At 73.2% G+C, this 50,909-nt stretch carries 48 protein-coding genes and 1 pseudogene; 29 read left to right on the forward strand and 20 right to left on the reverse strand.

Going from position 1 to position 50,909, the window contains the following annotated elements; all coding sequences use genetic code 11:
* The first annotated feature begins 249 nt into the window (after nt 1-249).
* Nucleotides 250-1,275, forward strand: a complete 1,026-nt coding sequence (locus UO65_RS29360) for a CapA family protein (protein WP_084176369.1) — start codon at nt 250-252, stop codon at nt 1,273-1,275.
* Here UO65_RS29360 and UO65_RS29365 read toward each other — a convergent pair.
* Nucleotides 1,262-2,203, reverse strand: a complete 942-nt coding sequence (locus tag UO65_RS29365; RefSeq protein ID WP_267880627.1) for an o-succinylbenzoate synthase — start codon at nt 2,201-2,203, stop codon at nt 1,262-1,264. The genes UO65_RS29360 and UO65_RS29365 overlap by 14 nt on opposite strands.
* Before the next feature lie 51 nt (nt 2,204-2,254).
* Here UO65_RS29365 and UO65_RS29370 point away from each other — a divergent pair, with 51 nt between their 5' ends.
* Together UO65_RS29370 and UO65_RS29375 are read left to right on the forward strand one after the other, a co-directional pair.
* Nucleotides 2,255-2,686 (forward strand): PPOX class F420-dependent oxidoreductase, encoded by a 432-nt coding sequence (locus tag UO65_RS29370; RefSeq protein ID WP_035289090.1) that lies wholly within the window; start codon nt 2,255-2,257, stop codon nt 2,684-2,686.
* A 55-nt stretch (nt 2,687-2,741) separates the two neighbouring features.
* Nucleotides 2,742-3,542, forward strand: a complete 801-nt coding sequence (locus tag UO65_RS29375; protein ID WP_035289015.1) for a serine hydrolase domain-containing protein — start codon at nt 2,742-2,744, stop codon at nt 3,540-3,542.
* 23 nt (nt 3,543-3,565) lie between these two features.
* On the opposite strand, the gene UO65_RS37070 is transcribed toward UO65_RS29375, so the two are convergent.
* On the reverse strand, nt 3,566-3,739 hold the full coding sequence (locus tag UO65_RS37070) for a hypothetical protein (protein ID WP_161784537.1): 174 nt from the start codon (nt 3,737-3,739) through the stop codon (nt 3,566-3,568).
* A 36-nt stretch (nt 3,740-3,775) separates the two neighbouring features.
* Nucleotides 3,776-5,437 (reverse strand): DNA repair helicase XPB, encoded by a 1,662-nt coding sequence (locus tag UO65_RS29380; RefSeq protein ID WP_035289018.1) that lies wholly within the window; start codon nt 5,435-5,437, stop codon nt 3,776-3,778.
* A gap of 121 nt (nt 5,438-5,558) precedes the next feature.
* Here UO65_RS29380 and UO65_RS33810 point away from each other — a divergent pair, with 121 nt between their 5' ends.
* Both UO65_RS33810 and UO65_RS29390 read left to right on the forward strand, forming a co-directional pair.
* Nucleotides 5,559-6,146, forward strand: coding sequence for an LppU/SCO3897 family protein (locus UO65_RS33810; protein ID WP_052021949.1), 588 nt, complete (start codon nt 5,559-5,561; stop codon nt 6,144-6,146).
* A 181-nt stretch (nt 6,147-6,327) separates the two neighbouring features.
* Nucleotides 6,328-7,233, forward strand: a complete 906-nt coding sequence (locus UO65_RS29390) for an LppU/SCO3897 family protein (RefSeq protein WP_052021951.1) — start codon at nt 6,328-6,330, stop codon at nt 7,231-7,233.
* 81 nt (nt 7,234-7,314) lie between these two features.
* Here UO65_RS29390 and UO65_RS29395 read toward each other — a convergent pair whose 3' ends face one another.
* From UO65_RS29395 to UO65_RS29410, 4 genes are read right to left on the reverse strand one after another with little or no spacing between them, the layout of a single operon-like run.
* A complete protein-coding gene (locus UO65_RS29395) occupies nt 7,315-8,091 on the reverse strand; it encodes an ABC transporter ATP-binding protein (protein WP_084176374.1) in 777 nt (258 codons plus the stop codon).
* Between the two features lie 14 nt (nt 8,092-8,105).
* Nucleotides 8,106-8,888: an ABC transporter permease gene (locus UO65_RS29400; protein ID WP_052021953.1), complete on the reverse strand. Its 783-nt coding sequence runs from the start codon at nt 8,886-8,888 to the stop codon at nt 8,106-8,108.
* Nucleotides 8,885-9,667, reverse strand: coding sequence for an ABC transporter permease (locus UO65_RS29405; RefSeq protein ID WP_233427889.1), 783 nt, complete (start codon nt 9,665-9,667; stop codon nt 8,885-8,887). Before UO65_RS29405 ends, UO65_RS29400 begins: the two co-directional genes overlap by 4 nt.
* On the reverse strand, nt 9,664-10,698 hold the full coding sequence (locus UO65_RS29410; protein WP_084176370.1) for an ABC transporter substrate-binding protein: 1,035 nt from the start codon (nt 10,696-10,698) through the stop codon (nt 9,664-9,666). The genes UO65_RS29405 and UO65_RS29410 overlap by 4 nt, the downstream gene beginning before the upstream one ends.
* A gap of 581 nt (nt 10,699-11,279) precedes the next feature.
* On the opposite strand from UO65_RS29410, the gene UO65_RS29415 reads away from it, so the two are divergent.
* Genes UO65_RS29415 through UO65_RS29430 form a run of 4 tightly spaced genes read left to right on the forward strand, consistent with a single transcriptional unit; the run spans nt 11,280 to nt 16,318 of the window.
* Nucleotides 11,280-14,456: a sensor histidine kinase gene (locus UO65_RS29415; protein WP_052021955.1), complete on the forward strand. Its 3,177-nt coding sequence runs from the start codon at nt 11,280-11,282 to the stop codon at nt 14,454-14,456.
* Entirely contained in the window at nt 14,453-14,878 is a 426-nt protein-coding gene (locus UO65_RS29420; protein WP_035289023.1) for a roadblock/LC7 domain-containing protein, read from the forward strand. The genes UO65_RS29415 and UO65_RS29420 overlap by 4 nt, the downstream gene beginning before the upstream one ends.
* A 59-nt stretch (nt 14,879-14,937) precedes the next feature.
* On the forward strand, nt 14,938-15,729 hold the full coding sequence (locus UO65_RS38440) for a DUF742 domain-containing protein (protein ID WP_035289025.1): 792 nt from the start codon (nt 14,938-14,940) through the stop codon (nt 15,727-15,729).
* Nucleotides 15,710-16,318 (forward strand): GTP-binding protein, encoded by a 609-nt coding sequence (locus UO65_RS29430; RefSeq protein WP_035289027.1) that lies wholly within the window; start codon nt 15,710-15,712, stop codon nt 16,316-16,318. The genes UO65_RS38440 and UO65_RS29430 overlap by 20 nt, the downstream gene beginning before the upstream one ends.
* A 430-nt stretch (nt 16,319-16,748) precedes the next feature.
* Here the strand turns inward: UO65_RS29430 and UO65_RS29435 are convergent, their stop codons facing one another.
* On the reverse strand, nt 16,749-19,016 hold the full coding sequence (locus tag UO65_RS29435) for a helicase-associated domain-containing protein (protein WP_035289111.1): 2,268 nt from the start codon (nt 19,014-19,016) through the stop codon (nt 16,749-16,751).
* 77 nt (nt 19,017-19,093) lie between these two features.
* Between UO65_RS29435 and UO65_RS29440 the strand changes: the two genes are divergently transcribed.
* The 4 genes from UO65_RS29440 to UO65_RS29455 all read left to right on the forward strand — a co-directional run bounded on the left by UO65_RS29440 (nt 19,094) and on the right by UO65_RS29455 (nt 22,377).
* Nucleotides 19,094-19,297, forward strand: a complete 204-nt coding sequence (locus UO65_RS29440; RefSeq protein ID WP_035289029.1) for a hypothetical protein — start codon at nt 19,094-19,096, stop codon at nt 19,295-19,297.
* A gap of 104 nt (nt 19,298-19,401) precedes the next feature.
* The gene (locus UO65_RS29445; protein WP_035289032.1) at nt 19,402-20,808 is read left to right on the forward strand and encodes an NAD-dependent malic enzyme; all 1,407 of its coding nucleotides are present in this window, start codon (nt 19,402-19,404) and stop codon (nt 20,806-20,808) included.
* A gap of 28 nt (nt 20,809-20,836) precedes the next feature.
* Nucleotides 20,837-21,313, forward strand: coding sequence for a cyclic pyranopterin monophosphate synthase MoaC (gene moaC / locus UO65_RS29450; protein ID WP_035289034.1), 477 nt, complete (start codon nt 20,837-20,839; stop codon nt 21,311-21,313).
* A complete protein-coding gene (locus tag UO65_RS29455) occupies nt 21,310-22,377 on the forward strand; it encodes a molybdenum cofactor biosynthesis protein MoaE (protein WP_035289037.1) in 1,068 nt (355 codons plus the stop codon). The genes moaC and UO65_RS29455 overlap by 4 nt, the downstream gene beginning before the upstream one ends.
* A gap of 156 nt (nt 22,378-22,533) precedes the next feature.
* Here UO65_RS29455 and UO65_RS38865 read toward each other — a convergent pair whose 3' ends face one another.
* From UO65_RS38865 to moaA, 3 genes are all read right to left on the reverse strand, one after another.
* On the reverse strand, nt 22,534-23,214 hold the full coding sequence (locus UO65_RS38865; RefSeq protein WP_035289040.1) for a LysM peptidoglycan-binding domain-containing protein: 681 nt from the start codon (nt 23,212-23,214) through the stop codon (nt 22,534-22,536).
* Between the two features lie 454 nt (nt 23,215-23,668).
* The gene (locus UO65_RS37075) at nt 23,669-23,929 is read right to left on the reverse strand and encodes a MoaD/ThiS family protein (protein ID WP_181399860.1); all 261 of its coding nucleotides are present in this window, start codon (nt 23,927-23,929) and stop codon (nt 23,669-23,671) included.
* A 3-nt stretch (nt 23,930-23,932) separates the two neighbouring features.
* Nucleotides 23,933-24,976 (reverse strand): GTP 3',8-cyclase MoaA, encoded by a 1,044-nt coding sequence (gene moaA, locus UO65_RS29470; RefSeq protein ID WP_052021956.1) that lies wholly within the window; start codon nt 24,974-24,976, stop codon nt 23,933-23,935.
* A gap of 113 nt (nt 24,977-25,089) precedes the next feature.
* Between moaA and UO65_RS29475 the strand changes: the two genes are divergently transcribed.
* From UO65_RS29475 to UO65_RS29500, 6 genes and pseudogenes are all read left to right on the forward strand, one after another.
* Nucleotides 25,090-25,482 carry a TOBE domain-containing protein gene (locus UO65_RS29475; RefSeq protein ID WP_035289045.1) on the forward strand — a complete coding sequence of 131 codons (393 nt, stop codon included), beginning with the start codon at nt 25,090-25,092 and terminating at the stop codon, nt 25,480-25,482.
* Nucleotides 25,483-25,505: 23 nt separating this feature from the next.
* Entirely contained in the window at nt 25,506-26,246 is a 741-nt protein-coding gene (gene modA / locus UO65_RS29480; RefSeq protein ID WP_035289048.1) for a molybdate ABC transporter substrate-binding protein, read from the forward strand.
* Nucleotides 26,247-26,275: 29 nt separating this feature from the next.
* A complete protein-coding gene (locus UO65_RS29485) occupies nt 26,276-27,040 on the forward strand; it encodes an ABC transporter permease (RefSeq protein ID WP_052021970.1) in 765 nt (254 codons plus the stop codon).
* Nucleotides 27,037-28,134: a sulfate/molybdate ABC transporter ATP-binding protein gene (locus UO65_RS29490; protein ID WP_052021957.1), complete on the forward strand. Its 1,098-nt coding sequence runs from the start codon at nt 27,037-27,039 to the stop codon at nt 28,132-28,134. The genes UO65_RS29485 and UO65_RS29490 overlap by 4 nt, the downstream gene beginning before the upstream one ends.
* Before the next feature lie 10 nt (nt 28,135-28,144).
* Nucleotides 28,145-28,930 (forward strand): HAD-IIA family hydrolase, encoded by a 786-nt coding sequence (locus UO65_RS29495; protein ID WP_052021959.1) that lies wholly within the window; start codon nt 28,145-28,147, stop codon nt 28,928-28,930.
* A 66-nt stretch (nt 28,931-28,996) separates the two neighbouring features.
* Nucleotides 28,997-29,800 (forward strand): annotated as a pseudogene (locus UO65_RS29500) (metallophosphoesterase family protein); the annotation flags it as partial.
* A gap of 356 nt (nt 29,801-30,156) precedes the next feature.
* On the opposite strand, the gene UO65_RS29505 reads toward UO65_RS29500, so the two are convergent.
* Entirely contained in the window at nt 30,157-30,561 is a 405-nt protein-coding gene (locus tag UO65_RS29505) for a YccF domain-containing protein (protein WP_035289056.1), read from the reverse strand.
* Between the two features lie 94 nt (nt 30,562-30,655).
* Between UO65_RS29505 and UO65_RS29510 the strand changes: the two genes are divergently transcribed.
* From UO65_RS29510 to UO65_RS29520, 3 genes are all read left to right on the forward strand, one after another.
* Nucleotides 30,656-32,296 carry an AMP-binding protein gene (locus UO65_RS29510; protein ID WP_035289059.1) on the forward strand — a complete coding sequence of 547 codons (1,641 nt, stop codon included), beginning with the start codon at nt 30,656-30,658 and terminating at the stop codon, nt 32,294-32,296.
* A 138-nt stretch (nt 32,297-32,434) separates the two neighbouring features.
* Entirely contained in the window at nt 32,435-33,049 is a 615-nt protein-coding gene (locus UO65_RS29515; RefSeq protein WP_035289062.1) for a TetR/AcrR family transcriptional regulator, read from the forward strand.
* Nucleotides 33,046-33,702: an HAD family hydrolase gene (locus tag UO65_RS29520; RefSeq protein WP_052021961.1), complete on the forward strand. Its 657-nt coding sequence runs from the start codon at nt 33,046-33,048 to the stop codon at nt 33,700-33,702. The genes UO65_RS29515 and UO65_RS29520 overlap by 4 nt, the downstream gene beginning before the upstream one ends.
* On the opposite strand, the gene UO65_RS29525 is transcribed toward UO65_RS29520, so the two are convergent.
* On the reverse strand, nt 33,646-33,855 hold the full coding sequence (locus tag UO65_RS29525; RefSeq protein ID WP_035289065.1) for a hypothetical protein: 210 nt from the start codon (nt 33,853-33,855) through the stop codon (nt 33,646-33,648). The two genes, UO65_RS29520 and UO65_RS29525, sit on opposite strands and share 57 nt — an antisense overlap.
* A gap of 203 nt (nt 33,856-34,058) precedes the next feature.
* On the opposite strand from UO65_RS29525, the gene UO65_RS29530 reads away from it, so the two are divergent.
* Nucleotides 34,059-34,445: a cold-shock protein gene (locus UO65_RS29530; protein WP_035289067.1), complete on the forward strand. Its 387-nt coding sequence runs from the start codon at nt 34,059-34,061 to the stop codon at nt 34,443-34,445.
* Nucleotides 34,446-34,448: 3 nt separating this feature from the next.
* Here the strand turns inward: UO65_RS29530 and UO65_RS33815 are convergent, their stop codons facing one another.
* From UO65_RS33815 to UO65_RS29550, 3 genes are read right to left on the reverse strand one after another with little or no spacing between them, the layout of a single operon-like run.
* Nucleotides 34,449-34,907, reverse strand: coding sequence for a DUF2771 family protein (locus UO65_RS33815; protein WP_052021963.1), 459 nt, complete (start codon nt 34,905-34,907; stop codon nt 34,449-34,451).
* Between the two features lie 10 nt (nt 34,908-34,917).
* Complete coding sequence (locus tag UO65_RS29540; protein ID WP_152552338.1) at nt 34,918-37,083, reverse strand: MFS transporter; 2,166 nt, start codon at nt 37,081-37,083, stop codon at nt 34,918-34,920.
* A gap of 50 nt (nt 37,084-37,133) precedes the next feature.
* Nucleotides 37,134-37,934 (reverse strand): glutaminyl-peptide cyclotransferase, encoded by an 801-nt coding sequence (locus UO65_RS29550; RefSeq protein WP_052021965.1) that lies wholly within the window; start codon nt 37,932-37,934, stop codon nt 37,134-37,136.
* A 58-nt stretch (nt 37,935-37,992) separates the two neighbouring features.
* Between UO65_RS29550 and UO65_RS38870 the strand changes: the two genes are divergently transcribed.
* Nucleotides 37,993-39,507: a DUF3027 domain-containing protein gene (locus UO65_RS38870; RefSeq protein ID WP_063936041.1), complete on the forward strand. Its 1,515-nt coding sequence runs from the start codon at nt 37,993-37,995 to the stop codon at nt 39,505-39,507.
* A complete protein-coding gene (locus UO65_RS29560; protein ID WP_035289070.1) occupies nt 39,504-42,449 on the forward strand; it encodes a sacsin N-terminal ATP-binding-like domain-containing protein in 2,946 nt (981 codons plus the stop codon). The genes UO65_RS38870 and UO65_RS29560 overlap by 4 nt, the downstream gene beginning before the upstream one ends.
* A 10-nt stretch (nt 42,450-42,459) precedes the next feature.
* On the opposite strand, the gene UO65_RS29565 is transcribed toward UO65_RS29560, so the two are convergent.
* Nucleotides 42,460-42,744, reverse strand: coding sequence for a DUF2530 domain-containing protein (locus UO65_RS29565; RefSeq protein WP_052021967.1), 285 nt, complete (start codon nt 42,742-42,744; stop codon nt 42,460-42,462).
* A gap of 17 nt (nt 42,745-42,761) precedes the next feature.
* Between UO65_RS29565 and UO65_RS29570 the strand changes: the two genes are divergently transcribed.
* From UO65_RS29570 to UO65_RS29580, 3 genes are all read left to right on the forward strand, one after another.
* A complete protein-coding gene (locus tag UO65_RS29570) occupies nt 42,762-44,375 on the forward strand; it encodes an NCS2 family permease (RefSeq protein WP_084176373.1) in 1,614 nt (537 codons plus the stop codon).
* Nucleotides 44,376-44,482: 107 nt separating this feature from the next.
* On the forward strand, nt 44,483-44,917 hold the full coding sequence (locus tag UO65_RS29575) for a MarR family winged helix-turn-helix transcriptional regulator (RefSeq protein ID WP_035289073.1): 435 nt from the start codon (nt 44,483-44,485) through the stop codon (nt 44,915-44,917).
* A 192-nt stretch (nt 44,918-45,109) separates the two neighbouring features.
* Entirely contained in the window at nt 45,110-46,357 is a 1,248-nt protein-coding gene (locus tag UO65_RS29580; RefSeq protein ID WP_035289145.1) for an MFS transporter, read from the forward strand.
* Between the two features lie 236 nt (nt 46,358-46,593).
* On the opposite strand, the gene UO65_RS29585 is transcribed toward UO65_RS29580, so the two are convergent.
* The 3 genes from UO65_RS29585 to UO65_RS29595 all read right to left on the reverse strand — a co-directional run bounded on the left by UO65_RS29585 (nt 46,594) and on the right by UO65_RS29595 (nt 49,111).
* Nucleotides 46,594-47,229 (reverse strand): superoxide dismutase, encoded by a 636-nt coding sequence (locus UO65_RS29585; RefSeq protein ID WP_035289075.1) that lies wholly within the window; start codon nt 47,227-47,229, stop codon nt 46,594-46,596.
* Nucleotides 47,230-47,714: 485 nt separating this feature from the next.
* The gene (locus UO65_RS29590) at nt 47,715-48,308 is read right to left on the reverse strand and encodes a DUF2537 domain-containing protein (RefSeq protein ID WP_411431387.1); all 594 of its coding nucleotides are present in this window, start codon (nt 48,306-48,308) and stop codon (nt 47,715-47,717) included.
* Complete coding sequence (locus UO65_RS29595; RefSeq protein ID WP_035289081.1) at nt 48,305-49,111, reverse strand: TrmH family RNA methyltransferase; 807 nt, start codon at nt 49,109-49,111, stop codon at nt 48,305-48,307. Before UO65_RS29595 ends, UO65_RS29590 begins: the two co-directional genes overlap by 4 nt.
* A gap of 154 nt (nt 49,112-49,265) precedes the next feature.
* Here UO65_RS29595 and UO65_RS29600 point away from each other — a divergent pair, with 154 nt between their 5' ends.
* Nucleotides 49,266-50,768, forward strand: coding sequence for a glutamate--cysteine ligase family protein (locus tag UO65_RS29600; protein ID WP_035289083.1), 1,503 nt, complete (start codon nt 49,266-49,268; stop codon nt 50,766-50,768).
* Nucleotides 50,769-50,909 lie beyond the last annotated feature (141 nt).

Genomic DNA, 50,909 nt, shown 5'->3' on the forward strand with positions numbered 1-50,909 from the left:
TCGCCGGGCCGGCGGTTCTCGGGGTGGTCGGCTGGGCAAGCGCATCCACCCACCTGGATAGTGGCGTAGCCGGGCTGGCGGTTTGTTGGGTGGGTGGTTTGGGGGGCGGGTTCTGGGGCGAACGGGTGACACTCGATGGTGGGTTAGGGTCGCTGCGTGTGGAAGCGGGTGGTGGGGGGACTGGCCTGCGGGGTGCTCCTCGCGGGGTGCACGGGCAATCCGACCGTTGGTGAGGTGCCGCCTGATCCGATGGCGGGGGCGGGTGGGCTGCCGGTCACCAGTGGTGCGCCGAAGCCGCCCGGGTTCACCCTGGTTGCGGGGGGTGATGTGCTGATCCACCCGGCTTTGAGCGAGCAGGCGCGGGCCGATGGTGGTTTCGCGCCGTTGTTCGGTGGGGTCAAAACGGTGTTGGACCAGGCGGATGTGGCGGTGTGCCACCTGGAGGTGCCGATCGCGGCGCCCGGGGGTGCTGCCGAGGGGTATCCACGGTTCGTCGCGCCCAACGAACTGGCTTCGGGGTTGGCCGCCAGTGGCTTCGACACCTGTTCCACCGCCTCCAACCACACCCTTGACCAAGGCGCTGGCGGCGTGACCTCCACCCTGGACGCGCTGGATGCCGCTGGGGTCACCCATACGGGGTCGGCGCGGACGGCTGCGGAGGCGGCCAAGCCGTTGGTGCGGGACGTGGCCGGGGTCAAGGTGGGGTTCGTGTCCTTCACCTTCGGGCTCAACACCGGCACCCGCACTCCGCCGGGCAGTCCGTGGATGGTCAACACGCTCGACAGCGCTGACGTGGTGGCTGCCGCGCGGGCGGCCAGGGCGGTGGGGGCCGAGGTGGTCGTGGCGAGCCTGCACTGGGGGACCGAGGGGCAGCACGAGGTGACCGCGAGTCAGCGCCGGATCGCGCGGGAGGTGCTCGCCGACCCGGCCGTGGACGTGATCATCGGGCACCACGCGCACGTGGTGCAGCCGTTCGAGCAGGTCAACGGCAAGTGGGTGGCCTACGGCCTGGGCAACCAGGTCGCCAGGCACGAGGAGCCCAAGGGGGTGACCGAGGAGGGGGCGATGGCCCGGTTCCACTTCGCCGAGGGGGCGGGTGGGTGGGTGGTCGACAGGGCCGAGTACATCCCGACCGTGGTGGACCTCGGGCCGCCCATCCGGCTGCGCGACCTGACCGCCGACGCCGCTGCCCCGCGTCGGGCGGAGTCCCTGGCCCGCACCGACGGGATCGTCCTGAGCCTGGGGGCGGGGCAGGCGGGGCTCACCCGGCCCTGAGCCGCCGCACCCGCGCCAACCGGTCCAGCCAGCGGGCCGTGGTTTCCGCGTCGGCCGCCACGGTGGGGTCCGGGGTGGGCGGGGTGCGCGGGACCGGCAGGTGGCCGTTGACCGGGGTGAACGAGGTCGGCGTGGTGTCCCCCGCCAACAGGGCCATCGTCGCCAGGCCGCAGGCGTGTTCCAGGTTCGGGAGGGCGCCCGCCAGGGCCAGGCCCGCTGCCAGGCCGACGCTGCTCTCCACCGCCGAGGACACCACGCACGGCAGCCCGCACGCCTCCGCCACCGCCAGCGCCCGCCGGACCCCGCCCAGGGGGGCCACCTTGAGCACGGCGATGTCCGCCGCGCCCGCGACCGCCACCCGCAGCGGGTCCTCCGCCCGGCGGATCGACTCGTCCGCCGCGATCGGCACCGCCACCCGCCTGCGCACGGCGGCCAGCTCCTCGACCGTGCGGCACGGCTGTTCCACGTACTCCAGCCCGCCCGCCGCCCTGGCCAGCGTGCCGATCGCGGACACGGCCGTGTCCACGTCCCACGCGCCGTTGGCGTCCACCCGGATGTGCCCGCCGGGGCCCAGTGCCTCGCGGACGGCGGCGACCCGGTCCAGGTCGGCCGACAGCGGGGAACCCGGGTCCGCGACCTTGACCTTCGCCGTGGCGCAGCCCGACGCGGTCACGATCTCCAGGGCGCGGGCGGGGGTGACCACGGGGACCGTGCAGTTGACCGGGACGCGGTCGCGCACCGGCTCCGGCCAGCCCTCGTCGGCGGCCTCGTGGGCGCTGGCCAGCCACGGGACCGACTCGGTGTCGTCGTAGTCGAGGAACGGGCAGAACTCGCCCCAGCCGCGCGCGCCCTCCAGCAGCAGTCCCTCGCGGACGGTGATGCCCCGGAAGCGGGTGCGCATCGGGATCGAGTAGACCAGAGGGGGCACCCGGACATCCTGGCACTGCGCCGCCGCCGGGCCTTTGGGAGGCTGGTGGACATGCACAAGATGGACCGGGCCGAGTGGCTGGAGTTCGTCCACCACGGCACCCGCACCGGCAAGCTCGCCACCGTCCGCGCCGACGGCAGCCCGCACGTCGCCCCGATCTGGTTCGTCGTCGACGAGGACAGCGACCGGGTGGTGTTCATGACCGGCGCCGACACCGTCAAGGGCAAGGCGCTGCGCCGCGAGCCCCGGTTCGCGCTGTGCGTGGACCTGGAGCGGGAGCCGTACGCCTACGTGCAGTTCCAGGCGGTCGCCGAGATCTCCGAGGACCCCGACGACCTGCTGCGCTGGAGCACGGTGATCGCCCGGCGGTACATGGGCGAGGAGCGGGCCGAGGAGTACGGCAGGCGCAACGCCGTGCCGGGCGAGCTGCTGGTCTTCGGACGCATCACCAAGGTCATCGCCCTGGCCGCCATCAGCGACTGACGGCCGCGCCGACCTGGGAGCCGCCGCCGGGTGGGCCGAACGTAGGGTCGGGGCCATGCGCTTGATCGAGGACTGGCCGGTCGACAACGCCTCCGCCGCCGTGGTGGCCGGGGGGCGGGTGCGCGAGCGCCACGGCGACCAGGAGCGGCGGTACCCGCTGGCCTCGGTCACCAAGCTGCTGACCGCCTACGCCGTGCTGGTGGCCGCCGAAGAGGGCGCGGTCGAGTGGGACCAGCCCGCCGGGCCGCCGGGGGCGACCGTGCGGCACCTGGTCGCGCACACCGCCGGGTACGCCTTCGACTCGCGGGACGTGCAGGCCCAGCCCGGGACGCGGCGGATCTACTCCAACGCGGGTTTCGAGGTGCTGGCGGAAGCGGTGGCGGAGTCCTCCGGGATCGCCTTCCCCGACTACCTGGCCGAGGGCGTGCTCAAGCCGCTGGGCATGGGGTCGACCGCGCTGGAGGGGTCCGCCGGGTCGGGGGCGGTGTCGACGTGCGCGGACCTGGCGCTGTTCGCGGCGGAGTTGCAGGCGCCGACGCTGGTCAGCGGTGAGCTGTTCGCCGAGGCGACGACCGTGGTGTTCCCCGGGCTCAACGGCGTGCTGCCGGGGTACGGCAGCCAGCGGCCCAACGACTGGGGGCTGGGGTTCGAGCTGCGGGACGGGAAGAGTCCACATTGGACCGGCGCGGGGAACTCGCCGCGCACCTTCGGCCACTTCGGACAGTCCGGCACGTTCCTGTGGGTCGACCCGGACGCGGGGCTGGCCTGCGTGGCGCTGGCCGACCGGGCGTTCGGGCCGTGGGCGGTCGAGGCGTGGCCGCCGTTCAGCGACGCCGTGCTCGCCGACCACCGCTGAGCGGCGGTGGTCGGCGGTCGGGATCAGCCGGGCAGGCCCGGGCGCTCGGGGCCGTCGGCGTCGGGAACGGGGTCGGGCTCGGCGTGGTCGCCCAGCGCCTCGTCGGCGGCCTTCTTCGCCTCGTCGAGGGTCTGCCTGCTGTGCTCGGCCAGCCGCCCGGTGGTGTCGTGCTCGCTGAAGTCGACCGGTTCGCTCATACCCCTGGATTAACCCGCCGCGTGCCGGGTGAAACCTCAGCCGATTTCGGGAATCGGCGGACCGAGCAGGTCGTCGGCGTCGCAGATGCGGTAGGCGTAGCCCTGTTCGGCGAGGAAGCGCTGGCGGTGCGCGGCGTAGTCGGTGTCCAGGGTGTCGCGGGAGACGACCGAGTAGAAGTGCGCTTGGCGGCCGTCGCCCTTGGGGCGCAGGAGCCTGCCCAGGCGCTGGGCCTCCTCCTGGCGGGAGCCGAAGGTGCCGCTGACCTGCACCGCGACCGAGGCCTCCGGCAGGTCGATGGAGAAGTTCGCCACCTTCGACACCACCAGCGTCCGCAGCTCCCCCTTGCGGAACGCGTCGAACAGGACCTCGCGCTCCTTGTTCTTCGTCGAACCCTGGATGACCGGGGCGTCCAGGGCCGCGCCCAGCTCGTCGAGCTGGTCGAGGTAGGCGCCGATGACCAGGGTCGGCTCGTCCGGGTGCCTGGCCAGGATCTGCTTGACGACCGGGATCTTCGTCTGCGCCGTGGAGCACAGCTTGTAGCGCTCCTCCGGCTCGGCCACCGCGTAGGACAGCCGCTCGCTGTCGGTGAGCGTCACCCGGACCTCGGTGCACTCCGCCGGGGCGATCCAGCCCTGCTGCTCGATGTCGCGCCACGGCACGTCGTAGCGCTTCGGGCCGATCAGGGAGAACACGTCGCCCTCGCGGCCGTCCTCGCGGACCAGGGTGGCGGTCAGGCCCAGGCGGCGGCGCGACTGCAGGTCGGCGGTCATCCGGAAGACCGGCGCGGGCAGCAGGTGCACCTCGTCGTAGACCACCAGGCCCCAGTCGCGGGAGTCGAACAGCTCCAGGTGCCGGTACTCGCCCCCGGACTTGCGGGTGATCACCTGGTAGGTGGCGATGGTGACCGGGCGGATCTCCTTGCGCTCGCCGGAGTACTCGCCGATCTCGTCCTCGGTCAGCGACGTGCGCGCCACCAGTTCGCGCTTCCACTGCCTGCCGGAGACGGTGTTGGTGACCAGGATCAGCGTGGTCGCCTCGGCCCTGGCCATCGCCGCCGCGCCGACCAGGGTCTTGCCCGCCCCGCAGGGCAGCACGACCACCCCGGAGCCGCCCGCCCAGAACGAGTCGGCGGCCATCCGCTGGTAGTCGCGCAGTTGCCAGCCGTCCTCGCGCAGGGCGATCGGGTGCGCCTCGCCGTCGACGTACCCGGCGAGGTCCTCGGCGGGCCAGCCGACCTTGAGCAGCATCTGCTTGAGCCGACCGCGCTCGCTGGGGTGCACGACCACGGTGTCGTCGTCGATGCGCTCGCCCAGCATCGGGCCGATCTTCTTGTTGCGCAGCACCTCTTCGAGCACCGCGCGGTCGTTCGAGGCCATGGTCAGCCCGTGCACGGGGGAGTTCTGCAGCGTCAGCCGCCCGAACCGGCCCATGGTGTCGACGATGTCGATCAGCAGCGGCTGCGGCACCGGGTAGCGCGAGTACGACGACAGCGCGTCGACCACCTGCTCGGCGTCGTGCCCGGCGGCGCGCGCGTTCCACAGCGCCAGCGGGGTGATCCGGTAGGTGTGCACGTGCTCGGGGGCGCGCTCCAGCTCGGCGAACGGCGCGATGGCGATTCGCGCGTCGTTGGAACTGGCGTGGTCGATCTCGAGCAACAGCGTCTTGTCGGACTGCACGATCAGCGGGCCGTCGGTCACGGTGCGGTCGCTCCCTACGCTCGACTGGGGATTCAGTCTGTCAAACGCCGTCGGGTGCCTGCTTACTCCCACCCTCCCCGGCCCGCTACCGTCGCAGGCCCCGGAGTGCGAGAGGCCACGCATGGACGAGCAGAGGGACCACGACCCCGACGGTGAACCCCACTTCATCCCCGCGATGTCGGCCGAGCCCGACACCGGTTCCGGGGAGGGCGGGGAGGTGGCCCGCACGCCGCGCAAGCGCTTGCCCGCGTGGGCGGTGGCGGCCATCGCGGTGGGCATCTTCGTGGTGGCGTTCCTGTTCCTGCGGTACGTGGCCCCCGGGTCGAGCACCGACGCCGGGAACTGCGCCTCGGTCGCGGGCGACGACGACAGCGCCGCGCTCACCCCGCTGTCCTGCGACGACGACGAGGCCACCTTCCGCGTCGCGTCCACGGGGGACAGCGCGGCGGGCTGCCCGGAGGGCGCCTACCGGGAGCTGCGCGACGGCGGCGCGCTGCGCTGCCTGATGCCCAACTTCCGCGAGGGCGGCTGCTACGAGCCCGACGACGAGAACCGCGCCTTCCGCCTGGCTGACTGCACCGCGGCGGAGGCCATCCGGGTGACCAGGGTCATCGAGGGCTCCTCGGACCCGGCGCCCTGCCCCGGCGGCAACGGCTTGGGCTACCCGGAACCGCCGGTCGTCTACTGCCTGGAAACGCCGGGGACCTGAGCGGGCGCGCACCCTCGCGTTCGGACGCTCACTGTCGGTGACCGGCATCCGGTTTGGTCGGTTCGTGTCATGCCCGCGCGATCCGCACGTTAGATTGCGACGCCCGTGCGGTCCGAGTCTTGGGGGGCAGGCGACCGGGCGGCCCCGCGAACTCCTGTTGACGAAGCGCATGAGGTGCACGATGTCGAACCCGCAGCAGCCGGGTCAGCCCGGTCCCCAGGGCCAGCCGCCGCACGGCCAAGGCCCGGGCACCCCGCCCGGTGGGCAACCGCAGTACGGCCAGGCCCCCGGCACCCCGCCGGGCGGTCAGCCCCAGTACGGCCCGGGGACCCCGCCCGGTGGGCAGCCGCAGTACGGGCAAGCCCCCGGCACCCCGCCGGGCGGTCAGCCCCAGTACGGCCAGGCCCCGGGTGGGCAGCCCCAGTACGGCCCGGGCACCCCGCCCGGTGGGCAGCCGCAGTACGGGCAGGCCCCCGGCACCCCGCCGCAGGGCGTGCCCGGCCAGCAGCCGCCGCCCCCGTTCGGCCAGCAGCCGGTGCAGGCGGGCGCGATGCCGCCCGGCCCGCCGCCCGCCCCGCCCAAGAAGAGCAAGGGCCGCCTGATCGGCCTGGCCATCGTCGCCGTGGTCGTGGTGGTCATCGGCGTCCTCGCCGTCGTCAACCTGACCAAGAGCCCGGCCAGCGCGGACGCCGGGGACTGCATCAAGGTCAACAACGCCAGCACCACCGACGCCGACGTCGAGAAGATCGACTGCGGCAGCAACGAGGCCGTGCTCCAGGTCGCCAAGAAGCTCGACAGCGCCTCCGCCGAGTGCCCCGACGGCGACTACCAGCAGTACACCAGCGAGGGCCGCGGCTCGGACTTCTCGCTGTGCCTGGTGCTCAACGCCAAGAAGGGCGAGTGCTTCAACGACCTGGACTCGGTCGACAAGGCGCGGAAGGTCACCTGCGCGGGTGCCCAGACCGAGGTGCTCGACGTCGTCGAGGGCAAGTCCGAGCAGGAGGCCTGCGCGGGCGCCCCGAACACCAACAACGGCCGCATCTACACCGAACCCGCCAGGGTGATCTGCCTGGAGGACAAGCAGTAGCGGCGGCTGTCGACACGCGCTCGGACAACGGGAAGGCCCCGGCGGGGTTCCGCCGGGGCCTTCCCGTTGTCCGAGCGCGGTCTAGGGGGCCACCGGTTCCGTCTGCGGCACGCCCTGCAGCAGCCCGGCGACCTTGGCGCGCAGCTCCACGAACTCGTCGCTGGCGCGGGTGGTGATCTGGTCGCGGTGCTCGCCGAGGTCCACCGGCAGTTGCGCCACCACCGACGCCGGGGACTTCGACAGCACGAGCACCCGGTCGCCCAGGTACACGCTCTCGTCGATGTCGTGGGTGACCAGCAGGATGGTGGTGTCCTGCTCGCGGCGCACGCGCAGCAGCAGGTCCTCCAGCTCGAAGCGGGTCTGCGCGTCCACCGAGGCGAACGGCTCGTCCATCAGCAGCAGCGCCGGGCGGTAGGCCAGCGCGCGGGCGATCGCCACCCGCTGCTGCATCCCGCCGGAGAGCTGCCACGGGTACTTGCGGCCCGCCCGCTCCAGGCCGACCGCGGCCAGCGCCTCGGCCGCGCGGGCCGCCCGCTCGGCCCTGGGCAGCCCGCGCAGCGGGAACTCCACGTTCCGCTGCACGGTCAGCCACGGGAACAGCGAGCGGCTGTAGTCCTGGAACACCACCGCCAGGTCCTCCGGCACCCCGTCGACCGGGGTGCCGTGCAGGCTGACCGAACCCCGGGAGGGGCGGATCAGACCGGCGACGGTGCGCAGCAGCGTCGACTTGCCGCACCCGGACGGGCCGACGACGCAGACCAGCTCACCCGCGGCCACGGTGAAGCCGAGCGCGTCGATGGCGTCGTACGGGCCGTCCTTGGACTGGTAGGTGTGGCCGAGGTCGGTGACCTGCAGCATCGTCGGGGTCACGGTCATCCTCCGGTCGCGAGGGACTGGGCTTCGGGTGAGTGCCGCGGCTGCCACGCCAGGGCGCGCAGCTCGGCCAGCAGCAGCAGGGTGTTGAACAGGTAGCCGAGCACGCCGAGCAGCACGATCCAGGCCCACATGGTCGGCAGGTCGTAGTCGCGCTGCGCCTGCACGAGCTGGTTGCCGATGCCGTTGATCGAGCCGACCAGCTCGGAGACCACCATCAGGATCAGCGAGATGGACAGGCTCAGCCGCAGGCCCGCGAAGACCTTCGGCAGCGCCGAGGGCAGCACCACGCCCAGCAGCCACTGCGGCCCGCTGAGCCGGAACGCCCTGGCCGTGTCGACCTTGGTGTCGTCGACCGCGCGGGCGCCGTCGACGGTGTTGAGCAGCACCGGCCACACCGCGCCGAAGACGATCGTCGGCAGCTGCATCGAGGTGACCCCGATGGTCGCGGCGAAGAACGGCACCAGCAGCGGCGGCGGGATCGAGCGCATGAAGTTGAACGTCGGGCCGAGGTAGGCCATCGCGGTGCGGGAGCGGCCGAGCAGGATGCCCAGCGCGACCCCGATGACCCCCGACAGCGCCCAGCCCAGCAGCATCCGGCCGACGCCGGGCACCACGTGCTCGCCGAACAGCGGCGAGAACCAGATCTGCCCGGCCGCCTCGGCGATGGTCGTCGGCGGCGGGAAGAACACGTCGTCGGCCGCGCGGGTGACCAGCTCCCACAGCGCGACCGCGACCACGAACACGACCCAGCGCTGGGCGGTCCCCTTGAGCAGGTTCACCGCCCACCCCCGCGCGCGTTCCAGGCGAAGAACCGGTTGTTCAGCCGTTCCAGGCCCGCGTTGGCCCCGTACCCGATCAGCCCGGCCAGCACCGTCGCGGCCAGCACCTCGTCCATCTGCGAGGCCCCCGAGCTGGCCTCCAGGATGAACTGCCCGAGCCCGATGGTGCCGCCGGAGAACAGCTCGACGCTGACCACGACGGCCAGCGAGATGGCGAAGGTGAGCCGGATGCCGGTGAGCACGAACGGCGCCGCGCTGGGCAGCGCCACCCGCCCCAGCACGCCGAGCCTGCCGACGCCGAAGGCGCGGGCGGTCTCCACGTGCAGCGGGTCGAGCTCGTCGAGCGCGTACATGGTGTTGAACAGGATCGGCCACAGCCCGCCGTAGACCGCCAGGGTGATCTTGGTGTCCGGGCCGGTGCCGAAGGTCAGCAGCGCCAGCGGGATCAGCGCCACCGACGGGATCGGCCGCAGGAACTCGACCAGGGTCATCACCGCCCGGCGCACCCAGGTGACGCTGCCGAGCAGCAGCCCGGCGGGCACCGCGACCGCCACGGCGACGGCCACCGCGATCAGCGTGGCGAACACGGTGGCCACCAGTGCCCGCAGGAACCCGGTGTCGCCGAGCAGCCGCACGACCGTGGGCAGCACGACCGACGGGGGTCGCAGGTAGTACGCCGGGACCAGGCCGGTCCGACTGGCCACCTCCCAGACCAGGAAGAAGCCGACCAGACCGACCAGCCCCGCGGCGGCCCGCGAGCCCGTCCGCTGCCCGGTCACTTGCCGGTGGTGCCCGCGTTCGGGATCATCGAGGCCACGTCGAGGTCGCCCTTGATCACCCCGAACTCCTTCATCAGGTTGGCGACCCGTTGGATGCGGTTGGCCTCCAGCGACGTGGAGTAGGTGGAGATGGTGACGAGCTGCGCGGTCTCCTTGTCGACCTTGGCGTACTTGACGAACATCTGCTCCATCTTCGGCCGGTCGGTGGCCTGCGCCTGCGCCTTGCCCAGGGCGCGCTGGAACGCCGCGATGGTGTTGGGGCTGGTGGTGGCGAACTTGCCGTTGCCGCTGACCGCCACGAAGCCCGACATCGGGATCTCGGCGGTGGGGCCGGAGGCGCCGTCGAACACCGGGGTCGCGCCGAGCTGCTTCTCCGCGATGGTCACCCACGGCTCGACGGTGACCGCGCCGTCGACCTCGCCGTTCTGCATGGCGGTGATCATGTTCGGGAAGGGCATCTCGACCCACTGGACCTGGTCGTAGGCGACGCCCTCGGTCTTGAGGACCGACATCGGGGCCAGGTCGGTCATGCTGTTGCGCGCGGTGATGGCGATCCGCTTGCCCGGCGCGTCGGTGGGCTTCTTCAGCGAGGAGTTCGGCGGGGCGACGACCACGAGGTGGCCGGGCTTGGCCGCGAGCGCGTCGGCGACGATCTTGAAGTCGGCGACCTTGGTGCTCTGCGCGAGCAGCGGCGCCGGGTACGAGGCGAAGGCGATGTCGAGGTCGCCGTTGAGGATGCCGCTGATGGCCGCGGGCCCGGAGCCCATCACCACGGGCTCGACCTCGAGGCCCTCCTCCTTGAAGTAGCCCTGCTCGACGGCCAGGTAGAACGGCGCGACGTCGACGACGGGCAGCACCCCGACCTTGATCTTGGTCTTCTCGATCGACCCGCCGCCGGACTGGGCGGCGGAGTCCCCGGAGTCGTCGCCGCCGAGCAGGCCGCAGCCGCTGACGGTGGCGGCCAGGGTCATCGCCATGGCGGCGACGGACAGGCGGGTGCGGACCCGTCCGCTGGTAAAGCGTCGAAGCATTGGAGCCTCTCCTCGTAGGAGCACGTGGTTTGCCGAGGTGCGGTTCCCCCTGGACCGAGACGCACTGTAGAGACTTGCTCTGCGGGTCACAATGAGTGCGCACCAGGTATCTGCTGGTGAACTCTCTCACTGAATCGGGCGGTTCTGTTGGCCCGTCTGGGCGAACTCGATAGGGCATCTGACCTGGGGTTTACCGTAAGTAACTTTTTTCCAAGGTCACCCACCGTTTTAGCGCCAAACGGGTGAAAGAGCCCCTAGCGTAAACAGCGTTTACCTAACGCGTCCGAGTGATCGACTGGGCTAACGGTTGGCCACTCCCTGTGATGATGCCCTGGAAGGGTTACATCGGAACGTGGACTTCGCTACCTTCTGTGTCCACAGTCAGGGGTACGCTCTGCCGAGCAGCACGGAGGCGCTGGCGCGGTACCGGTCGGTAACCCGGATTCGGTCGAATCCGGCCAACCCGGCGGGCTCGCGTCAGGAGTCGGTGACGCGACCGTCCCCCTGCTGCGAAGTTGTCCGTGCGAAGCCGGCCACCGACTCGACGGGCTACTGGCTCAGATGCAGGGAGAGTGCTGGCAGTGCCCGACCACACCGGTGGGCCCACCACGTCCGAGGCAGAAGCGGGCGCGGCGGCCAAGGCGAGGAGCTCCGGTCGCAAGATCGTCGAGGGCGGCTCGCGCTGGCGGCTGCGCAACTGGCGGCTGCGCACCAAGCTGATCGCCGTCCTGCTGGTCCCCATCATCACCGCCATCGCCCTCGGCGTGCTGCGCGCGGCCGGTGAGCTCGACCGCGCGTCCACCTTCGACGACGCCTCCACCAGCATCACCGCCACCCTCGACGTCGTCGCCCTGGTGCACGACCTGCAGGGCGAGCGGAACATGGTGGTCGCGTTCGTGGCGGGCAACCGCACCGGCGACACCGCCCCCATGCAGGGCCAGATCCAGCGCACCAACGCCAGCCTGAACAAGCTGACCCAGGCCGCCGCCGCCAGCTCCACCGCCAACGGCGAGCTGCTCGCCGACCTCGCGGGCCGCCTCGGCGCCGTCGGCGCGGTGCGCAACGCGGCGCTGTCGACCGCGAGCTCCTACCCCGACGTGGCCGTCTACCGGGCCTACAGCGCGCTGCTGGAGAACGTGCTGGCCGCGGGCGCGGAGTTCACCTCCACGCTGGCCCAGTCGGAGATCTCCCGGCTCGGCGCGACCTCGCTGGCGATCGTGCAGGCCAAGGAGTTCCTCAGCAGGCAGAACTCCATCCTGATGATCGCCGCGGCGCGCGGTGCCTTCCCGGCCGGGATGCAGGAGCAGGCCAGGGCCGCCGAGGCCGGCTACAACGCCGCCATCGGCAACTTCCGCGCCAACGCCGACCCGGTCGAGGCCCAGTTCTTCGCCGACACCTTCTCCGGCTTCGAGGTCGACGACCGCGCGCGGGTCGTGCAGACCGCGCTGAACAACGCCGACCAGGGCAGGCCGCTCAACATCGACGGCGCCCGGCTGATCAACGACGCCAAGGTCACCGCCGACTCGATGCGCCGGGTCGAGATCTCGCTGCTGGAGAAGCTGCGCGGCCGGGCCCAGCAGTCCGCCGACGACGCCGCCTTCACCGCCTGGCGCGACGCGGCCATCGTGCTGCTGGCCATCCTGCTCGCCCTCGGCGTCACCGTCCTGGTCGCCCGCTCGCTGCTGGTCCCGCTGCGCGTGCTGCGCCGCGACGCCCTGGACGTGGCGAACCGGCGGCTGCCGGAGACGGTGCAGCGCATCCTCGCCGACCCCGACCCGGTGGAGGCGTCGAAGAACGCCGTCGACCCGGTCCCGGTGTTCACCCGCGAGGAGACCGGCCAGCTCGCCCGCTCCTTCGACGCGGTGCACGACCAGGCGGTCCGGATGGCGACCGAGCAGGCGCTGCTGCGCGACAACATCAACTCGATCTTCGTCAACCTGTCCCGCCGGTCGCAGACCCTGGTCGAGCGCCAGCTCTCGCTGATCGACCGGCTGGAGCAGGACGAGCAGGACCCCGACCAGCTCGCCAGCCTGTTCGAGCTGGACCACCTGGCGACCCGGATGCGGCGCAACTCCGAGTCGCTGCTGGTGCTCTCCGGCTCCGGGCTCAGCCGCCAGCTCTCCCGGCCGGTCCCCGCCGCCGAGGTCGTCGGCGCGGCGGTCTCGGAGGTCGAGCAGTACGCCAGGATCGAGGTGCTCTCGGCCCCGGAGATCTCCGTGCAGGGCCGCGCGGTGTCCGACCTGGTCCACCTGATCGCGGAGCTGCTGGACAACGCGACCTCGTTCTCCGAGCCGGAGAAGAAGGTCTACGTGCGGATGGCCATGACCCGCAAGAAGGAACTGGCCATCCAGATCACCGACTCCGGCGTCGGCATGACCGCCGACGAGATCGAGGCGACCAACGCCCGGCTCGCCGACCCGCCGGACCTCGACGTCGCGGTGACCCGCCGGATGGGCCTGTACGTGGTCGCCCGGCTGGCCAAGCGGCACGAGATCAAGGTGCGGCTGCGCGACAACGAGGACATCGAGGGCGGGCTGATCTCGCGGATCACCGTCCCGGCCGCGCTGGTCTCCACCGGCGCGGGCGCGGGCGGCAGCGCCATCCAGCAGACCGCCGGGTTCGGCGACACCGCGGTCAAGGCCAGCGGCATCGCCGGTGCCTTCGGCGGGGCCAACCGCGACCGCACCCCCAAGGCCGAGGGCGGCATCCTGGCCGAGTCCCCGGTGGAGCGCTCCGCCGACGACCTCGCGGGCTTCCCGGCCTTCGAGCCGCAGTTCGGCCTGCGCGACAGCATCGAGGACACCGGCGGTTGGGGTCCCCCGGCCGACCCGGAGGAGGTCAGCGCCCGGCTCAACGGCCACGGCTTCGACTTCTCCGGCACCGACATCTCCACCTTCGGCCGCTCGACCGCCCAGGACCCCGAGCCGGACAACGGCCCGGGGGTCGAGGACAGCGGCTACGACCTGTTCGGCCCGCTCCCGGTCGAGGAGCCCGAGCCGCAGGAGCGGACCGAGACCGACCTCAACGGGCACAGCACCGGCTTCGGCCGCGACGGCGGCTTCGACGCCTACGCGCCGTTCACCCGCCGCGAGGACAGCCCGGCCCCGCAGCCGGTGGACCGCGGCGACCTCGACGCCCCGACCGAGCGGCTGCCGATCTACGAGGCCGTGCTCTCGCAGTGGTTCGAGGCCACCGACTCCGGCTCCACCCCGCACCCGCTGGCCGGGCTCGACGCCCCGGGCGGCGGTTCGGCGAACGGCTCGACCAACGGCTCGACCAACGGTGCCCACGACCCCGCCGCGGACGGCGACGAAGGGCACCGGGACCCCCAGGACGCCCCCGGCCGTTACGCCGAGGACGAACACCGCGACACCACCGACGCTCCCGAGGTCCCCGAGGACGCCGAGGCCGAGCGGATCTCCTCGGCCAGGGCCGCCGCCTGGCAGTCGCCCGGCGACGACGGGTGGCAGCGGGCCAGGGCCCTGCTGGACACCACCTCGGACACCATGACCACGGCGGGCCTGCCGAAACGCGTTCCCAAGGCACACCTCGTGCCCGGGTCGGCGGCCCCCAGGGAGGAGACCGCGGAGCAGTCCGCCGCGGCGCCTCCGCTCCCGCCCCGCACCGCGGACGCCGTCCGCGGTCGCATGTCCAGCTTCCAGCAAGGTGTGAGGCGGGGGCGGCACGCCCTCGTCGACGCCTACCCTGGAGACCAGACCGGTTCTGACGAGAGCCGCCAAGACGAGGAGCAGGAGTGACGACCGCGTCAGTACACCAGCCCGGTAGCTTCGGGTGGCTCATCACCGATTTCGTCCGTCAGGTCCCCGGCGCGGCGCACGCCGTGGTGGTGTCCGCCGACGGGCTGCTGCTGGCGGGCTCGCAGGGCCTGCCCCGCGACCGCGCTGAACAGCTCTCCGCCGTCGCCTCCGGCCTGGTGAGCCTCACCGCGGGCGCGGCGCGCTGCTTCGAGGCGGGCGGGGTGAACCAGACCGTGGTCGAGATGGACCGCGGCTACCTGTTCCTCATGTCGATCTCGGACGGGTCCTGCCTGGCCGTCCTGGCCGCGCCGAACTGCGACATCGGCCTGGTCGCGTACGAGATGACCCTGCTCGTGGAGCGGGTCGGCCAGCAGATGACCCCCGAGCTGCGCGCGCAGTTGCAGGGCACGCAGCGCCGGTGACAGTACCGATGACGGAGTACTGAGCGGGTGGAGACGGTGGCGAGACGGGTGGGCGAGCGATGAGCACGGGTCGGCGCGCGGCCGGGCGGCGGGAGCTGTTCGAGCCGGACCGGGACATCGACGATCCCCGGGACAAGCTGATGGGTGAGCCTGAGCGGAGGCAGACGACCATGTCCGAGCGCGGGTGGGAGGACCTCTCCGACACCGAATTCGGTGAACCGCCGAACCGGTTCGACATCGACGGCTTCCGGGCCAGGCTGTTCGGCGGCCCGAGCGCCACCCTCTACGGCGACTCCGGCGTCGACGCGGGCATCCCGTCCCAGTCAGACTGGGACAGCAAGGAGATCCCCGCGGTGGCCGACCTGGACCCGGAGCCCGAACAGCCCGACTTCGCCGCACCGGCGGCCTTCACCGACTTCGGAGACCCCGGGAACTTCGGTGACCGTGGGAACTTCGGTGACCCCGGGAACTTCGGTGGACACGGCGACTTCTACGACTCCGCACCGCACGAAACCGGGTCGCTGGTCCGCCCGTACACCAAGACGGGCGGGCGCACCCGCTCCGACTACGATCTGGCGATCGAGGCGCTGGTCTCCACCAGCGACCGGGGCCGGGTACCCGACGCCGCCGTCCGTCCCGAGCACAGGTCCATCTGCGGCCTGTGCCTGGACACCCGCTCCGTCGCCGAGGTCGCCGCGCACCTGCGGCTGCCCCTGGGCGTCGCGCGGGTGCTCATCGGCGACATGGCGGGCATGGGCCTCGTCTCGATCCACCAGAGCGGCATGGTCGTGGGCGACCGGCCGTCGATCGAATTCATGGAAAGGGTGCTCAGTGGGCTCCGCAGGCTCTAGTCCCCTCAGCGCGCGCGGCGGCGCATCCCCGCAGCCGACGACCTCGGCGAAGATCGTCGTGGCCGGTGGGTTCGGCGTGGGCAAGACGACCCTGGTCGGCTCGGTGTCGGAGATCGTCCCGCTGACCACCGAGGCCGTCATGACCGAGGCCAGCGTGGACGTCGACGACCTGTCGTCGACGCCGAACAAGGTCACCACGACCGTCGCCATGGACTTCGGGCGCGTGTCGCTGGACTCCGACCTCATCCTGTACCTGTTCGGCACACCCGGGCAGCACCGGTTCTGGTTCATGTGGGACGACCTGGTTCGCGGCGCCATCGGCGCGATCGTGCTGGTCGACACGCGGCGGCTGGCGGACGCGTTCGCCTCGATCGACTTCTTCGAGGACCGCGGGCTGCCTTACGTGATCGCGTTGAACTGCTTCGACCGGGTGTTGCACCACCGGATCGACGACGTGCGCGACGCGTTGACGGTTGAGCCTTCGGTGCCGATCGTGACGACCGACGCGCGGGACCGGGACTCGACGAAGGAAACGCTGATCACGTTGGTGGAGCACGCCATGCAGCAGCGGATGTCGCGCGCGGGCTGATCTGCTGCTTGCTGCGCTTCTGGGGGCTTGTGGCTGGGCTGCGCCTTCGCGAGCTGGCCTGTGGGCTGGGTGGCTGCGCCTTTGAGGTGATTGTGGCTGCGGCGGCTGTGCCTTTGAGGTGCCTGTGGCGGGGTTGGGGACCTGACCCTGGGAAGCCGCGATTGTTCAACTCCGCGAACTCGGCGTCAAGGGCGCCTTCGGCGTCGGCTTCGCCGATGGCCTACGGCCACCCTTGACACCGAGTTCGCGGAGCTGACTGCGGCCGGGAGTGGGTCAGGTCTCCTCCTGGTCAGGTTGGGTGGGTGGGGGCGTTGGGTGGCAGGGTGGCGGTTTCGTTGCAGACCGACGAGTTTAGGGATTTGGGCCCGGGCGGGGTGTCTCGTCCGGGCTTTTCTGTGGCCTGTGGCTTTGGGCGGGGCTGGGGCTGGGGCTAGCTCTCTGACTCGACCAGGGCCGCGCTGGTGATGCGGTGGAGGGGGAGGCGGCGGATTTCCTCGCTGGTGGGGTCCTTGCCCTCCAGGATGCCGCCGCCGATGCGGAGGGGTTCGATCACCCGTTGGCTGGCCACGCCGTGGGCGTCGACCAGGCCGATCCAGACCGCCTGGTGGGCTTGGGTGGCTTCCTGGAGGAGGGCGAGGGTTTCGGCTGTGTTGGCGCCGGCGCCGGAGCCGGACTTCGCCGAGACGGTGCGGCCGCGCCTGCTGTCGGCTGCTCGGTCGCCCGCTCGCATGGCGGCGACCATGTCGGTGAGTTGGTCGGGGCCGGGGGTGCGGGGGACCGCGCGGCGCAGGGCCTTGGCGGGGGTTTGGATTCGGCGGCCGGTGGGGCGGAGGTCGACGACCTGGCCGTCGGCGCCTTCGGCGGCGGGGGCGAAGCCCGCGGCTCGGAGGTCGTCGAGGATTTCCAGGAGGGGGAGGGGGCTGACCAGGACTGTGGGGGCGATCTTGCGCAGTTGCAGGGTGGTGGCGGTGGGGCTGGCGGCGACCTCGGCGATCAGGGCGGGGTCGTCGCAGCGCAGGAAGGAGGTGGCTGCCCCTCCCCTGAGGCGGCCGTGGCGGCGGGCCACGTCGTCGATGAGGTATTCGAGGGACTGGGGGATGGGGGTCTTGGACTTCGTGGTGAAGAGTTCGTGCAGGTCGGCCGCGGAGCGGCCCGCGTCGAGGGCTCGGCGGATGGAGGACTCGCTGACCCGGTAGACCGTGGCGCTGCCCGCCGACTCGACGTCGGCGGTTTCGGTGATGCGGGCGGCCAGGTGGGGTTCCAGGGGGCCGGGGGCGACCACCGTCAGGTCGGCCTGGACCAGCACGTGGTCGATGGGGTCGGGCAGGGCCTCGGCCATGCGCTTGGCCGCGGGGGCCGCGCCCTCCGCGACCAGGGTGCGGCCGGGGCCGCTGAGGGCACCCAGGGCGACCAGGCCCAGGGTGGTGGCCTCGGCGAGGGTCCAGCGGACCATCTCGTCGCGCAGCCTGCCGCCGCGGCGGGGGGCCCGCCAGGCCAGGACCGCGGCCAGGCCGTCCGGGTCGGTGACGCCGGTGCCCGCGCGCAGGTCCGCCAGCACGTCCAGCACCCGCAGGCGCTCCACCGGGGCCGCGGGCCTGCGCAGCTCGTCGGACAGCGGGGCCAGGATGCGGTCCTTGGCGTCGCGCAGACCGCCCAGGCCGGGGAGGCGGGGGAGGTCCAGCCAGGCCGTGGCCAGGGTGGCCCAGCGGTTCGCCGGGGTGGCGGCCATCCACAGGTCGGCGTGGTTGGTCGGGACCCACTCCGGGGTGGCCGCCTCGTTGTCGGCCACCAGGGCCGCCGCGGCGGCCACCTCGACCAGCAGGGTGGCGTCCCGCTCGGACAGCTCGGTGACGCGGGCGACCTTCTTCAGGTCGCGCACCCCCAGGCCGCCGGACTTGAGGACCGGCGGCGGCTCGGCCGACCACAGGCGGACCAGGGTCTCGACGTGGCGCACCAGCTCCAGGGCGGCGCCCGCCGCGGTCGAGTCCACCAGCGCGGCCTTGCGGGTGGTGGTGCGCAGTTCGGGTTCGGTGACCTCGACCGACGCCGGGGTGCCGCGCAGGACGGCGCCGACCTGGCCGGGCAGCTCCACCGTCTCCGCGTCCAACCTGGTCAGCAGGCCCCTGGACAGCAGGCGCTGGATCGGGGTCTTGGCCTGCGCCAGCGGCAGCACGGTCGCCGCGTCCCGGGTGCGGCCCACCGGGCGCCCGCCCGCCAGGGTGGCGAGCACCTTGCGCTCGTCCTCGGGCAGGGCCTCGACCAGCGCCGGGACGTCCGCGTGCTCCAGGGTGGGCGAGGGCCTGCCCAAGGACGCGGTGGGACCGCCCGCCTCCCGGGCGGCCGGGGGCAGCGCGAGCGCGTCGTCCTCGCCCCAGGCCAGGGCCAGGGCGCGCATCCGGTCGACGGCGGCGCGGGCGGACTCCTCCGGGGTGCCCGGGGGGAGGTGCTCGACCACCCGCCGCAGCGGGACCGGGGCGCGGTCGGCGTCGGCGGCGAGCAGGGCGTCGAGGACGGCCAGGGTGAACGTGTCCAAGCCCTCCGCGGCTCTGGCCACCGACGCGCGGGAGCCCGCGCGGGTGGCCAGCACGGCGGTGTCCGCCGGTCGGGGGGTCGCCAGGTCGGGGCGGGCGCGCAGCACGGCGGCCAGCGTCTCGTCGTCCCTGGCGCGGAGCCAGTCGGTGAGCGTGGGGCCGGACACCCTGACCACGGTATACGCACGGTGGTTCCGGTAACCTCGGTACTCGCCGGAACCGCAGTGCCAACCGAGGAGGAGCCGTGGCGAAGGTCGCCAAGAAGGACCGCGTCAAGCACCGCATCGACCCCGAGTGGCGCGGCGACGACAACGGGTCGCACCCGGTCAGCGAGCTGCACTCGGACCGGCAGGGTGCGCTCTCGCCGTTCGGCGACACCACGTTCCCGCTCGACTCGGTGCCCTACGTGCACCCGGTCACGGAGATCAACCGCCAGGACGCGCCGTAGGTCGTCCCGCTCACCGGCGGACAGTTCGCCCGGTGGGATTTGTGAGCACCCGACAGGGCTAAGCTGCGCTCGTTCCTCGATCGCCGAAGTTGGAGCGCAGCGACATGCCCGTCCCCGGTCCCGGTTACTCCATCACCGTCCGGGTCGAGGCGCCCCCGTCCGCGGGGGCCGCTGGTGACCTCACCAGTGCGGTCGGCCGGGTCGGCGGCGTCATCACCGCGTTCGACGTGGTCGAGTCGCACACCGACCGGGTCGTGGTCGACATCACCTGCAACGCGATGTCGGCCAACCACGCCCGCGACATCTCCGACACCCTCGGCGCGCTGCCCGGGGTCGAGGTGCGCAAGGTGTCCGACCGCACCTTCCTGATGCACCTCGGCGGCAAGATCGAGGTCACCGCCAAGGTCGCGCTGCGCAACCGCGACGACCTCTCCCGCGCCTACACCCCCGGCGTGGCCAGGGTGTGCACCGCGATCGCGGAGAACCCGGACGACGCGCGGCGGCTGACCATCAAGCGCAACACCGTCGCCGTGGTCACCGACGGGTCGGCGGTGCTCGGGCTGGGCAACATCGGCCCCGCCGCCGCGCTGCCGGTGATGGAGGGCAAGGCGGCGCTGTTCAAGAAGTTCGGCTCGGTCGACGCCTGGCCGGTGTGCCTGGACACCCAGGACACCGAGGAGATCATCCGCACGGTGGAGCTGATCGCCCCGGTCTACGGCGGCATCAACCTGGAGGACATCGCCGCGCCGCGCTGCTTCGAGATCGAGGCCCGGCTGCGGGAGAAGCTCGACATCCCGGTGTTCCACGACGACCAGCACGGCACCGCCATCTGCGTGGTCGCCGCCCTGCGCAACGCCCTGCGGGTCGTCGGCAAGGACCTGTCCGACTGCAAGGTCGTGGTCTGCGGCGTCGGCGCGGCGGGCTCGGCGATCATCCGCCTGCTGCTGCAACGCCACACCGGCGACAAGCTCGGCCCGGCCGACATCCTGGCCGTCGACGTCGACGGCATCGTGCACGGCGCCCGCGGCGACACCGACGCGAACCTGCGCTGGGTCGCCACCAACACCAACCGCGACGGGGTGTCCGGTCGGCTGCACGACGCGCTGGTCGGGGCGGACGTGTTCATCGGCGTGTCCGCCCCCAACCTGTTCGGCGCCGAGCAGGTCGCCACCATGGCCCCCGACCCGGTGGTGTTCGCCCTGGCCAACCCGGACCCGGAGATCGACCCGCTGGAGGCCCAGCGGCACGCCGCGGTCGTCGCCACCGGCCGCTCGGACTACCCGAACCAGATCAACAACGTGCTGGCCTTCCCCGGCGTCTTCCGCGGCCTCCTCGACGCCCAGGCCCACACCATCACCGACGAGATGCTGCTCGCCGCCGCCGACGCCATCGCCGACGTGGTCGACGGCGAGCGGCTCAACGCCTCGTTCATCGTGCCCAGCGTCTTCGACGCCGCGGTCGCCCCGGCCGTCGCCGACGCCGTCCGCAAGGCGGCCACCGCCACCGCGTAGCCCGGGGGCCGGGCCGTAGCATCGGCACGTGGGTGAACTGAGCCATGTGGACGCCTCCGGCGCCGCCCGGATGGTCGACGTGTCGGAGAAGGCGGTGACCGCGCGGGTGGCGGTCGCGTCCGGGGTGGTGCGCACCACCGAGGAGGTGGTGGGGCTGCTGCTGCGCGACGGGCTGCCCAAGGGGGACGCGCTGGCCACCGCCCGGATCGCCGGGATCATGGGCGCCAAGCGGACCCCGGACCTCATCCCGCTGTGCCACCCGATCGCGCTGACGGGGGTGAAGGTCGACCTGGTGGCGTCCGGGTCGGAGGTGCGCATCACCGCCACCGCCCGCACCGCCGACCGCACCGGGGTGGAGATGGAGGCGCTGACCGCCGTCGCGGTCTGCGGGCTCACCCTGCACGACATGATCAAGGCCGTGGACCCCGCCGCCGTGCTGGACCAGGTCCGCGTCGACCGCAAGGACGGCGGCAAGACCGGCACCTGGAGCAGGGGAGAAGCATGAGCGAGCGCACCGGCCGGGTGATCACCGCCTCCAACCGGGCGGCGGGCGGGGTCTACCCGGACCGGACCGGACCGCTGATCGCAGCCTGGCTCCGCGACCGCGGCTTCGCCACGCCCGACCCGGCCGTGGTCCCCGACGGCGCCCCGGTCGAGGCGGCGCTGCGCGCGGCCGTGGCCGACTCGGTCGACGTCGTCCTCACCACCGGCGGCACCGGCATCAACCCCACCGACCGCACCCCCGAGGCGACCCGGGCCGTGCTGGACCACGAGGTCCCCGGCCTGGCCGACGCCATCCGCGCCGCGGGCCTGCCGGGGGTGCCCACGGCGGTGCTGTCGCGTGGCCTGGCCGGGGTCGCCGGTCGCACCCTGGTGGTCAACCTGCCCGGCTCCACCGGCGGCGTCCGCGACGGCCTCGCCGTCCTCGACGGCGTCCTGACCCACGCCGTCGACCAACTCCACGGCGGCGACCACCCGGCCCCCGCCGCACAACACCCCGCCCAAGACCACCACCAACCCGCCGTGCAGCAGGCCGATCCCCCCGCGCGGCAGCAGGCCGACCCCGCCGCGCAGCGGTCCGGCCACCGGGTCGAGGCGTCGGACGCCGGGCAGTCGCCCGGCGAGCACCCGGCCCCCGGGGCGCCCGCCGCGGTGCTGCGCGCCGAGGTGTCCGGGGACGACCTGTCGGTCGACGAGCACGCCGCCCTGGTCGACCACCGCGCCGCGGGCGCCGTGGTGACCTTCGCGGGGGTCGTGCGCGACCACGACGGCGGGCGCGGTGTCACGTCCCTGACCTACGAGGGCCACCCCAGCGCCGGGGACGTCCTCGCCGAGGTCGCCGCGGACGTCGCCGCGACCTCCCCGGGGGTGCGCGCGCTGGCGGTCTCGCACCGGGTCGGCGACCTGGCGATCGGGGACACCGCCCTGGCCGTCGCCGTCGCCGCCGACCACCGGGGCGCCGCGTTCGCCACCTGCGCGCGGCTGGTGGACGAGGTGAAGTCCCGGCTGCCGATCTGGAAGCACCAGCGGTTCACCGACGGCACCGACGAGTGGGTCAACTGCCCCTGATCACCGGCTCAGCGCCGCCGACCTGACCTCCGGCGACCTGACCTCCGGCGACCTGACCTCCGGCGACCTGATCGCGGGCGAGCACCCCGAGCACGACCGAGCCCCCGCCGCCCGGGATGGACGGCGGGGGCTCGGGAGCACTCGGCGTGGGAGAACCTACTTCGTGGCGATCTTCTGACCCACGAGGATCAGGTTCGGGTCGCTGATGAAGTTCTTGTTCTTCTCGGCCAGCGACTGCCACCCACCGGCGACGTTGAGCTGGTTGGCGATCTTCGACAGCGTGTCGCCCGCGAGCACGGTGTAGTCACCGGCCGGGTTCGACGTGCTCACCGCGGCGACCGGGGCGGCGGGGGCCGCCTTCTTCGTGGTCGCCTTCGGGGCGGCGGCCTTCGTGGTGGCCTTGGGGGTGGCCTTCTTCTGCGCGGGGGTCGCCTTCTTCGACGTCACCGGCTTCTTCGCGGCGGCGGTGGCGGGCTTGGCGGAGCTGCCCGACTTCTTGCCGCACACCGGCCAGGCGCCGATGCCCTGGGTCTTGAGCACGTTCTCCGCGACGCGGATCTGCTCCTCGCGGCTCGCGTTGTGCGCGGAGCCGCTGCCGCCGTTGGCGCGCCAGGTGCTCGGACTGAACTGGAGGCCGCCGTAATAGCCGTTGCCGGTGCTGGTGCTCCAGTTGCCGCCGCTCTCGCACTGCGCGATCGCGTCCCAGTTCACGGTGTCGGCCGAGGCCGGGGTCGCGGCGACCGCCATCGGGGCGCCGACCGCGACGCCTGCGACGACGACTCGGGCGATGGCGCGCTTGGTGGTGGACGGCTTGCGGTGCTTGCCTCGGTAGGACATTCGGGGATCTCTGGCTCCCGTGCCTGCGTGATCAACGCTGCGGGTCGGGCCCAGTCGTGCGGCCCGGCCGGTGGTGTTCACCCGGCTCCACTGCGATCACGGTTGCCCGTGACCGTCCGTGGTCCCTCGCCCCTGTCCGGAAGTCGCTTTCGCTCGGGGTTGGTTCCCGGGAGGCCGCCGGACAGGGTTCGGCACTACGGACTCCCGGGTACTGCGCGGTCGGTTTCGGGTCCGACCGGAAGCGACGGTACGTAACCGCGTGGGCTTACGGAAATCGGAAGGGGGGTGACCGTCGTCACAGTAACGCCGCGCAACCTCAAACGATCCCCCAGGTTTTCGCTGTTTGGGGAGGTGGGCCGGGCTGTTATTTCGCCGTGTCCTACCCGAGATAATTCACCGAGGGTGAGACCTGCCTTACGCCGATCCCACGTCGTTGGGCCGTTCGGGAAGCCCATCAGCCCCCCGCGAAAGGGGGCAGAACGTCCAAACCGGTTACATCGGGCAGCCGGATGTCGCGGTCACGGACAGCGACACCGTCCAGCAGGAAGCTCGCCGCGGGCAGCACCCGCGCCAACGCCGCGCCGTGCCGGGCGCCCAGGGCGGCCACCGCGTCGGCCACGGTGGCACCCGCGGGCAGGCGCACCGTCTCCTCCCGCACGCCCGCGGCCGCGCGCGCGCCCGCGAAATACCGCACCCGCACCTCGGTCTCGATCACCGGTCAGCCCCCGATCGCGCTCATCGGCCGGTCGGGCTGGGCGAAGCCCGTGTTGTTGATGCCGTGCCCGGCGAGCTTGCCCCACATCGCCGCCCGCCACCGGTCGGCGATCTCCGCGTCCGCCGCGCCCGCGCGCAGCGGGCCGCGCAGGTCGGTCTCGGTCGTGCTGAACAGGCACGACCGCAGCGCCCCGTCCGCGGTGAGCCGGGTGCGGTCGCAGTCGCCGCAGAACGGCCGGGTCACCGAGGCGATCACGCCGACGTCGGCGGGTCCGCCGTCGACCAGCCAGCGCTCGGCCGGGGCGGCCCCGCGCGCGCTCGGCGACGGGGTCAGCGCGAACTCCGCGCCCAGCAGCTCCAGGATCTCCGCCGCGGTCACCATCTCCGAGCGGTCCCAGCCGTGCTGCGGGTCCAGCGGCATCTGCTCGATGAACCGCAGCGCGTACCCGTGCTCGACGCAGAACCGCAGCAGGTCGGCCGCCTCGTCGTCGTTGACCCCGCGCAGCAGCACCGCGTTGACCTTCACCGGGGTCAGCCCGGCGGCGCGGGCGGCGGCGAGGCCGTCGAGGACGTCGGGGAGCCGGTCGCGGCGGGTCAGCTCGGCGTAGCGCTCCCGCCGCACGGTGTCCAGCGAGACGTTCACCCGGTCGAGCCCGGCGGCGCGCAGCGCGTCGGCCCGCCGGGCCAGGCCGACGGCGTTGGTGGTCATCGAGATGCGCGGTCGCGGGCTCAGGGCCGCCACCGAGGCGATCAGCTCCTCCAGGCCCTTGCGCAGGGTCGGCTCGCCGCCGGTGAACCGGACGTCGGTGACGCCCAGGTCCTCGACCGCGATCCTGATCAGCCTGCCCAGCTCCGCGTCCGACAGCATCTGCGAGCCGGGCATCCAGTCCAGGCCCGCGGCGGGCATGCAGTAGGTGCAGCGCAGGTTGCACCGGTCGGTCAGCGACACGCGCAGGTCGGTGGCGATCCGGCCGAAGCCGTCCACCAGCCGGGGGTTGTCGGGGCGTCCGGCGACGCTCGGTACTACGGGCAATCCGAGATCGACCATGCTCACCGGTTCGAGGGTAGTCGCCGGGCGGATGGGGTCGCCGGACCGGGAAATGCCGGTGATCCGGGGTTTCTCGACCGCAAGACCGCAGATGCGGAAGTATGGTCTGTTCCATGCCGCACTATCGGTTTTCTGACGTCGCGCGCCTGCTGGGGGTCAGCGATGACACCGTTCGCCGGTGGGTCGACGCGGGCCACCTCGCCGCGGGGCTGGACGCCTCCGGCCGCAAGGTGGTCGACGGCGCGGTGCTGGCCGAGTTCGCCCGGTCGCAGGCCGAGGCGGCGCCGGACCCCACCGGGGTCGGGCGCTCCGCGCGCAACCGGTTCGTCGGCCTGGTCACCTCGGTCGTGCAGGACGCGGTCATGGCCCAGGTCGAGATCCAGTGCGGCCCGCACCGGGTGGTGTCGCTGATGAGCAGCGAGGCCGTCCGCGAGCTGGGCCTGGCGCCCGGCTCGCTGGCGGTCGCGGTCGTCAAGGCGACCCAGGTCATCGTCGAAACGCCCTGACCCCTCCCGAGGAGATGCCCCGCATGCGCAAGTTCGTCGTCGTGGCCGCCGCGGCCCTCGTCCTCGCGGGCTGCGGCACCGGCTCGGACCAGGGGGGCAGGGCGCTGACCGTCTTCGCCGCCGCCTCGCTCACCGAGTCGTTCACCGCGCTGGAGAAGGAGTTCGAGGCAGGCCACCCCGGCGTCGACGTCCGGCTCAACTTCGCCGGGTCGTCCGCCCTGGCCCAGCAGCTCGCCAACGACGCCGCCGCTGACGTGTTCGCCTCCGCCGACACCGCCAACATGGAGAAGGTGGAGGCCCTGCTCGCCGCCCCCGCCGTGGTGTTCGCGACCAACAAGCTCACCATCGTCACCCCGCCCGGGAACCCGGCGAAGATCACCGGCCTGGCCGACCTGGGCAAAGAAGGCGTGACGACGGTCGTGTGCGCGCCGCAGGTGCCGTGCGGGGCGGCGTCGAAGAAGGCCGCCGACGCCGCCGGGGTCACCCTCCGACCCGCCAGCGAGGAGCAGGACGTCAAGGCGGTGCTGACCAAGGTGCGAGCCGGGGAGGCCGACGCGGGCCTGGTCTACGTCTCCGACGCCAAGGCCGCGGGCGACGGGGTCACCGCGGTCGGGTTCCCCGAGGCGGACAAGGCCGTCAACGACTACCCGATCGCCGTGCTCAAGTCCGCCCCGCAGGCCGACCTCGCCGGGGAGTTCGTGGCCCTGGTGCGCGGCGCCGACGGGCAGGCGGAACTGGCCAGGGCCGGGTTCAGCGCGCCGTGAGCACCCGGGACCGGCGGGTCCGCACCGGCCTGCCGGTCCTGCTGTGGGTGCCCGCCGCGGTCGCGCTGGCCCTGGTGGTGCTCCCGGTGGTCGGGCTCGTCGCGCGCTCGGACCTGTCGTCGCTGCCCGCCAGGATCAGCAGCCCCGGCGCGGTGGCGGCGCTCGGCCTGTCGCTGCGCACCGCCGCACTGTCCACAGTGCTCTGCCTGCTGCTGGGCGGCCCGCTCGCCGTCGTGCTCGCGCGGTCGCGGGTGCCGGGGGTGCGGGTGCTGCGGGCGGTGGTGCTGCTGCCGCTCGTGCTGCCGCCGGTCGTGGGCGGGCTCGCGCTGCTGTACCTGCTGGGGCGCGGCGGCCTGCTCGGCTCGCACCTGCCGGGCGTGCGCATCCCGTACACGACCGCCGCGGTGGTCATCGCCCAGGTGTTCGTGGCGATGCCGTTCCTCGTCGTCGGCCTGGAGGGGGCGCTGCGCACCGCGGGGGAGCGGTACGAGGCGGTCGCGGCGACGCTCGGGGCGCGGCCGTGGACGGTGTTCCGGCGGGTGACCGTGCCGCTGGTGCTGCCCGCCCTGGGCTCCGGCCTGGTGCTCTCGTTCGCCCGCGCGCTGGGGGAGTTCGGCGCCACGATCACCTTCGCCGGCTCGCTGGAGGGGGTCACGCGAACCCTTCCGTTGCAGGTCTACCTGCTCGCCGAGACCGATGTGGACGGTGCGGTGGCGCTGTCGCTGCTGCTGGTGGTCGTGGCCGTCGCGGTGATCGCCGTGGCCCGGCCGCGCGCGCTGCGGGGGCAGCGGTGAGCGGGCTGTCCGCGCGGGTGCGGGTGGCGCGGGACCGGTTCACCCTGGACGTCGCGGTCGAGGTGGCGGCCGGGGAGGTCGTCGCCGTCCTCGGCCCCAACGGCTCCGGCAAGTCCACGCTGCTCGACGTCCTCGCCGGGCTGCTGCTGCCCGACCACGGCCGCGTCACCGTCGACGACCGGGTGCTGACCGACACCGCCACCGGCGTCCGGCTGCCCCCGGCCCGGCGCGGCGTCGGGCTGCTGGCACAGGACGCGCTGCTGTTCCCGCACCTGACCGCCCTGGCGAACGTCGCCTTCGGCCCCCGCGCCACCGGGGCGCGGCGCGGGCGGGCGGACGAGGTGGCCCGGCACTGGCTGGCCGAGGTGGGCGCCGCGGAGTTCGCCGACCGCAAACCCGCCGCGCTCTCCGGCGGCCAGGCGCAGCGGGTGGCCCTGGCCAGGGCGCTCGCGGCCGAACCGGGGCTGCTGCTGCTCGACGAACCCTTCGCCGCCCTCGACGTCGACGCCACCCCGGTCCTGCGCGGGGTCGTCCGCCGCGTGCTGGCCGCGACCGGGCGCACGGCGCTGCTGGTCACCCACGACCCGCTCGACGCCCTGGCCCTCGCCGACCGCGTCCTGGTCCTCACCGATGGTCGGGTCGTCGAGGACGGCCCGACCCGCGCGGTGCTGTCCCGCCCGCGCACGGCGTTCACCGCCCGCGTCGCGGGCCTCAACCTCGTCTCCGGCACCGGCGACCCGGCGGGCCTGCGCACCCCCGACGGAACCCTGGTCGCCGCCGCCGCAGGGCCGCCCGGCGAACCGGCCGTCGCCGTCTTCCGCCCCGCCGACGTCGCCGTCTACACCAGCCCAGCCCAGGGCAGCCCCCGCAACGTCTTCGCCGCCGTCGTCGCCGCCCTCGAACCGCACGGCGACACCGTCCGGGTCCGCGCCGCCGCCACCCCCGGCGGCCCGGCCTGGGTCACCGGCCTCGCCGCCGACCTGACCCCCGCCGCCGTCGCCGACCTGGCCCTGGAACCCGGCACCCCCGTCCACCTCAGCGTCAAGGCCGCCGCCGTCGCCGTCCACCCGGCCGGGACCGCCGCGGCTGGGTAGCGTCTGCGCCATGGTCTGGACGTACCTGATGGACATGGACGGCGTGCTGGTGCACGAGGAGCACCCCATCCCCGGCGCGGCCGAGTTGATCGCCGAGCTGACCGCCCAGGGCAACCCCTTCCTGGTGCTGACCAACAACTCCATCTACACCCCGCGCGACCTGCGCGCCCGCCTGCTGCGCACTGGCCTCGACGTGCCCGAGCGGTCCATCTGGACCTCCGCGCTGGCCACCGCCCGCTTCCTCGACAGCCAGCGCCCGCACGGCTCGGCGTACGTCATCGGCGAGGCGGGCCTGACCACCGCCCTGCACGAGATCGGCTACACCCTCACCGACCGCGACCCGGACTACGTCGTGCTCGGCGAGACCCGCACCTACAGCTTCACCGCGATCACCCGCGCCATCCGCCTGGTCGAGGAGGGGGCCCGGTTCATCGCCACCAACCCCGACGCCACCGGCCCCAGCCGCGAGGGGTCGCTGCCCGCCACCGGCGCGGTCGCCGCCCTGATCGAGCGGGCCACCGGCCGCGCCCCCTACTACGTGGGCAAGCCCAACCCGCTGATGATGCGCTCGGGCCTGCGCGCGCTCGGCGCCCACTCCGAGAACACCCTGATGATCGGCGACCGGATGGACACCGACGTCCGCAGCGGCCTGGAGGCGGGCCTGCGCACCATCCTGGTGCTCACCGGCATCTCCGGCCTGGACACCGCCGACCGCTTCCCCTACCGGCCCACCCGGGTGATCGAATCGGTGGCCGATCTCGTGGGCCGAACGGCCGAACCCTTTCCCACCGGGTGAACACCCCAGGTCACCACGGGGACCATCGCTGCGCACGCGTTTCACCCCTCGCCTATCGTCAGTGGTGTGGAGCACGACCCTGTTGAGCCCGTCGAGACCTACGTGGTCGGCGACGTGCACGGCCACCGCGACGAACTGGTGGCCGCACTGCACGAGGTAGGCCTGGTCGACCCCGGCGGGACCTGGACCGGCGGCACCGCCCACCTGTGGTTCCTCGGCGACTTCGTCGACCGCGGCCCGGACGGCATCGGCGTGATCGAACTCGTCATGCGCCTCTCGGCCGAAGCGGCGGCGGCGGGCGGGCAGGTGCAGACCCTCCTCGGCAACCACGAGATCCTGCTGCTGGGGATGCACCGGTTCGGCGACACCGACGTCCCGTCCGACTTCGGCCCGCGCAGCTTCGCCAGGAGCTGGGAGATGAATGGCGGCCTGCTGTCGGACCAGGAGGCCCTGACCCCCGTGCACGTCGACTGGCTCACCGACCGCCCGGTGGTGGCCCTGGTCGGCGAAGACCTGCTGATGCACTCCGACACCCTGGAGTACCTGGGCTGGGGCGAGGACCTGGAGACGGTGAACGCCTCGGTCCGCGAGATCCTGCACTCCGACGACCTGTTCCAGTGGTGGGAGCTGTGGCGCCGGATGACCACCAGGTACGCCTTCCGCGGCCCGCACGGGGAGGACGCGGTCGACCGGCTGCTCGCCGCCTACGGCGGGCGGATGGTCATCCACGGCCACAGCGTCATCGCCGACCAGCTCGGCCTGCCCCCGGCCCTGATCGAGGGCCCGTACGAGTACGCGGGCGGCAAGGCCCTGGGCGTGGACGCGGGCCTGTTCGTCGGCGGCCCGTGCCTGGTGGTCAGGCTGCCGTGGTCGTCGGCGGCCTCCGACGAGGCCGACTTCGACGCCGCGATCGCCGAGGCCGAACGCGCCCGGGAAGCCGCCATGGCCACCCCGCCGGAACCCGAGCCCACCGAGCCTGAACCCGCCGAGCCCGAGCCCACCGAGCCCGAGCCCACCGAGGCTGAGCCTGCTGAGGCCGAGCCCGATTCCGCCCAGTCGGGGGAGTCTGCTCAGGCCGCCGACTCGCTGCAGACCGCCGGAGCGGACGCGGTCGAGCCCGTCGAGTCGGCCGAGGGCGCCGAGCCGATCGAGCCCGCCGACGGCGAGTCCGCTGTGGACACCGGGCGGGCCGGGGCCACCGACCCCGCCAAGGGGTAGCGGCGGGGTCAGCGGGCGTACGTGGCCGGGTAGTAGCGGTCCGGGGTCGGGACGATGCGGGTGCCGAGCGGGATCAGGCTGACCGGGATGAGCTTGAAGTTCGCGATCCCCAGCGGGATGCCGATGATCGTCACGCACAGCGCCACCCCGGTCACCAGGTGGCCGATGGCCAGCCACCAGCCCGCGACGATGATCCAAATGATGTTCCCCAGCAGCGAGGCCGCCCCCGCGTCCCGGCGCGATTCGACCGTGCGCCCGAAGGGCCACAGCGCGTAGTTGGCGATGCGGAACGAGGCCAACCCGAACGGGATCGTGATGATCAGGATGCAGCAGAGAATGCCCGCGACGAGGTAGCCGAGGGCCATCCAGAAGCCGCAGAGGATGAGCCAGATCAAGTTCAGGATCAGTCGCACACCACCCAGTGTCCAGGAAAACTCGAAGTCACGTCGGGCCCGGGCGGGGAACTAGGGTGACGGGGAGCACACGCCGACGGCGAGGAGACCCGCGATGACGCCCGCACTGCCCAGCTACGCCTCCGGCACCTCCGACGTCCCGCTGCTCGGCGACACCATCGGCGCCGACCTCGACCGCACGGTCGCCGCCCACGGTGATCGGGAGGCGCTGGTCGACCGGGGCACGGGCAGGCGCTGGACCTACGCCGAGTTCGCCAGGGACGTCAACGCCGTGGCGCACGGCCTGCTGGGCCTCGGGGTGGGCAAGGGCGACCGGGTGGGCATCTGGGCGCCGAACTGCGCGGAGTGGGTGCTCACCCAGTACGCCACCGCGAAGGTCGGCGCGATCCTGGTCAACATCAACCCGGCGTACCGGGTCCACGAACTCCAGTACGTCCTCAACCAGGCGGGCATCCGCACCCTGGTCGCCGCCGAGGGCTTCAAGACCTCCGACTACGCCGCGATGATCGAGGAGGTCCGCCCGAACTGCGCCGCGCTCGAAGACGTCGTCCTCATCGGACAGGAGACGTGGAACGCCCTGCTGGCCACCGAAGGCGATCCCGCCACCCTGGCCGGGATCGGCGCCACCCTCTCCGCCGACGACCCGATCAACATCCAGTACACCTCGGGCACCACCGGTTTCCCCAAGGGCGCCACCCTCAGCCACCACAACATCCTCAACAACGGCTTCTTCGTCGGCGAACTCTGCTCCTACACCGAGCAGGACCGCATCTGCATCCCGGTGCCCTTCTACCACTGCTTCGGCATGGTCATGGGGAACCTGGCGGCCACCAGTCACGGCGCGTGCGTGGTCATCCCCGCCCCCGGCTTCGACCCGGCGGCCACCCTCGCCGCCACCGCCGAGGAGAAGTGCACCTCCCTCTACGGGGTGCCGACCATGTTCATCGCCGTCCTCGCCGAACCGGGGCTCGACGGGCTGGACCTGAGCGCGCTGCGCACCGGGATCATGGCCGGGTCGCCGTGCCCGGTGGAGGTGATGAAGCAGGTGATCGACCGGTTGGGCATGACCGAGGTGACCATCTGCTACGGCATGACCGAGACCTCCCCGGTGTCCACCCAGACCCGCGCCGACGACAGCGTCGAGCGCCGGGTGTCGACGGTGGGCCGGGTGCACCCGCACCTGGAGGTCAAGGTCGTCGACCCGGACAGCGGGCGGACGCTGCCGCGCGGCGAGCCGGGGGAGCTGTGCACCCGCGGGTACTCGGTGATGCTGGGCTACTGGGAGCAGCCGGACAAGACCGCCGAGGCCGTCGACGCCGCCCGCTGGATGCACACCGGCGACCTCGCGGTGATGGACGGCGAGGGCTACCTCAACATCACCGGCCGCATCAAGGACATGGTGATCCGCGGCGGCGAGAACGTGTACCCGCGCGAGGTCGAGGAGTTTCTCTACACCCACCCCGCCGTCCTCGACGCCCAGGTCATCGGTGTCCCCGACCCCCGCTACGGCGAGGAGTTGATGGCCTGGGTCCGCCTGCGCGACGGCGCCGGGCCGCTCACCGCCGAGGCGGTGCGCGAGTTCTGCACCGGCAAGCTGGCCCACTACAAGATCCCCCGCTACGTGCACGTGGTCGACGAGTTCCCGATGACGGTGACGGGCAAGGTCCGCAAGGTGGAGATGCGCGCCGCCGCCGTGCAGATCCTCGGCCTCGACGCCCCCGCCGAGACCGCTTGACCGCCGTGATCCACACCCGCTCGCCGGGATGCAGGGTCTGACGTGGGCATTGGCATCGCGTGACAAGAAATGAATGGGAATCGGGTTTGTGGTGTCGGCCTCTTTGACACCGTGGATGCCCGGTGACAACGTGGCCCCATGACCACCTTCCGAGCGCGGGTTCCGTACGCCGAGGCCGCCAAGGCCCTGCTGCGCGACACCCTGTTCGACGCGGCGGGTGAGCTGCTGCGCCACCGGGGCTGGTCGGACCTGACCATGGCCGACGTGGCGACCGCGGCCGGGGTCAGCAGGCAGACGCTGTACAAGGAGTTCGGGTCCCGCCCGGCGTTCGCCCAGGCCTACATCCTGCGTGAGGCCGACCGGTTCCTCGGTGCCGTCGAGGAGGCGGTGCGGGTCAACTCCGACGACCCCAAGGCCGCGGTGACGGCCGCGTTCGAGGTGTTCCTGGCCGCCGCCGCCGAGCAGCCGCTGGTGAAGGCCATCGTGGCCGGTGACGGTGGCGACGGGCTGCTCAACCTGGTCACCAACCAGGCCGGGCCGGTGCTGTCGCAGGCGACCGCGCGGCTGACCGCGTGCCTGAAGACCACCTGGCCCGACATCCCCGAGGCCGACCTGCGGTTCGTCTCGGAGAACCTCGTGCGCCTCGCGGTGAGCCACGCCGCCTCGCCGTCGGCGCAGCCGCAGGGCACGGCGCGGTCGGTGGCGGCGGTGTTCGGGCCCTACCTGGACTCCCTGGTCGCCGCCGCCCGATGAGCCTGGTCGTCGGGTTCGACCTGGACATGACGCTGATCGACGCCCGGCCCGGGATGGCCGCGGCGATGGACGCGCTGGCCGGGGAGAGCGGGCTGCCGCTCGACGGCGCGCACTTCGCGGCGAACCTGGGGCCGCCGCTGGACATGGTCCTGCGCGGGTTCGAGGCACCGGAGGAGCGCATCCCCGGGCTGATCGACCGCTTCCGCGCGCTCTACCCCACCGTCGTCATCCCCTCGACGCTGGCGCTGCCCGGGGCCGCGGCGGCGCTCGACGCGGTGAAGGCCCGCGGCGGCCGGACCCTGGTCGTCACCGGCAAGTACGGCCCCAACGCCGCCCGGCACCTGCGGCAGTTCGGCTGGGAGGTCGACGCGCTCGTGGGCGAGGCGTGGGCCGAGGCCAAGGGGGTCGCCCTGCGCGAGCACGGGGCCGGGATCTACGTCGGCGACCACGGCGGCGACGTCCTCGGGGCCAAGGCCGCCGGTGCGGTCGCGGTCGGCGTGGCCACCGGCCCGTACACCGCCGAGCGGCTGCTCGCCGAGGGCGCCGACGTGGTGCTCGACAGTCTGACCGGGTTTCCCGCCTGGCTGGACGGGTACCTAGCGGCGACCGGTGCGGACGGTGCTCACCACGGCGAGCACCAGGCCCAGCGGTAGCGCCATCGACACGCCCCACAGCCACGGGGCCTGCCGGTCGACCGCGGCCAGCACGAAGATGGCGACCACGGCGAGCAGGCCGACGGCGAACAGCACGAGCGCGGTGGTGAACACCCGGCTGGGCCGGGCAGCGCGGCGGGCGGGAACGGTCATGGGCCCAGGATAGTTCTTCCTGGTGGACCGGCGTCCGGTAACGCCGGGGTGGTGTGGAGGCGAACAACACCTCGCACCCCCGTGTGGCCTACGCTTGGGGCGACGCGTCCAGGGGCACGCCCCCGGGCGCGTCGTCTTGTGCGGGCGCCGGGTGCGCCCCCGCGAGGCGGGGGACTCCAGACGACGAGGGAACGGTGAGATCAGTGCCGACCGGCAAGGTCAAATGGTACGACTCGGAGAAGGGCTTCGGGTTCGTCACGCAGGACGAGGGCGAGGACGTGTACGTCCGCTCCTCCGCCCTGCCCGCCGGCGTGCCCGGGCTCAAGGCCGGGCAGCGCATCGAGTTCGGCGTCGCCGACGGCCGCCGCGGCCCGCAGGCGCTGTCGGTGCGGCTCATCGACGCCCCGCCGTCGGTGGTGGAGGCCCGGCGCAGGCCCGCCGAGGAGCTGCACGGCCTGGTCGAGGACATGATCAAGCTGCTGGAATCGGCGGTGCAACCGGACCTGCAGCGCAACCGCTACCCCGACCGCAAGGTCACCAAGCGGGTTGCCGAGGTCATGCGCGCGGTGTCCCGGGAACTCGACCCGTAACCGCTAGCGCTCCACGGTTTCCATGTCCCAGTACGCGGAGACCACCGGTTCGATGCCGTTGAGGAACACGATCTGCTGGACCGACACCAGCAGCAGCCGCCGGGAACCGGGTGGCAGGGTCAGCGTGAAGGCGTGCTGCTCGTCCTTCGGGAAGAACGCCTTGCTGCCCCCGTCGACCCGGTTGCCGGTGGCGTCGAGGTAGGAGAACGAGACCGTCCAGGCGCCGTCGCTCAGCTCGGCGGGCACCGAGATCTGGACCGGGGCGCCCTGGCGGGTCTTGAGCTGCACCAGCGCGCCCTCGTCGCGGATCGCGCGGCCCTCGGCCAGGTCGAAGCGGACCCGGGGGGTGGTCGCGGCGGACTGGCCGTCGGTGTAGAAGGTGACCTCGGGCTGCTGCGGGGCGGCGCACCCGGCCAGCACGGCAACGGCGCTGGCCACGGTGGCGATCAGGACTCGACGCACGGCGCTGACCCTACGGTGCCCCGTGCGGCTCCTGCGGCGGGGGCACGGCCTCGCCGCGGCGGGCGAACCGGGCGCCGTCGAGCGCACCGGACCGGCTCGGCCGCGCCGGGCGCTCCCCGCCGAGGCCGGGGATCAGCGAGCCGCCGCGCCGGGTCAGCACCGTCTGCGCCAGGCCCAGCGCCAGCATCGCCGAGACCACCAGGAACCCCACCCACCAGATCGGCGGCAGCAGCACGCCGGTCGCGCCGCCGAGCACCCAGCCCAGTTGCAGCACGGTCTCCGAGCGGCCGAACGCCGAGGCCCGCGACTCCTCCGGCAGGTCGTCCTGGATCACCGCGTCCAGGCTGTTCTTGGCCAGCGCGCTGGCCACCGCCCCGATCAGCCCCACCAGCGCGGCGGTGGCGATCCCGGCGACCACGGTGGCGACCAGCGTCGACACCAGCGACCCGATCACGCAGCCCAGCACCACCTGCTCCGGGTTGCCCACGTGGACGCGGGCGCCGATGGCGTTGCCGAGGAAGCTGCCCGCCCCCGCCGCGCCCGCGATCAACCCGAGCAGCAGCAACTGCTGGAACGGCTCGGCCTCGTTCTGCGCCCGGGTGGCGAACGCGGCGAACATCATCAGGAACCCGGTCAGCACCCGCACGGTGCCGTTGCCCCACAGCGACACCACCACGTGCCTGCCCATGGGTTGGCGCTTGGGCTTGTCCGGGCGCGCGCTGATCGACGCGGGCACCTCGCCCTCGGTGACCTCCACCCACGCCGGGATGCGCAGCGCCTGCACCCCGCCCACCACGCAGACGACCACGGTGAACCACAGCGCGCCGGGGGAGTCGAACAGGTTTGCCAGGCCCGCCGCGACCGCGCCGAACACCCCGCCCGCGGCCAGGCCGAACACGGTCAGCCGGGCGTTGGTCTTGGCCAGGGTGATCTCCGGTGGCAGCACCCTGGGGGTGATCGCCGCCTTGAGCACGGTGAACGACTTGGACAGCACCATCTTGCCCAGCGCCGCCGGGTAGAGCAGCCAGTCGTTGAAGTGCAGCGCCATGACCACGCACATCAGCGCCTGCCCGAGCGACACCGCGCACATCGCCAGCCGCCGGCCGCGCTGCAACCGGTCGAGCAGCGGGCCGATCACCGGCGCCACCAGCGCGAACGGGGCCACCGTGATCAGCAGGTAGAGCGCGACCTTGCCCTTGCTCTCCCCGCTGGCGGCGGAGAAGAACAGGGTGTTCGCCAGGGCCACCGCCATCGCCGCGTCGCTGGCGTAGTTGAGCATGGTGGCGTAGGTGAGGGCGGTCAGGCCGGACTTGTCCGCGCCGTCGGCGTTGGCGGCCTTGCGGAACGCGGCCACGGCCTGGGTGGTGAGCTGCCTGCCGCGCAGCGCCGCGACCCGGGTGACGGTCAGCTTCTTCGGGTACTGGGGGGCGCCGGGTCGGTCGCCGGGAGCGCCCGCGACCGGGTCGGTCGGGCGGCGGTGGTCGTCACGGTGGGGGTCGTCGCGGTGGGGGTGGTCGCGGTCGTGCCGGTCGTCGGGGTACCGGTCGTGCCTGCCGCGATCGTCCGGCCTGCGGTCCCGGTACTGGTCGCCCCGGTGGCGGTCTTCGCGGTGGGGCTCGTCGTGGCGGCTGTCGTACCGGCTTCCGCTGCGGTCGCCGTGGCCACCGCCGTCGTAGCCGTAGCCGTCGTGGCCGCCGTGGCCGTGCCGGTCGTCGTGCCGGTCGCGGCGGTCGGCGAAGCGGTCGGTGCGGCGGTCGTCCGGGTGGCGGTCGTCGCGGTGGAGGTCGCGGTCGTCGGGGCGGCGGTAGCGGTCGGAGAACCGCTCGCCGCGGTCGTCGCGCGGCGGCGGGGTGCCGTGCGGGTGGCCGTAGGAGTCGGTGCGGCGGGTGTCGCCGTGGTGGCGGTCGTCCAGTGGCGGCAGGTTCCCCCGGCCGCGGCGCTGGAGGTCGCCGTAGGTCTCGAACTGCGGTTCGCCGGGGTCGTCCAGCGGTCGGGTGGCCCGGCGGGGGCGCTCGGCCCAGCCGACGGGTCCCCGGCGCGGCGGTTCCGGCGCAGGCTCGCGCTCCGCGGACCCCTGGCCCTCGGGCTGCGCGGCGAAGCCCCACCCCCGGCGCCCCTTGCGGGACCGGCGGTCGGCGGGGTTGTCATCGGAGCCCGAGCGGAACACAGCACCCATCCTGCCGTACCGGACCCCTGCTCAGCAGGAGGACGGGCAGGTCGGGGACGTCACCCGGCGGGGGCGAACCGGATTCGGAACATGGCGGGCCACAGCTTCCCGGTGACCAGGAACTCGTCGGTGCCGGGGATCGCGGCGATCCCGTTCAGCACGTCGGTGCCCCGGCGCTCGGTCTCGGTCAGCAACCCGGTGAGTTCGGCCACCCCGGTCACCCGCCCGGTCGCCGGGTCGATCCGCACGACCCGATCGGTCTGCCACACGTTGGCCCAGACCTGCCCGCCGACGCACTCCAGCTCGTTGAGCTGCCGCACCGGGGCGCCGTCGGCGTCGCGGACGGCGACCCGGCCGGTCTCGGCGAAGGTCAGCGGGTCGCGGAAGGTCAGCGCGTCGGACCCGTCGCTCATGACCAGCCTGCCGCCGTCGTGGCACAGGCCCCAGCCCTCCCCGGCGTAGGCCACCCGGCGGCGCTCGGCCAGCGTGGCCCGGTCGCGCTCGATGGCCACGCCATCGGTCCAGGTGAGCTGCCAGATGCGGTCGTCGACCACGGTGATGCCCTCGCCGAACAGGTCCCCGGCCACCGGCGCCCGGCTCGTCACGGCCCCGGTCTGCGGGTCGGTCGCCCGGATCTCCGACTTCCCGGCCAGCCCGGTGCCCTCGTAGAGGGTGCCGTCGGCGATCTCCAGGCCCTGGGTGAACGCCGACGGGTCGTGCGGCAGCCGCTGCACCACCTGCGCCGACAGCCGCGCCGAGCCGGTCGCGGCGGGGGCCGGGGGCGGGGTCGGGGCGGGGGTGGAGCAGGCGGTCACCGCGGTCAGCAGCAGCGCGGCGAGGGCGGTCTGGCGAGGGGACACCCGCCCAGCCTGGCACGGCTGTCCGCGGCGTTCGGGGCGTGGGGCACAATCACCCGTGATGACCTCGACGCGAGCACCAGAAGCCGACACCGACCCCGCGCTGATCGCCGCGGTCGGGATCGCGCGCGCCGCCGCCAGGGAACAGGCCGGGGCTGACGTGGGCGAGCACGTCGCCGTGGCGCCCGAGGACGCCGCGGCCGCCACCCACCTGTTCGAGGCGGAGCTGCCCGGTTACCTGGGCTGGCGCTGGGCGGTCACGGTCGCCAACGGCGGGCCCGGCACCGAGGTCACCGTCAGCGAGGTCGTGCTGCTGCCCGGCCCGGACGCCATGGTCGCCCCGCAGTGGGTGCCCTGGCACGAGCGGGTCCGCCCCGGCGACATGGGCGTCGGCGACCTGCTGCCCACCGCCCCGGACGACGACCGCTTGGTCCCCGGCCACGCCGCCTCCGACGACCCGGCGATCGAGGCCCTGGCCGTCGAGGTCGGCCTCGGCCGCCCCCGCGTCCTGTCCCGCGAGGGCAGGCTCGACGCCGCCGACCGCTGGAAGACCGGCGACTTCGGCCCCGGCGCCGACATGGCCCGCGGCGCCCCCGCGCACTGCGGCACCTGCGGCTTCTACGCCCCGGTCGCCGGCTCCCTCGGTGCCGCCTTCGGCGTCTGCGCCAACGAGATCGCCCCCGCCGACGGCCGGGTGGTGCACGCCGAGTACGGCTGCGGTGCCCACTCCGAGGCCGAGGTTGAGCAGGTCTCCCCGGTCCTCGTCGCCGAACTCATGTACGACGACTCCACCCTCGACGTGGAGATCACCCCGCGCACCGGGGCCCCCGACAGCGAGGTCCCCGACGGCGAGCAGCTCGCCGAGGTCGCCGAGGTCCCCGCCGTCGACGAGGCGGCCCCCGCCGAGGCCACCGACGGCCCCGCCGAGCTGTCCCCCGAGGCCGAAGCCGTCCTCGACGCCGCCGACACCACCCCCACCGCCACCGTCCAGCCGCCCGGCACCACCGCCGAGCAGGCTCCCGCCACCGCAGCCGACCCGGCTGTGGCCGAGCAGGCCCCCGCCGTCGGTTCGACCGAGGCCCCCGTCTCCGCCGGGGACCCGGTCGTCGCCGCCGCTTCCGCGCCCGAGTCCTCCGGGACCGGTACGACCACCGCCGAGCAGGCTCCCGCGCCCACCGGCGTGGTCGCCGATCCGGCGGGCGTTCTCGCGACCGCAGCCGATCCCGCCATCGCCGAGCAGTCCGGCGAGCAGGCCGGGCCCACCGACGTGGCCGCGGCCGAGCCGGCCACCCCCGACCACGCCATCGCGGTCGACGCCCTGGACCCCATCCCGGCCGAACCGGTCGTCGACCCGGCTTCCGCCGTCGACGACCGCGCGGCGGGGGCGCCCACCGGTTCCACCGAGCCCGCCCCCGGGGACGGGCCGGTCGACCCGGCCGCCGCCGTGGCCCCGGAAGCAGCCTCCGAAACAGCACCGGCCCCCGACTCCTCCATCGATCAGGCCGTGGCCGCGGTGGCGCAGGGTGAGGTGTCCGCGGACGGGTCCGGTCAGCCCGAGCCCGACGACCGCGGGTGAGCGCCACCCCCGACCCGTTCGGCACCGAGGCCCTGCGCACGTCCGTGCTGACGGCGTGGTCCTCGTCGCCGACCCGCTTCCGCGAGGACGCCAACGCCGAGGAGGACCTGTACCTCGGCGGGTACCGCGACCGCCTGCTCGTCGAGCTGGCCCAGAACGCCGCCGACGCCGCGGACGGCGGCGGCACGCTGCGGTTGGCGCTCGTCGACGGTGAGCTGCGCGCCGCCAACACCGGTCGCCCCCTCGACGCCGACGGCGTCACCGCGCTGGCGTCGTTGCGCGCCTCGGCCAAGCGGCCGTCGCAGGGGGTCGGTCAGTTCGGGGTCGGGTTCGCCGCGGTGCTCGCGGTCACCGACGCGCCGAGGGTGGTCACCGCGGGCGGCGGGGTCGCCTTCTCCGCCGAGCGCACCCGCGCCCAGCTCGCCGGCCACCCGGACCTGGCGTCCCGCGCCGACGGGCGCGGTGGCCGGGTCCCGGTGCTGCGCCTGGTGTGGCCGACCGATGGCGAGGTGCCGCCGGAAGGGTTCGCCACCGAGGTGCGCCTGCCCCTGCGCTCCGGTGTGGACGGTTCGGCGCTGCTGGCCGGGTTCGCCGCCCAGGCCGCCGACCTGCTGCTCGCCCTCCCCGGGCTGACCCGGATCGAGATCGGTGCCGACACCTGGTCGCGGGTCGACGCGGGGGAGTCGCGGCTGGAGGTGCACGGCCCGGGCGGTGTCGCCGGGTGGCTGGTGCACCGGGTGTCCGGTGTGCTGCCGGACGAGGTCGTCGCCGTGCTCGGGGTCGAGGCCCAGGAGCGTCCGCAGTGGTCGGTCGGCTGGGCGGTCCGCGTTGACGCGCAAGGGGTTCCACTGCCCCTCGGTGACGACGTGCTGCACGCCCCCACCCCCACCGACGAACGCCTGTCGCTGCCCGCGCGCCTGATCGCCACGCTGCCGATCGAGCCGTCGCGGCGGCGCCTGCGCCCCGGTCCGGCGGCGGACGCCGTGCTCGCCGAGGCCGCTCGCGCCTACCCGGACCTGGTGGCGATGACCCCGCCGGAGCACCGCACCGCCCTGGTCCCCGCGGTCGGCTTCCCGCTGTCCGAAGTGGACGAGCGACTGCGCGGGCTGCTGCTCTCCCGCCTGCGCCAGGCGGCCTGGCTACCGGCCGCCGGTGACCAGGAGCCCCGCTGGCTGCCGCCCGCCCGCGCCAACGTCCTCGACGCCGACGGCGCGGGGCTGGCCGACCTGGTCTCCGCGGTGCTGCCCGACGTCGCCGCCGGGTTCCTCTCCGCGCAGCCGCACGCCGCCGCCCTGGCCGCCCTCGACGTCACCCGCCGCGGCCTCGGCGAGGTCGTGGAGTCGATCACCGGCACCACCCGCCCGCCGCGGTGGTGGCACGACCTCTACACCGCGCTCGCCCCCGCCGTGGAGACCGACGCCGCGGTCCGCACCGAGCTGGGCGCCCTGCCGGTCCCGCTGGCCGACGGCCGCACCCTGCCCGGCCCGGCGGGCGCGATCATGGTCGACGACCCGGAGCTGCTGGAACTGCTCACCACCGCCGAGGTCGGCGCCCTGCGCGTCGTGCACGCCCAGGCCGCCCACCCGGTCCTCGAACGCCTCGGCGCCCGCGTCGGCGGCCCCGCCGACCTGCTCGACGCGGGCGGCCTGCAGGACGCGGTCGAGCGCAGCCTCGACGACGTGGAATCCGGGGTGGACACCCGGGGCCTGGTCTCGGTGGTCCTGCGCCTCACCCGGGACGCGGGAGTCCGCACCGGTGAGCGCCCCTGGCTGGGCGCCCTGGCCCTGCCCGACTCGGTGGGCGACTGGCGCCGGGCCGACGAACTCGCCCTCCCCGGCTCCCCCCTGCTCGACGTCCTGGACGACGACGCCCCGGTGGGCGTGCTCGCCGAGGAGGTCGCCGCCGAGTGGCCCGCCCACGTCCTCACCGCCCTGGGTGTCCTCGACGCGTTCGCCCTGGTGGTCGACGAGGCCCCCACGGGCCCCGACCACGGCCTGGCCGACGAGGCGCAGTGGTGGGACGCCCGGCCGGAGCCCCCGGCCCGCGTCCTCGCCGTCCGCGACCTCGACCTGGTGACCGACGAGGCGTGGCCCCGGGCGCTGGGCCTCCTCGCCGCCGAACCCGACACCTGGCGGGCCCTGCACGAACCCGGTGGCTACACGGGCTGGTGGATCGCCCGCAACGCCGTCCTCGCCGGACACCCCCCGACCGACTGGCGCCTGCCGGGCGCCGAGGACCTGGCGGGCCTCTACGACGTCGTCCCCGACACCGGCACCGACCCCCGGGTGCTCGCCGCCATCGGCGTCCGCACCGCGCTGGCGGTCGACGACGCCGACGACGCCGAGGACCTGCTGATCCGCCTGGGCGACCCCGACCGGGGCGTGCACCCCGGGGCCGTCCTGCGCACCCACGCCGCCCTCGCCGAGGCGGTGGCCGAGGACCTGTTCGACCCCGCCGACGTCCGCCCGCCGGAGAACACCCGCACCCTGGCGGGCACGGTCGCGGCGGACTGCGTGGTCCTGGACGCCCCGTGGCTGCTGGCGGTACTGGACGAGGACCAGGTCGTCTCGGCTGGCCCCGACTTCACCCTCGCGGAGCCGCTGGCCGAACTGCTGGACCTGGAACTGGCCACCGACGTGGTCGGCGCGGACGTCGTCTCCGCCGGGGAACCGGTGCCGTGGTCGGAACTCGGCGCGGTCGCCGCCGCGTGCGAACTCCTCGGGGTCGAACCGCCCGAGGGCAACGCGGTGGTCCACGACAAGCTGGTGGTCCGGACCTCCGGTGGCGACCACGTGGTGTCGTGGTGGGTGGCCGACGGGGTGCCGCACTGCGCGGACACGCCGGAGGCGCTGGCCAGGGCTCTGGCGTGGACGACCGACCGGTGGTCGGAGCGGCACCTGCTGACGGCCCTCATCGAGGAGCCCGCGCACTACCTGACCTGAGCCGGGGGCCTCAGTCGACCTTCTGGGCGGTCCGGGAGCCCCGCTCGGCCGCGCGCTGCTGCCACAGCATGATGCCTGCCCCTACTATCCCCAGTGCCACACCGGACAGTGCGGTCCACAGCCAGATCGGCGGGGTCCGGTCGAACGCGTACCGCGCGACGGCCAGGGCCACCGCCACCACAATCCACCCGCCGGTGCCGACGTAGACGACGGGGGCCAGTGCCAGCAACCGCCGCGGCAGCGGGGGTGGGGGGCGCAGGGGCTCCCCGTTCTGGTTCTCCGCCGTTCCGGCCACACCCGGGAGGCTACGCCATGGCCACCGACCCGAAGTCCGAGGCGACCGACGGGCCCGGTCCCGATCCCGCCCGCGAGACCGCACCGCCCACCCCGGGCGCCGCGGACCCCGCCCGCCCGGCCGCGGCACCCGACCGCTCGGAGACGAGCGGCCACCAGGGCGCGCCGGAGCGCGGGCGCGGCGGGCAGCGGTCCGCGGTCGACCGGTTCTTCAAGATCAGCGACCGGAACTCGACCATCGGCCGGGAGGTCCGCGGCGGGATCGTCACGTTCGTGACCATGGCCTACATCGTGGTGCTGAACCCGCTGATCCTGGGCAGCTTCTCCGCCGACGACCCGGGGGCGCACAGGGACCTGTTCGGCGACGTCCTGCCGGTCGGGCAGGTCGCGGCGGTCACCGCGCTGGTCGCGGGGGTGATGACGATCCTGTTCGGGATGGTGGCGAACGCGCCGTTCGCGCTGGCGGCCGGGCTGGGGATCAACACGCTCGTCGCCGTGACCATCGCGCCGCAGATGTCGTGGGCCGAGGCCATGGGGCTGGTGGTGGTCAACGGGCTCGTGGTGCTGCTCCTGGTGCTCACCGGGGTGCGCAAGGCGGTCTTCGACGCCGTCCCCGGCCCGCTCAAGAGCGCGATCGCGGTGGGGATCGGGCTGTTCATCACGATCATCGGGCTGGTCGACGCCGGGTTCGTGCGGCGGCTGCCGGACGCGGCGGGCACGACCGTCCCGGTGGGACTGGGCATCAACGGGTCCATCGCGTCCTGGCCGACGCTGGTGTTCGTGGTGGGCCTGGTGCTGATGGGCGTCCTGGTGGCCAAGAGGGTGCGCGGCGCGATCCTGATCGGGGTGCTCGCGACGACGGTGTTCGCCATCGTGCTGGAGGCGGTCGTGCACGCGGGGCCGTCGGCGGGGGTCAACCCGAAGGGCTGGAACCTGGGCTACCCGGGGCTGCCGGAGGACATCCTCTCGCTGCCGGACCTGTCCCTGCTCGGTGAGGTGTCGTTCGGGGCGTGGGGGCGGATTCCGGCGCTGACCGCGGCCCTGCTCGTGTTCACCCTGGTGCTGACCGACTTCTTCGACACCATCGGCACCATGACCGGGCTGGGCAAGGAGGCGGGCCTGGTCGACGCGGACGGCCAGTTGCCGAACACGAACCGGGCGCTGTTCGTCGACGGCGTCGGCGCGGTCGCGGGCGGGGTGGCGTCGTCGAGTTCGAACACGGTCTACATCGAGTCGGCGGCCGGGATCGCCGAGGGTGCGCGGACCGGGTTGGCCAACGTGGTGACCGGGCTACTGTTCCTCGCCGCGATGTTCCTGACCCCGCTCTACCAGGTGGTGCCGATCGAGGCGGCGGCCCCGGCGCTGGTGGTGGTCGGGGCGATGATGATGGCCCAGGTCGCCGAGATCGACTTCAGCGACTTCACCATCGCGCTGCCCGCGTTCCTGACCATCGTCGTCATGCCGTTCACCTACTCGATCGCCAACGGCATCGGCGCCGGGTTCATCACCTTCGTGCTGTTGCGGGTCGTCACCGGCAAGTCCCGCCGGGTGCACCCGCTGATGTGGTTCGTGGCGGTGGCCTTCGTCGTCTACTTCGCCATCGGGCCGATCGAGGCCGCCCTCAACGCCTGACACCCCGCGCACGCCGCACCGGCCCCCGGACTGCCTGGTCCGGGGGCCGGTGTGACGTGTGCGTGAATGGCTGGAGGCGATTTAATTGCTGAGGTAAGCTAACGATCGTGTCGGAGACCGCGGACGAGGGCCTCACCAGCCGGTTGCGGCTGGCGGTGGTGCGGCTCAACCGCAGGCTCCGGGCGCAGCGGGCGAACGAGGACCTGACGCTGACGCAGTTGTCGGCGCTTTCGTGCCTCTACAAGTGCGGGCCGATGTCCCCGGGGGAACTGGCCGCGAACGAGGGCGTGCGACCGCCCTCGATGACCAGGGTGATCGCCGCCCTGGAGGAGTTGGGCCACCTGAGCAGGCGGCCGAACCCGAACGACGGGCGCCAGGCGATCGTGGCGCTCACCGACAGTGGACTGGGCCACGTCCGCACCGACATCTCGGCGCGCGAGGCGTGGCTGGACCGGAGGTTGGCCGAACTCGACCCGGGTGAGCGGGAGATCCTCCACCGGGCCGCCGAGATCATCGACAGGATGGCGGGGAACAAGAACTAGATGCGGGCCTACGCGGGTGACACCCGAGAGCAGCGACCGACCAACGACATCGTCCAGGACCTCGCGCAGCCCTCGGCAGCGTCCCCGCCCGCAAACCCCCCACCCGAGAACGACCGGACCGCCGAGGTGGTCGCGGACAGCGCCGACACCACCGCCGCCGCGCCCACCGGGGAGGCGGACGGCAGGGTCGGCATGTTCTCCTCGCTGCGGGTGCGCAACTACCGGCTGTTCGCCTCCGGGCAGGTCGTGTCCAACGTGGGCACCTGGATGCAGCGGATCGCGCAGGACTGGCTGGTCCTGGTGCTCACCGACAACAACCCGGTGGCCCTGGGCATCGCCGCGGCGCTGCAGTTCCTGCCGACGCTGATGTTCTCGCTGTGGGCGGGTGTGCTCGCCGACCGGCTCGACAAGCGCAAGCTGCTCATCGGGTTGCAGGCGGGCATCGCCACCAGCGCGCTGGTGCTGGGCCTGCTCGACGTCACCGGCGTGGTGCAGGTGTGGCACGTCTACGTGCTGTGCTTCGTGCTCGGCGCGTTCTCCGCGGTGGAGGTGCCCACCCGGCAGTCGTTCGTGGTGGAGATCGTCGGCCGCGACCAGGTGACCAACGCGGTCGCGCTGAACTCCACCAGCTTCAACCTGGCCCGGATCATCGGCCCGGCCATCGCGGGCGTGATGATCACCTTGGTCGGCACCGGCTGGCTGTTCCTGGGCAACGCGGTCTTCACCGTCGCCGTCATCGTCGGGCTGGTCATGATGGACCCGGCGAAGCTGATCCGCGGCCCTCGGCTCGACCGGGCCAAGGGGCAGCTCCGCGCGGGCCTGCGGTACGTGTGGGGCAGGCCGGACCTGATGACGGTGATGGTGCTGGTGTTCTTCGTCAGCACCTTCGGCATGACCTTCTTCGTCAGCCTCGCGGTGGTCGCGGCGAACGTGTTCCAGCGCGACGCCGCGGGCTACGGCCTGCTGTCGACGACCCTGGCCGTGGGCACGCTGGCGGGCGCGCTGGTGGCGGCCCGCCGCTCCGGCCGGGGCAGGCCCCGGACCCGGTTGCTGCTGGTGGCCGCGTTCGGGTTCGGGGTGCTGGAGGTGGTGGCCGGTCTGATGCCCAGCTACCTGACCTTCGCCCTGGCCCTGGTGCCGGTCGGCTTCGCGGTGATGACGTTCATGACCACGGCGAACGCCACCGTGCAGCTCGCGGTCTCCCCGGAGATGCGCGGCCGGGTCATGGGCCTGTACATGCTGGTCTTCGTCGGCGGCAACCCCATCGGCGCCCCGATGACCGGCTGGCTGGCCGACACCTGGGGCGGTCGCTCGCCGTTCTTCGTCGGCGGCGCCGTCGCGGCGGGCGCGGCTCTGGTCTGCGGCCTGGTGCTGCTGCGCCGGGGCGGGGTCAAGCTGCCCGCCCGGGTGCGCGGCCTGCGCATCCTGCGCCGCGGCTGAACTCCCGTCCGACCTGCGGGCCGTCACCTGATCGGGTGGCGGCCCGCGGTTTTTCGGAACCGGGTCTTGCGCTCGTAGTGAAGTAAGGCTAACCTAAGTCTTGTCCGCTTCGTGGTGGGAGCGCGGCAGTCAGTTCGGGAACAGCGAGGCCCCACTCCCAAGCGTCCGGGAGTGGGGCCTCGTTCCTATCCACGGCAGGGGGCTTGTCGGAGCATCCCCGCCGGGCCTGGTGGCCGCTACTGCCCGGGCGTGGGGGCCTGGAGCCCGTTCGCGCCCGCCCTGGCCTGCTCGAACCGCGCGGAGACGTCCGTCCAGTCGACGATGTTCCACAGCTTCTCGATGTAGTCGGTCTTCGCGTTCTTGTACTGCAGGTAGTACGCGTGCTCCCAGATGTCGAACGCCAGCAGCGGGGTGGTGACGATCGACAGGTTCGAGTGGTGGTCCCTGAGCTGCTGGGTGATCAGCCGCTCGCCGACCGGGTCCCAGGCGAGCACGCCCCAGCCGGAGCCCTGGATGGTCCCCGCCACCGCGTTGAGCTGCTTGCGCAGCCCGTCGAACGACCCGAAGTGCTCGTCGACGGCCGCCGCCAGCTCGCCGACCGGCTTGTCGCCACCGTCCGGGCTCAGGTTCTTCCACCACTGGATGTGCAGCGAGTGCCCGGCGAGGTTGAACGCCAGGGTCGTCTCCAGCCCCACGATCGAGCCGAAGTCCCCCTTCTCCCGGGCCTCGGCGATCTTGTCCAGGGTGTCGTTCGCACCCTTGACGTAGGCGGCGTGGTGCTTGCTGTGGTGCAGCTCGTTGATCTCCCCGATGATCACCGGCTCGAGCTGCCCGTAGTCGTAGTCCAGGTCCGGCAGGGCGTAGGGGGCCACGCGCGTTCCTCACTTCTTATCGCCAGTAAGTTCCAACTGCAAGATACTGGCAACAACATCGCCGTGCCCACCAGCCCACCGTGTGGACGACCCCTGGTGACCCATCCCACCCACCGCGCGGATGGACCCGGGGCACCTCATGCCCCTGTGGACAACCCCGACGAGACCTGTGCACAACCCCCGCGAACATCCCAGAACCGTCAGCCCCCGCCGGTAGCGTGGAAACCGGGGGCCGGCGGCCAGGCCACGACTCGGGCGACCGGCCAGGGCGCACGGGAGATCGGGCGCTCGACCAGGCAAGCGCTTGCCCAGCCAGGTCGATGATCGGCGAGGCAGGTGGACGGCCGAGCGGATGCCCGGCAGGCAGATCGATGGCCGAGCGGGTCAACGGTCAGGCGGGCACCCGGCCGGGAAGGTGGGCGGCCGAGCGGATGCCCGACCGAGCGGGTGGACGGTCGGATGGAAGACGGTCGGGTGACCGGGGGTCAGCCGAAGAGGATGAACGGCAGCGCCAGCCAGCTCAGCACGATGCCGCCCGCCACCCCGGCGGCCACCCAGCGCCAGACCGCGACCCGGCGGGCCAGCCAGATCGAGGGCAGCAGCCCCGCGCTGATCACCACGTTGGACACCAGGGCCAGCAGCGGGTTCGTCTCGTGCAGGGTGCTCGCCAGCGACACCACCGCGATGACCGTCACCACCAGCACGAACGCGGCCACGGTCAGGCCGGTGGACCACGGCGTGGGTTCGGCCGGGCGCTCGGCGGCGGTCGGCGGCGGGCTGGGCTCGACCACGACGACCTCGCCGGTGACCGGGTCCGCGTACTCGACCGGCCGACCCAGCGCGTCCGCGACCCGGGCCGCGAGCTGCGCCCCGCGCCGGGAGACCAGGTCGGCGGCGGCGTCCGCGTCACCCCGGTCGACGGCGGCGGCGACCTTGGCCCACTCGCGCAGGGCGCCCGCCAGCTCGCCGCCGAGCGGCAGCGTGTCCGGGTCGACCTCCCGGTTGCCCGTGCCGTCGGTGCCGACCAGCACCGGGCGCTCGTTCCTGACCCGCAGCTCCACCGGTCTCCCTTCGGTCACGTCCACTCCCGGCCGAGCGCGTGGAAGGCGACCGCCCCGGCCGTGGCCACGTTGAGCGAGTCGACGCCGCGCGCCATCGGAATCCGCACCGCCGCGTCGGCCGCCGCGATCGCCTCGTCGGTCAGCCCGGGGCCCTCCGAGCCGAGCAGCAGCGCCACCCTCTGCCCCGGCTCGACCGCCGACAGCGGTTCCGAGTCGGCGCGCGGGGTGAGGGCCAGCACCCGGAAACCCCTGTCCCGCAACCACTGCAACCCGTCCGGCCACGGCTCCAGCGGCGCGAACGGCACCGCGAGCACGTGCCCCATCGACACCCGGACGCTGCGCCGGTACAGCGGGTCGCTGCACCCCGGACCCAGCAGCACACCGTCGACGCCGAGGGCGGCGGCGTTGCGGAACAGCGCGCCCAGGTTCTCGTGGTCGCCCACGCCCTCCAGCACGGCCAGGGTGCGCGCGGTGGCGGTCAGCCCGGCCAGGTCGGGTGGGGCGGCGCGGTCGGCGGCGGCCAGCACACCGCGGTTGAGGTGGAAGCCGACCACCTCGGCCATGACCTCCGCGGTGGCCACGTAGGCGGGCGCGTCCAGGTCGGCGAGTTCACCGGCCAGCGCCTCGACCCGGCGGCGCACGCCGAGCAGGGCGCGCACCGGGTAGCGGGAGGCCAGCAGCCGCTGCACGACCACGACCCCCTCCGCGAGCACCAGCCCGCGCCCACCCGGCCGGTCCGGTCGGCGGTCGGCGGTCGACAGGTCCCGGAAGTCGTCGAGCCGCGCATCCGCCGGGTCGTCCACCTCGATCACCTGCGCCACCCGGGCAGTCTCCCATGCCGCGGCGCTGGCTCCGGGGGGTGACAGGACAATTGCCGAGTGTGATTAATTGATGACCCAGTGCACTGATTTGGCCGCTGACAGGTCCCGGCCGCACATGCGAACGTTGGTCTCCCGGCGGGACGGGGAGGGCAATATGGGCCAGGACGTGAGGACCGATGGCGCTACCCGGGAGGACCACGAGCGCTACCGCCGCAAAGTCCGACTGGGCCTCGACGCCCTGCGCCGGATGCTCACCGACGACGCGTTCGCCGTCGCACCGCCCACCATGGGCCTGGAGATCGAGTTCAGCCTGGTCGACCGCGACCGGCAGCCCGCGATGCTCAACCGCGTGGTGCTGGAGAAGATCGACGACCCGGCGTTCACCCCGGAACTGGGCCAGCACAACCTGGAGTTGAACGTCGACCCGCGCCCGCTGGCGGGCGACGAGCTGCGCGGCCTGGAGGACGACCTGGTCGCGAAACTGGACCTGGCCGAGCGCAAGGCCGCCGACACCGGCGCCTCGCTGGTGATGATCGGCAGCCTGCCGACGCTGCGCGCCGAGCACTTCGACCCCAGGTGGCTGTCGTCGAACGTGCGCTACCGCCGCCTCAACGACCGCATCGTCGCTGCCCGAGGCGAGAACGTGCGCCTGTCGATGGACGGCAGCCCGATGCCCGGCCAGGGCTCCTCAGAACGCCTGCGCAGCCTGCACGACTCGATCCTCGTCGAGTCGGCCTGCACCTCCACCCAACTGCACCTGCAGGTCGCCCCCGACGACTTCGCCGCGAACTGGAACGCGGCGCAGTGCCTGGCCGGGGTGCAGGTGGCGATCGGCGCGAACTCACCGTTCCTGCTGCGCAAGGCGCTGTGGCACGAAACGCGCATCCCGCTGTTCCTCCAGTCCACCGACACCCGCCCAGACGAGCTGAAGAACCAGGGCGTCCGCCCCCGGGTGTGGTTCGGCGAGCGGTGGATCACCTCGATCTTCGACCTGTTCGAGGAGAACGCCCGCTACTTCCCCGGCCTCCTGCCCGAGGTCGACGACGAGGACCCGATCGAAGCGCTGGAGGCCGGGCGGGCGCCCAGGCTCGCCGAGATGCGGTTGCACAACGGCACCATCTGGCGCTGGAACCGCCCGGTGTACGACGTGGGCCCCACCGGCCCGCACCTGCGGGTGGAGAACCGGGTGCTGCCGTCGGGCCCGACCGTGGTGGACCTGCTGGCCAACGCCGCGTTCTTCTACGGCGCACAGCGGGCGCTCACCTCCCCGGACCGTCCCGTGTGGACCCAGATGTCGTTCCAGGCCGCCGAGGAGAACCTCTCGGCCGGGGCGCGGCACGGGTTCGACGCCCGGCTGTACTGGCCGGGCATCGGCTGGGTGCCACCGGAGGAACTGGTGCTGCGCAGGCTGCTGCCCATGGCCCACGCGGGCCTGGCCGAGCTGGGGGTCTCCGCCCGCGTCGCCGACCGGTACCTGGGCGTGATCGAGCAGCGGTGCCTCACCCGGCGCACCGGCTCCTCCTGGCAGCGCGCCGCGGTGGCCGCGCTGGAGGGCCGGGGCCTGGACCGGGACAAGGCGCTGACCGGGATGCTGGGCCGGTACATGGAACTGAGCGCCACCGGCATGCCCGTGCACACCTGGGCGGTGGACCTGTAGGCCGTGCTTCGGCTCAAGCGCCGGTCTTTTGTTGGGTGTGCCCGGGTGGGTGGATGTGCTCGGCTTGGCCGTCTCCTGCAAAGCGCTGGGGTTTGGTGGGTGTGCCCGGCTGGGTGGATGTGTTTGGCCGGGGCCCCTATG

The sequence above is a fragment of the Actinokineospora spheciospongiae genome, assembly GCF_000564855.1.
Taxonomy (GTDB): domain Bacteria; phylum Actinomycetota; class Actinomycetes; order Mycobacteriales; family Pseudonocardiaceae; genus Actinokineospora; species Actinokineospora spheciospongiae.

Coding starts and splice junctions, on each gene's coding strand:
- UO65_RS29360 (WP_084176369.1), top strand. CDS start 250: ATGGCGGGGGCGGGTGGGCTGCCGGTCACCAGTGGTGCGCCGAAGCCG.
- UO65_RS29370 (WP_035289090.1), top strand. CDS start 2,255: ATGCACAAGATGGACCGGGCCGAGTGGCTGGAGTTCGTCCACCACGGC.
- UO65_RS29375 (WP_035289015.1), top strand. CDS start 2,742: ATGCGCTTGATCGAGGACTGGCCGGTCGACAACGCCTCCGCCGCCGTG.
- UO65_RS37070 (WP_161784537.1), bottom strand. CDS start 3,739: ATGAGCGAACCGGTCGACTTCAGCGAGCACGACACCACCGGGCGGCTG.
- UO65_RS33810 (WP_052021949.1), top strand. CDS start 5,559: ATGGACGAGCAGAGGGACCACGACCCCGACGGTGAACCCCACTTCATC.
- UO65_RS29390 (WP_052021951.1), top strand. CDS start 6,328: ATGTCGAACCCGCAGCAGCCGGGTCAGCCCGGTCCCCAGGGCCAGCCG.
- UO65_RS29395 (WP_084176374.1), bottom strand. CDS start 8,091: ATGCTGCAGGTCACCGACCTCGGCCACACCTACCAGTCCAAGGACGGC.
- UO65_RS29410 (WP_084176370.1), bottom strand. CDS start 10,698: ATGCTTCGACGCTTTACCAGCGGACGGGTCCGCACCCGCCTGTCCGTC.
- UO65_RS38440 (WP_035289025.1), top strand. CDS start 14,938: ATGAGCACGGGTCGGCGCGCGGCCGGGCGGCGGGAGCTGTTCGAGCCG.
- UO65_RS29445 (WP_035289032.1), top strand. CDS start 19,402: ATGCCCGTCCCCGGTCCCGGTTACTCCATCACCGTCCGGGTCGAGGCG.
- UO65_RS29455 (WP_035289037.1), top strand. CDS start 21,310: ATGAGCGAGCGCACCGGCCGGGTGATCACCGCCTCCAACCGGGCGGCG.
- UO65_RS38865 (WP_035289040.1), bottom strand. CDS start 23,214: ATGTCCTACCGAGGCAAGCACCGCAAGCCGTCCACCACCAAGCGCGCC.
- moaA (WP_052021956.1), bottom strand. CDS start 24,976: ATGGTCGATCTCGGATTGCCCGTAGTACCGAGCGTCGCCGGACGCCCC.
- UO65_RS29475 (WP_035289045.1), top strand. CDS start 25,090: ATGCCGCACTATCGGTTTTCTGACGTCGCGCGCCTGCTGGGGGTCAGC.
- modA (WP_035289048.1), top strand. CDS start 25,506: ATGCGCAAGTTCGTCGTCGTGGCCGCCGCGGCCCTCGTCCTCGCGGGC.
- UO65_RS29495 (WP_052021959.1), top strand. CDS start 28,145: ATGGTCTGGACGTACCTGATGGACATGGACGGCGTGCTGGTGCACGAG.
- UO65_RS29510 (WP_035289059.1), top strand. CDS start 30,656: ATGACGCCCGCACTGCCCAGCTACGCCTCCGGCACCTCCGACGTCCCG.
- UO65_RS29515 (WP_035289062.1), top strand. CDS start 32,435: ATGACCACCTTCCGAGCGCGGGTTCCGTACGCCGAGGCCGCCAAGGCC.
- UO65_RS29520 (WP_052021961.1), top strand. CDS start 33,046: ATGAGCCTGGTCGTCGGGTTCGACCTGGACATGACGCTGATCGACGCC.
- UO65_RS29525 (WP_035289065.1), bottom strand. CDS start 33,855: ATGACCGTTCCCGCCCGCCGCGCTGCCCGGCCCAGCCGGGTGTTCACC.
- UO65_RS29540 (WP_152552338.1), bottom strand. CDS start 37,083: ATGGGTGCTGTGTTCCGCTCGGGCTCCGATGACAACCCCGCCGACCGC.
- UO65_RS38870 (WP_063936041.1), top strand. CDS start 37,993: ATGACCTCGACGCGAGCACCAGAAGCCGACACCGACCCCGCGCTGATC.
- UO65_RS29570 (WP_084176373.1), top strand. CDS start 42,762: ATGGCCACCGACCCGAAGTCCGAGGCGACCGACGGGCCCGGTCCCGAT.
- UO65_RS29580 (WP_035289145.1), top strand. CDS start 45,110: ATGTTCTCCTCGCTGCGGGTGCGCAACTACCGGCTGTTCGCCTCCGGG.
- UO65_RS29600 (WP_035289083.1), top strand. CDS start 49,266: ATGGGCCAGGACGTGAGGACCGATGGCGCTACCCGGGAGGACCACGAG.